The following is a 55,043-nucleotide window of genomic DNA, read 5'->3' as shown; positions in this document are numbered from 1 at the left end:
AAGCTGGCGGGGACCATCCAGAACGACATCCTCAAGGAGTTCATGGTCCGCAACACCTACATCTATCCGCCCGGCCCCTCGATGCGGATCATCTCGGACATCTTCGCGTACACCTCGCAGAAGATGCCCCGCTACAACTCCATCTCCATCTCCGGCTACCACATCCAGGAGGCCGGAGCCACCGCCGACCTGGAGCTTGCGTACACCCTCGCCGACGGCATGGAGTACCTGCGGGCGGGGATCGCCGCGGGCATGGACGTCGACGCGTTCGCGCCGCGGCTGTCCTTCTTCTGGGCGATCGGCATGAACTTCTTCATGGAGGTCGCCAAGCTGCGCGCGGCGCGGCTGCTGTGGGCGAAGCTGGTGCGGACGTTCGATCCGAAGAACCCCAAGTCGCTGTCGCTGCGCACCCATTCGCAGACCTCCGGCTGGTCGCTGACGGCGCAGGACGTCTTCAACAACGTCACCCGCACCTGTGTCGAGGCGATGGCCGCGACCCAGGGGCACACCCAGTCGCTGCACACCAACGCCCTCGACGAGGCGCTGGCCCTGCCGACCGACTTCTCCGCCCGGATCGCCCGCAACACCCAGCTGCTGCTGCAGCAGGAGTCGGGCACCTGCCGGGTCATCGACCCGTGGGGCGGCAGCGCGTACGTGGAGAAGCTCACGCACGACCTCGCCCGGCGCGCCTGGCAGCACATCGAGGAGGTGGAGGCCGCGGGCGGCATGGCGAAGGCCATCGACGCCGGCATCCCCAAGCTCCGCGTGGAGGAGGCCGCGGCCCGCACCCAGGCCCGGATCGACTCCGGCCGGCAGCCGGTGATCGGCGTCAACAAGTACCGCGTCGAGAGCGACGAGCAGATCGAGGTGCTCAAGGTCGACAACTCCCAGGTGCGCACCCAGCAGGTCGAGAAGCTGCGGCGGCTGCGCGCGGAGCGCGACGACGCCGCCTGCCGGGACGCGCTGCACGCCCTGACCGCGGCGGCAGAGGCCGGTCCGGCGCAGGGCGGTGGCCTGGAGGGCAATCTGCTGGCGCTGGCCGTGGACGCGGCCCGGGCCATGGCGACCGTCGGAGAGATCTCCGACGCCCTGGAGAAGGTGTACGGCCGGCACTCGGGCCAGATCCGTACGATCTCCGGTGTGTACAGAAACGAGGCCGGCATGTCACCCGCGGTGGACACAACCCGCGCCTTGGTCGAGGAGTTCGAGCAGGCGGAGGGCCGGCGACCGCGCATCCTGGTCGCGAAGATGGGCCAGGACGGCCACGACCGCGGCCAGAAAGTCATCGCCACCGCCTTCGCCGACCTCGGTTTCGACGTCGACGTCGGCCCGCTGTTCCAGACGCCGGCAGAGGTCGCCCGCCAGGCAGTGGAGGCCGACGTCCACATCGTCGGCGTCTCGTCGCTGGCCGCGGGTCATCTGACGCTGGTGCCGGCGCTGCGCGAACAGCTGGCGGCCGAGGGGCGCGAAGACATCATGATCGTGGTCGGCGGTGTGATCCCGCCGCAGGACGTCCAGGCGCTGCGCGACGCGGGTGCGGCGGCGGTCTTCCCGCCGGGCACGGTGATCCCGGACGCGGCGCGGGACCTGGTGCGGACCCTGGCCGGCTCGCTCGGCCACGAGATCTAGGGCGGCCGATGCCGCCGAAAATCGACGTCGACGCCTACGTCAAGGGCGTCCGTGACGGGTCGCGGGCGTACATCGCCCGCGCCGTCACGCTCGTGGAGTCCTCACGTCCCGACCACCGGGCGCTCGCCCAGCAGTTGCTGACCGGGCTCCTGCCGTACGCGGGGGCGGCAAGACGGGTGGGGATCAGCGGTGTGCCCGGAGTCGGCAAGTCGACGTTCATCGACGCGCTCGGCTCCATGCTGACCGCTCTGGGCCACCGTGTCGCCGTCCTCGCCGTCGACCCGTCCTCCACCCGCACCGGGGGCTCCATCCTGGGCGACAAGACCCGCATGGAGCGCCTGGCGGTGGACCCGGCAGCCTTCGTGCGGCCCTCCCCCAGCTCCGGGACTCTGGGCGGGGTCGCCAAGGCGACCCGGGAGACGATGGTCGTGATGGAGGCCGCCGGCTACGACGTCGTGCTGGTGGAGACGGTCGGGGTCGGCCAGTCGGAGACCGCAGTGGCGGGCATGGTCGACTCGTTCCTGCTGCTCAGCCTCGCCCGCACCGGTGACCAGCTGCAGGGCATCAAGAAGGGCGTGCTGGAACTGGCCGATGTCATCGCCGTGAACAAGGCGGACGGACCGCACGAGCGCGACGCCCGCTCGGCCGCCCGCGAACTCGCCGGCGCGCTGCGGCTGCTGCATCCCGCCGACGCCGCGTGGACTCCGCCGGTGCTGTCGTGCAGCGCCCGGGAGGGCACCGGTCTCGACGTGCTGTGGGGGCGGCTGGAGCAGCACCGCGCGGTACTGGACTCGACCGGCGCTCTCGACGCCAAACGCCGTGACCAGCAGGTCGAGTGGACGTGGGCGATGGTCCACGACACCCTGCTGGACCGACTGCGCCGGCACCCCGGCGTACGCGAACTCGCGCCCGGCCTCGAGCAGTCGGTACGGGGCGGGGAACTGACCGCCACGCTGGCGGCCGAACGCATCCTCGACGCCTTCGGGCGGCCGGAGCCTCATTAGGGGAGCGGGCGGCCGGGTGCGAAGGTCCGCCGATCCTCCGCACCCGGCCGGTTCTCCCATCCCATGGCCGCTCGGCCGATCTTCGGGTCCCCGCCCTCGCCGGTTCCAAACATCGCCTCCTCATTCTGCCCCGCCGCGTCGCCTCGGGCCGCTCGCTCCGCGCCTGTGTCGCAGGCCGGCGACCGGGTACCCGGGCCCCGGCAGCCGCCCCGACAGGGCTGGTACGGGAAGACAGTGGAAGGCGAGCAGCAATGGCACAGTTGGTGAGAGAAGTCATGACGGCCGGTGCGGCGGCGGTACGGCCGGACGCCTCACTCGTCGAAGCGGCGCGGCTCATGCGGGACATGGACATCGGAGATGTCCTGGTCGCCGAAGGCGATCATGTGGTCGGCGTGCTCACGGACCGGGACATCACCCTGCGTTCCGTCGCCGAGGGCGCGGATCCCGCAGGTGTCAGTGTCGCCTCCGCGTGCACCCCCGACCCGGTGTGCGTCGGCCCCGACGACGCGGTGGCCTCGGCCGTCCGCCTGATGCGCACCCACGCGGTGCGCCGGCTGCCGGTGGTGGAGGACGGCCGCCCGCTCGGGGTGGTGAGCATCGGCGATCTCGCGGTTGCCCAGGATCCGGGCTCCGCGCTGGCGGACATCAGCCTGGCCGACAGCAACAACGAAAGGACCTGATCATGCAGATCGCGTTTCTGAGCGCCCCGGAAGGTGTGGAGCAGGTCGAACTCACCGAGCCGTGGAAGGCTGTGACCGCCACCGGCGACCAGCCCCGGCTGATCTCGACGCGGTCCGGTCGGGTGCAGGCTTTCCACCACCTCGACAAGGCGGACACCTTCCCTGTCGACGACGTGGTCTCCGACGCCTCGGTGGACGACTTCGGAGCCCTGATACTGCCCGGCGGCGTGGCCAACCCGGACGCGCTGCGGACGGACGCGGACGCGGTGGCCTTCGTCAAGGCGTTCTTCGAGGCCGGAAAGCCGGTGGCGGCCATCTGCCACGCGCCGTGGACGCTGGTCGAGGCCGATGTGGTGCGTGGCCGCACCCTGACGTCGTGGCCGAGTCTGCGCACGGACATCCGCAACGCCGGCGGCGAGTGGGTGGACGAGCAGGTGCACATCTGCGAGGGCGCGCCCGGCACCCTGATCACCAGCCGCAAGCCGGGCGACCTGAAAGCGTTCTGCGAGGCGTTCACCAGCGAGTTCGCCAAGGCTTCCGGCGTCGGCGCGGGCCGCTGAAGCACGCCGTCGCGGCGGCCGCTGAAGCGCGCACGGCCGCACGGCCGAGCCCCCGCCCATGCCCTGCGGGGCGCCGGGGGCCGCGCCTCGGGCGCGCCCGGCGCTCTGTTCCGCCCTCGGGCGCGCCCGGGCCCTGCCCTCGGGCGTCGCCGGCCGGGTCGTGCCCTCAGGAGGCGTGCCCGGGCCGGGCGCTCCTCAGGCGTGCCGGGACCGGGCGCCGGAGCGGGTGCGGCCCGACGCGACGGGGCGCTCCGGGTGACGCCGGAGGTACTCGGCCTCCAGGTCCGCCATCCGCACGTTGTGCGCTTCCAGGGCGGCGGCCGAGCCGTAGAGCAGGGTGTCGTGACGGCTGCGGTGGATGGTCTGCAGTTCCCGCAGCAGATCTTGTTCGCCGAGGTCTGCCGGGTCGACGCCCTTGTGCCGGTGCTCGCTCTCGTTCACGGCAACCGTCCCCTTCCGAGTGGTGGTGGCGTGTGGTGGATGGCCTCCCGGGTACCCGCTCGTGACGCGATACCCGGACTCCGAGGGAGGAAGTCATGCAGCTCTCGTTTCTCACCCCTCTCTACGAGCGTCCAGGCCCTTGGGCCAGCGTTCACATCGACATGGGCCAGGAGGACGAGTCCACCACGACACGCCGTGAGCTGCAGGCCAGGGATGTGTGCGACTCCCTCTCGCGCCAAGGGGCCGACGACGCGACCGGGCGCGCCGTGTACGACGCCCTGGTGTCCGGGCCGGAAAGGAGCCACGGCGCCGGGCGTGCCGTCTTCGCCGCCTCCGGCCGGGTCGTCCTCGATCCGCCCCTGGCCACCCGCCCGCCCGTCGCCGTCGACGCCCGGTGGTCGGCGCTGCCGCACGTGTCTCCCCTCCTCGACCTCGCCGCTCAGGAACCGGTGTGCCTCGTCGCGTACATCGACCGGCTGGGCGCCGACCTGGAGGTACGCACCCCGCTGGGCGCCAGGCGCGCCGGGCAGGCCGAGGGGCGGGACTGGCCGATCCGCCGGACCGGCCGGGACGACTGGTCGGAGCGTCAGTTCCAGCAGAGCGTGGAGAACACCTGGGAGTACAACGCGGGTGAGATCGCCGATGCGATCGTCGCCTGCGACGAGCAGGTGGGCGCCGATCTGGTGGTGCTGGCCGGTGACGTCCGCGAGCGCCGCCTGGTCCACGACAAGCTGCCCGCCCGGCTGCGCCCCCGCGCCGTCGAGACCGCGCACGGCGGCCGTGCGCAGGGCGCGGCCACCCGGCTGCTGGACGAGGACATCGAACGCGCCCGCCAGGAGCACCTGCGCCGTAGGGCCGACGAGGAGCTGGACCGTTTCCGCTCCGCCCACGACGCGGCCGCGGAGGGCGTGCCCGCACTCGTGGAGGCGGCGCGCGAGCACCGGATAGCCGAGCTCTTCGTACGGCCGGACGGTCCCGACACGCGCCGCGAGGTCTGGGTGGGGCACGATCCCGATCAACTCGCCGTACGGCGCACGGAGTCGCAGTACCTGGGCGACAGCCACCCGGTTGCCGCCCGTGCCGACGACGCGTTGTTGCGTTCGGCGGTGGTGACCGGCGCCGCAGTGCAGAGCCTGCCGGCCCACAGCGCTCGCGACGCCGGCACCGCCGGCGACGTCCCCGTCGGCGGCCTGGGTGCGCTGCTGCGCTGGCCGTACCAGGGAATGGAACGGCGATGAGCACCGAGCGGACTCCCGGACATGAGCAGCAGCGCGCAGTGCTGCACGCGCTCCTCGACGACCACGGCCGCACGTACGCCGAGGAGGCGGGGATCAAGCTGCGCGACACCCCGCAGCCTCTCTACCGGCTGCTCGTCCTCGCTCACCTGCTGAGCGCCCGCATCCGCGCCTCCGCTGCCGTCGCCGCCGCCAAGGAGCTGAGCAGGGCGGGGATGCGCAGCCCCGAGGCCATGGCACGGGCCTCCTGGCAGGACCGGGTCGACGCCCTCGGGCGTGGCGGCTACCGCCGCTACGACGAGCGCACGGCGACCCAACTGGGCGACGGGGCGGAGTTGCTGATCGAACGGTACGGCGGCGATCTGCGCCGCATGCGCGAGAGGGCCGGCGGCGACGTCGACGACCTGCGAGGCCTGCTGCGGGAGATACCGGGCATCGGTCCCGCGGGCGCGGAGATCTTTCTGCGGGAGGTCCAGTGCGTCTGGCCCGAGGCGGGGCCGTTGCTGGACGAGAAGGCCCTGCAAGGCGCCCGGCGGCTCGGGGTCGCCGACGATCCCGCGACGCTGCTGAAACTCGTGGACGACGCCGACACGGCGCATCTGGCGGCCGGTCTGGTGCGGGCCGCGCTGGACAAGGAGCTGGCCGGGTCCGTGAAGGAACACGCGGCGGCCTGAGTGCACGAACGCGAATGCCGGATGCCGTGGGAGGAACCCTGCAGCATCCGGCATTCGCTTCGGAACTCGTCGGACGGTCACCTTCCCAGTGACCGCTTGAGCTCTTCCTTGTTCATCGACGACCGGCCGTGCACATTGCGGCGCTGTGCCTCCGCGTACAACTGGTCGTAGGTCGGACCTTCGGATCCGCTGTGCGAACGCTTGCCGCCCCGCCGGGAGGACGACATGTCCTGCGTGGAGCTCTTGCTCGCGGTCTTGGACTCGCCGGAGCGGGCGCGCTCCTTGTTGACCGTGCGCGCGGCGATCTCCTTGGCGCGCTTCTCGCTCGTTCCGCGCTGCTCGGCGCCTTCCTTGATGTGCTCGTACTGTCGTTCCCTCTTGGGACTCGAACCGCGAGGCATGACCACTCCTTCGTCACCCGGGGAAGGGAAACCAACCCCTCCACCGTGCGCCGCACCCCATCAGGCCGCAATTGCCGCGGCCGTGGGCGCGGCCGATCGGGTACTGCGGTTACCCCGGGCTCCCGCGGGCATTCCGCGTCCGCCCCGCTCCGTGCCATTCACCTCGTTGCTATCCGTCCTCGCGGTCCACGCATCTGCCGGGCGGGGTGAGCGCGCGTAAAATCCTGAGGGCGCGATCACCCACTGGTCTGGTCGCCTTGGCTGCTCGAGATGGGAGTGGTCGTGATCATGCCACCCCACGGTGCTTCCGGCGCGGGCGGCGGCCGGAAAGGGTCGGCGACCGTCGTCCGTCTGGCCGAGGAGAACACCGCCCTCCGCGAGGAACGCAACCGGCGTCATCTGACCGACCTCGCCGTCGGGATCCTCGCGGCCCAGCTGCGCACATCACCCTCGGAGGCCGGCGAACATCTCGCCAGGCTCGCCGAGTCGGCCTCGATGAGCCCCGAGGACATCGCGGCGGACATCGTCAACGGTGTCGCCGGATCCATCGTCGTGGCCTCGTCCGGTACGTCCGCGGACACACCCGGCGACGACGCGGAGGAGGCAGCGGCACCGTCTCATGCGGAAGCCCGCCGACTGCGCCGGGTGGTCACCGCCGCCGAGGTTTCCGACACGGTGACACAGGCCGCCGTCACACTGTTGGAGGGCGGTCTGAAGCCCCTTGGCGTGGAGGCTCTGTGGCTGTGGCAGCTGACCGGCTCCGGCTGTCTGCGCCTGGCCGGACACGCCGGAGTGAGCGCCCTCGAGGCGGCCCAGTGGTTCTGGATCCCCCCGGCGGCCCCCGCGCCGATCCGCTCGGCCTTCGCCGACGGCGCGCCCGTGTGGCTGCCTGCAGGTCCCGAGCCGGGAGATGTGCTGCCCGGACCCTCCGACCGCGCGGCTCGGGCCCTCTTCCCCCTGCGGCTGCGGGGCAGGACCGTGGGGCTGGCGCTTGCCGTGTGGCCGGACAGCGCCGATCTGGACGGCAGGCTCCGCGCGTCGCTCACCGAACTGATCGAGGTCGCGGCGAACGTGCTGGCGGCCGAACCGCTGACGCCGTCGGAACAGCCGGCGCTGGACGACCTGCTCGACGCGCTGGTCCACCCCGCGATGGCCCTCAAACGCGACCCCCACACCTCGGCCCTGCTGGTCGAGCATGTGAACGGACCGGCCGGTGAGGCACTGGGCGGCTCCCACCGGGCCGTGGGGCTGCCCGTCGAGGCCGCGTTCCCGCTGCTCCACGCAGATCTCGAGGCGATGTCGCGCCGCGCGCACTACGCGAGCTTCCCGCAGCGGGCGGCGCGGCTGCCCGCCGAGCACACGGCCGACTCCGCGGGTCCGCTGCTCGACGTGAGGGTGCTTCCGGTGGACGCGGACCGGACCATCGTGCTGTGGCACACGTACACCGACCGCCGTACGGCCGTCGGGCGCGCCGTGGGCCGGCTGCAGGGTCTCGCCCTGTTCGAGGACGACCTCGGTACAGGGCGGTCGACGTGGACCGATCAGACATACGCGATCTTCGGAATGGAGCGCGGCTCGCCGCCCGTACCGCTCACCGAGCTGCGGCCGCGCGTCCACCCCGATGACGCGGACGAACTCGCCGAACTCCTCACCGACCTGGTCGAGCGCCGCAAGGGTGCGGCGGCCGTGGTGCGGGTGGTCCGCCAGGACGGCGGGCTGCGCCATGTCAGGATCGCCGCGGAGCCACTGCTGCACGGCGCGGCCCTGTCGGGAATCACCGGTGTCTACCAGGACATCTCCGCCGAGTACCACACCGAGCTCGCACTGACGGCGACGTTCGACCAGCTGACGGCGGTGCGGGCGCAGGCAAGTCTGCGGCACCGGCTGGTGCTCCAGCTCCAGCAGGCGATCGTGCCGGAGGTGCCGTCGCTGACGAAGCTGCAGGGTCTCGGCGCGGCGGCACGCTACCGCCCCGCGGCGCAGGAGTACCGCGTGGGCGGCGACTGGTACGACATCCTGCCGCTGCCCGGCGGAAAGGTGCTGATGGCGGTCGGCGACATCGCGGGCCACGGGATCGACGCGGCCACCGGCATGGTCGCGCTGCGCAACGCGCTGCGCGGCCTCGCGTTCACCGGCCACTCCCCCGGCCGCCTGATGGCCTGGCTCAACGAAGTGACCCTGCATGCTTCGGGGCATCCCACGGCCACGGCTGTCTGTGCGCTGTACGATCCCGAGGACCGGACGCTGCGCTGGGCGAGCGCCGGTCATCTGCCGCTTCTGCTGCTGCGGCAGGGCACGGCACAACTGCTGGAGCCCCCGCACGACATCCTGCTCGGCGCGGCGCGCTCCCCCGTCTACCGGGAGCAGACGACGCAGCTGCGCTGCGGCGACACCCTCCTGCTGTACACGGACGGGCTGATCGAGCGCCGTCACGGCGGCCTGGACCAAGGGCTGGCGGCGCTGTGCCGCACCGCGGAGGAGCTCACGTCATGCGGGCTCGACGAGCAGGTCGACCGGCTGCTGAGCGCCGCGACGGGTGACACGGACGACGACACGAGCCTCATCGCCATCCGCCTCGGTTGACGCCGACGCCCTTTCGTCGGCCCGCGTCCGCCGTCTGCGAGCAGGGCGGGCGCAGGTCAGCCCCGCTGCTCCAGCAAGTGCCGGATCTTCGCCATGAGGTGGTCCGCGTCGACCGGCTTGGCCACGTAGTCGTCCGCTCCTGCGGCCAGCGCCTCGTCCCGGTCGCCCCGCATGGCCTTGGCGGTGACCACGATGATCGGCACGTGCGCGGCGTGCGGCAGCTTTCTGATCGCCGCCATGGCCGCGTAGCCGTCCATGCCGGCCATCATCACGTCCATGACCACAAGATCGACCTCGTGGTGGGCCCGGAGCAGGTCGATGCCGGCTCTGCCGTTGTCCGCCTGCAGGACGTGCACCCCTTCGCGCTCGAGTACCTCGGTGAGGGCGAAGACGTTCCGTGTGTCGTCGTCCACCAGCAGCACCGTGCGCCCGGTCGCGGGGGTGTTGGTCTGCGGGCCGGTGGCGCCGTGCGCCCGGGTCTCGTCCTGGGGCTCCGCCTGGGGGGAGCCCCTGCGGTGGGCCGGCAGATAGAGGGTGAAACAGCTGCCGCGGCCGGGGGTGCTCTGCGCCTCCAGGGCGCCGCCCAGCAACCGGGCGACCTCCCGGCTGATCGACAGTCCGAGGCCGGTGCCTCCGTAGTGGCGGGACGTGGTTCCGTCGCCCTGCTGGAACGCGCCGAACATGCTCTCCAGCCGGTCGGCCGGAATACCGATGCCCGTGTCGAGGACCCGGAAGGCGACGACGGGCCCGGAGTCCCGCAGCGAGGGCGGCAGTTCCTCCTCGCCCGCGATGGCGACCCGCAGCTCGACCCGGCCCTGGTCGGTGAATTTCAGGGCGTTGGACAGCAGGTTGCGCAGCACTTGACGGAGCCGGGACTCGTCGGAGGTGAGCCACTGCGGCGCGTCCGGTTCCGCGGTGACCACGAAGGCGAGTTCGCGTTCGGTGGCGACGGGGCGGAAGGTGGCTTCGACGTGCTCCAGCAGCCCGGTGAGCGGGAACGCCGCAGGGTGGATGGGCATCTTTCCCGCCTCGACCTTGGACAGGTCCAGGATGTCGTTGATCAGCTGCAGCAGGTCGGAGCCCGCGGAGTGGATCACCTCGGCGTAGTCGACCTGCTTCTCCGTCAGGTTGCCCTCGAGGTTCTGGGCGAGCAACTGGGCCAGGATGAGCAGGCTGTTGAGCGGGGTGCGCAGTTCATGGCTCATGTTGGCCAGGAACTCCGACTTGTACATCGAGGTGCGGGAGAGCTGCTGCGCTCGGGCCTCCAGCTCCTGGCGTGCCTGCTCGATCTCCAGGTTCTTGCGCTCGATGTCGCGGTTGCGGTCGGCGAGCAGCGCCGCCTTCTCCTTGAGTTCGGCGTTGGAGCGCTGCAACTCCTCCTGGCGGGCCTGGAGTTCCTTGGACCGTGCGCTGAGCTCGGCGGTGAGCCGCTGGGAGCGCCCGAGCAGCTCATCGGTGCGGGTGTGGGCGATCAGCGTGCCGACGTTGATGCCGACCGACTCGATGAACTGGTCGAGGAAGTCGCGGTGGACGACGGTCAGCGGCCGCACCGAGGCGAGCTCGACGACACCCAGCAACTGGTCCTCCAGGACCACGGGCAGCACGATCAGGTGGCTCGGATCCACTTGTCCGGTTCCTGAGAAGACCGTCGCATAGCCGGGCGGCAGGTCGTGGACCTGGATGGCGCGCCGGCTGCGGGCCGCCTGACCCACGAGGGACTGCCCGAGGCGGATCCGGCGTCCCTGAGCGCCTGGGTCGGGGGCGCCGTACGAGGCGATCATGACGAGCTCGACGCCCGGGGCGCTCTCCTCCGCGAGGAAGAACGCTCCGTACTGGGCGCCCACCAGCGGCGGCACCTCGTCCATGATCAGCTCGGCGACCGCGGTGAGGTTCCTGGTGCCCTGCATGAGGCCGGAGACCCGGGCGAGGTTCGTCTTGAGCCAGTCCTGTTCCTCGTTGGCGCGGATGGTCGCGCGCAGGGACTCGACCATGGCGTTGATGTTGTCCTTGAGGTCGCCCAGCTCGCCGGGCGCCTCCACCGTGATCGACCGGGTCAGGTCGCCCTCCGCTACGGCGCTGGTCACCTCTGCGATGGCGCGGACCTGGCGGGTCAGGTTCCCGGCGAGTTCGTTCACGTTCTCCGTGAGGCGCTTCCAGGTCCCGGAGACGCCCTCGACCTCCGCCTGCCCGCCCAGCCGGCCCTCGCTGCCGACCTCTCTGGCCACGCGGGTGACCTCCGCGGCGAACGACGACAGCTGATCGACCATGGTGTTGATGGTGGTCTTCAGCTCGAGGATCTCCCCGCGCGCGTCGACGTCGATCCTGCGGGTCAGGTCGCCGCGGGCGACCGCCGTGGTGACCTGGGCGATGTTGCGGACCTGGTTGGTGAGGTTGTTCGCCATGGAGTTGACGTTGTCGGTCAGGTCCTTCCAGGTGCCGGAAACGCCGCGGACGGTGGCCTGGCCGCCGAGGTTCCCGTCGGTGCCGACCTCGCGGGCGACGCGGCTGACCTCCTCCGCGAAGGACGAGAGCCGGTCCACCATCGTGTTGATGGTCTCCTTCAGCTCGAGGATCTCCCCCTTGGCCTCGACCCGGATCTTCTGGGTGAGGTCTCCGCGGGCCACGGCCGTCGCGACCTGTGCGATGGACCGAACCTGCGACGTGAGGTTGTCGGCCATGGTGTTGACGCTGCTGGTGAGCTCCCGCCATGCGCCACTGACCTGCGGCTCGCGCGCCTGGCCGCCGAGCAGCCCCTGCCCGCCCACCTCTCCCGCCACCCTGGTGACCTCGGCGGTGACCAGGGAGAGCTGTTCCACCATGCCGTTGTAGATGGCGGCGATCTCACCGAGGAGTCCGGCGTCGTAGGGCAGCCGGACCGAGAGGTCGCCGTCCCGTACGGCAGTGAGGCCGGCCAGCAGCTTCCTGAGTCCCTCCTCGCTCAGCTCCGCAGGAGGCCGGCCCGTTCGGGGGTCGGGCGTAGGGGCGGACGCGTCCATCGCAGACCTCGCGCTGTCGTGACGTGCGGCGCCGTGGTGTGTGCACCGCCGGAGCGGCGTCGGCTACGGCTTTCTCCACTGTGGCACGGGGGCACCCCCACGACACCCCGGCGTCGGGCACTGCACTGGCGCTGCCCCGGCGGCGCGCTCACTCGGGGATCAGAACGACGAACCAGACGGCCTTGCCCGTCCCCCGGCGCGCCCACCCCCACTCGGCGGAGAGACGTTCCAGCAGGTAGAGGCCGTGTCCAAAGGTGCGGCCGGGCCTGTGGCGGCCTGTCGGCCGGGGCCCGACGGCGCTGGTGTCGCTGACCTGGATCCGGACCCGGCCGGGTCCCCGGTCCATCCGCAGCTCGCACGGAGTGCCACCGTGCGTGCACGCGTTGGTGGCGACCTCGGAGACCAGGAGCAGCACGTCGTCGAGCGCGACGCGCCGGGAAGGCCGGGAAGGGGTGAACCACTCGTCGAGTACCCGTCTCGTCAGATCACGGCACCGGCCCACCGCACCCGGGCCTCCCTCGAGCGGGAAGCGTCGGCTCCGTGACATGCGCGGATTCTCCGATGCGCTTTCCATACCGGACCCAGTGCCCCCAGGAATTGCTTCAAAGCACCCCAAAGAGGGATCATCAGTACACAAGAGCTCGCCCGACGGTCCCCGCTGCAGCCGACAGCGCCGGCCCCGGCCCCGTCGAAGGAGCCTGATGTCCACCTCGACGCACATTCAGCAGCCCATGCCCGCGGACCCGGCGCTTCCGCACCGCGCCACGGTGGTCCGTGCCGCATGTGAGGACCTCCCGGAGATCCCCGATCCGCGGACCGTCAGCCCCATGGACGCCCGTGCGCTGTCGACCACCCTGTTCGAACGGCTGGCCGTCCTCGAGGAGGGCACAGCGGAGTACTCCTACGTACGCAACACGCTGGTCGAACTCAATCTGAGCCTGGTCAAGTTCGCGGCGGCGCGTTTCGCCAACCGGGCCGAACCGATGGAGGACATCGTCCAGGTCGGCACGATCGGCCTGATCAAGGCCATCAACCGGTTCGAGGTCGAGCGTGAGGTGGAGTTCGCCTCGTTCGCGCTCCCCACCGTCGTCGGCGAGATCAAGCGGTACTTCCGTGACTCCAGCTGGTCGGTGCGGGTGCCACGCAGGCTCCAGGAGCTGCGGATCGACCTCGCCAAGGCGCTCGACGTGCTGGAACAGCAGCTGGGGCGCAGGCCGACGACCGCGGAGCTGTCGGACTACCTCCACGTCAGCGAGGAGGAGGTGGTCGAGGGCGAGCGCGCGTCCAACGGATACACCGCGCAGTCCCTGGACGCCACGGTGAACGACGAGGAGGTGTTCAACTCCGTCACGCGCCGCCTCGGCGTGGAGGACCCCGCGTTCGACATCGTGGACTCGCTGGAGGCGCTCAAGCCCCTGATCGCCACACTGGACGAGCGGGACCGGCTGATCCTTTCGCTGCGTTTCCTCGACGAGTTGACGCAGTCGGAGATCGGTGAGCGGCTGGGGATCTCCCAGATGCATGTGTCGCGGCTGCTCGGCCGCATCCTCGTCAAGCTGCGGAGCGGGATCATGGACGATGCGCCGCCTGCCCCCGCGCAGGGGTGAGCCGCACCTCCAGCCAGACCACTTTGCCGGTGCCGCGGGGCTCGGTTCCCCAGCGGTGCGCAAGCCGCTCGAGGATGATCAGCCCGTGGCCGCCGGGCTGGGAGAGCTCGTTCGGCAGCCGTCGCCGGGGCTGTCGTGGTTCTGAGTCGGCAACCTCGATCCGCAGCCGCCCGCCCGACCGGCTGAGCGTCAGCTCCTCGGGGCCGCCGGCGTGCAGACAGGCGTTGGTGACCAGCTCGGAGACGAGCAACAGCACATCCTCGACGAGCTCGTTGTCCTCGCCCCGGCCGTGGGCCGTCCACCCCCAGTCGCCCAGAGCCTGCTCGGTGAAGTCGCGGCAGCGGCTCACCACGCCTTTCGTGCCGAACAGCCCCAGACGGCGGGTCTGCCCCTGCCCGCCCGTGCCCATCAGCCACCTACCCTTCAGGGCCTCTCGTCCGTCAACGCCTCCTCCACGTCGGCGTGCACCTTGAAGACCGCTTTCGCTCCGGTGATCTCGAACATGCGGGCCACCGGCGGTCGCATGGCCGCGAGTTCGATGCGCCCGCCCGTCTCCTGGGCGGCCAGCCGGGCGTGCAGCAGGAGGTTCAGCCCCGTGGAGTCGCAGAAGTGCAGGTCCCCGCAGGCGACGAGGATCCGTGCGGCGCCGGCGCGCACATGCTGATCGAGGGCCTTCCTGAGTGGCTCGGCCGTGTCGTGGTCGAGTTCGCCGTGCAGGGAAAGAACGACGGTGCTCCCCGACTGTCTGGTGGCGACGCCGAACCGCTCATCTCCGGCGACGGACTCCTCCGTCGACCGCCTGATGGCTCCCGGGACCATGGCCTTCCGCCTCCTCGACGCTCGCTCGTACCGGCATCCCGACTTGCCGGAGGTCGCCATCGCGGCCCCCGCGGCCGGAGGTCGCCATCGCGGCCCCCGCGACCGTTCGGGTACCCAGCGCGCACACCGCCACACCGCCGCCGCGCCGCGCCCACCACCGAGTCCTGCGCCGGGCAGACTACGAAGCCCCGACACGGGTCATTTGCCCGCAACGGGGTACGTGTCGTGTCCTCACAGCCTTCCGGGGCACAACCACTCCTCGCACCTGTCGATCGGATCCAGGATGGAGCACCGGCGATGAATCACACCAAGGACTCGGCCCCGCCGGGACCTCCGCACATGTCCGCCGGGAACGCCGGGGCGGCCGAAGCAGCGATCGGGGCTCCTGTCGCACAGACCGGCCCCGAGGAGCTGCCGCAGGACCACACGCAGGCGATCCTCCAGGCGACGAAGCGAGTGGGTGCACTGCTCAAGGCGTCGGGATATCCCTTCGCCCTGGTCGGCAGCGTGGCCGCCTACGCGCACGGGGTCCCCACCCGGCTGCAGCACGACACGGACTTCTGTCTGCGCAGGGAGGACGCGGAAGACGTGCTCCGGACCCTGACCGAGGGCGGTATCCAGGTCATCTCACCGCCGGAGGACTGGCTGGTGAAGGCGAGGGCCGACGGCGAGGAGATCGACCTGATCTTCGAGCTCGCCCACCGTCCGGTCACCAAGGAGATGCTCGACCGGGCCGAAATCCTGCCGGTCGACTCGGTGCACATGCCGGTGCTCGCCCCCTCCGATCTGCTGGAGAGCCGGCTCACGGCCCTGTCCGAGCACCACTGCGACTTCGGTGCCCTGCTGCCGGTGGCCCGCGCACTGCGCGAGCGGGTCGACTGGGACCGGCTGCGCCGGGACCACTCCGACTCGCCCATGCCGGACGCGTTCCTCTATCTGCTGGAGCGGCTGGACGTCATCCCGCCGCGGGAGGTGCCCCATGAAGGAGCCTGAAGCCTCCGAGTACCGCATCGCCCGCCTCCGCGAACGGCTCGCGGACGAGGAGATCTCCGAACTGGGCGTACAGATCGACATGCGCGGCGGATACGTGCACCTGTGGGGCACCGTCTCCACGGCCGCCTGCAGGAACGAGATCGTACGTATCGCAGAAACCGAACTCGGCGGGCTGCCGGTGCGGGCCGACCTGACAGTCGTCTGTGCCACGGCCCCCGAAGGCCCCGAGGAGCTCGAGTGATCCGCGTCGCCGCCGTCGGAGACATCCATCTGGCCCCGGACAGCCGCGGCCTGCTGCGCCCCGCCTGGGAAACGCTCGGCGACTGTGCCGACATGCTGCTGCTCGCCGGGGACCTGACCCGGCACGGCACGGTCGAGGAGGCGGAGGTGGTGGCCGCGGAGATCAAGGGCCTGCCCGTGCCGGTGGTCGCCGTGCTGGGCAATCACGATTACCACAGCGACCTCGCGGACGAGGTGACAGCCGTGCTGGAGCGGGCCGGGGCGATCGTCCTCGACGGCGAGGGCGCGGTGCTGGACGTGGCCGGCACCAAGGTCGGCATCGCCGGTACGAAGGGCTTCGGCGGCGGCTTCGCGGGCCGCAGCGCGGGAGAGTTCGGCGAGCCCGAGATGAAGGCCTTCATCCGCTACACCCGCCGTTGCGCGGCCGACCTCGCGCGGTCGCTGTCGGACCTGAAGGAGCAGGGCTGCGCGGTTCGTATCGCGCTCACGCACTACTCCCCCGTTCCCGACACCCTGGTCGGGGAGCCGCCGGAGATCTATCCCTTCCTGGGCAGCTATCTGCTCGCGGAGGCGGTGGACGACACGGAGGCGGACCTGGCCGTGCACGGGCACGCCCATCTCGGCACCGAGCACGGCATGACCGCGGGCGGGGTGAAGGTGCGCAATGTCGCCCAACCGGTGATCGGGCACGCCTTCGCCGTGTACCACGTTCCGGTGAACGAGCGGATCGAGGTGCCGGCCGTCGGATGAGAGGTTTCCGGCGTCCCGACCCGGGCAGGTGCGACATGTGCTTCGGACAGGAGGCACGCCCCGTGGGAGCGGATGCTCCGGGCGTGCGACGTCCTGTTCCCTCCGTCTTCCTCGGGTGAGTCGATTCAGGCACGGCACCCACACCCTTCAGGGAGTCGCGACATCATGCCCACGTTCGCACACACCAAGCACTCTCACTCCGACGCTCCCGACACGGCGGAGGCCTTCCGGCGGCTGGCCGAGACGGAGGACGGACCGGAGCGGCAGGAGATGCGCCAGAAGATCGTGGCCGCCTGGCTGCCCATGGCCGAACGGATCGCCGGACGGTTCCGCAACCGCGGCGAGTCGCTGGAGGACCTGCAACAGGTCGCCGCTCTCGGCCTGGTCAAGGCGGTCGACCGCTACGATCCCTCACGCGGCGCGTTCGAGAGCTTCGCGGTGCCCACGGTCGTCGGCGAGGTCAAGCGGCACTTCCGCGACCACATGTGGGCCCTGCATGTGCCCCGGCGCGTCCAGGATCTGCGCAACCGGGTGCGGTTCGCGCGCCAGGACCTCTCCCAGACCATTCCGGGGCGCGCCCCCACGGTCGCGGAGATCGCCGAGCGTGCCGGGGTGTCCGAGGAGGACGCGCTGGTCGGTCTGGAGGCGCTGGAGTCGTTCACCGCGCTGTCCCTGGACGCCGAACTCCCCGGGGCCGACGACGGCTACTCCCTCAGCGACACCCTGGGCTCCGCCGACCCCGCCATCGACGTGCTCGTCGACCGAGAGGCGGTCAAGCCCGGACTGCGCAAGCTGCCGGAACGCGAACAGAACATCCTGTACATGCGCTTCTTCCGCGACATGACGCAGAGCAGCATCGCCCAGACCCTGGGGATCTCCCAGATGCACGTCTCCCGGCTGATCAGCCGGTCCTGCAATCAGCTGCGCAACGAGGTCATGCGCGACGCCGCATAGCCAGCGCCACATGCCGGGACACCACGTCCACGGCGCGGGCCTGGGCCATCGAGAACGCGGGTGTGCTCCCGCTGCGGAACAGCGACAGCACCCCCAGAACCGGGGCGCCTTCCTCGCCCGGCACCCGGACGGGTACGCACAGCAGGGACGTCACACCGGCCTGGACGAGCACCGAGTCGCCCCCCGCGTCACGGCCGAAGCAGTCGAGATCCTCCGGGCGCAGCTGAAGCACCGCCGCCCCGTCCCGCGCGCTGTCGACGACGATCGGGCAGAGTGCCGGGTCCTGGGCCGTGATCCTGGCCGCCAGGACGGCCGCCTCCTCGCCCGACGGGCCGAGCACCGCCGTACGCCGCAGGCCGGCGTCCGTGACGAGGTCGGCGACGACCCAGTCGGCGCCTTGGCCGGCGAGGACTTCCGCCGCCGCGCACAGCGCCGCTTCGGGGTCGCCGGGCGGGGTGCCGAGCAGAACCGTCGTCATGTTGTCGACGAGGTCCATCTGGGCCGCGTGCCCGGCTGCTTCCGCAAGATCGGGAGCGGCGACACGGCGCGGCCTGGGCGGCGGTGCGCTCCGCGGTGTGTCGGCCGCGTGGCCGGTTGCGGCGCCGGTTGCCGGGCCGGAGCCCTCGTCGGGAATCGTCTCCGTCTGGAGGATCATGAGCACGGCCGGGTGCCGCTCGTTGGGCGGGCGCAGGGCGGTGAGGGTGGCCCGGAGGGTCTCCTCCGGCCGCTGCTGCAGATGCACCCGCAGGCTGCGCGGCCCTTCGCCTCGGACGACGGCCGCCGCCTGCGAGCGCAGTGCGGCGCGGTCGCCCGGTGTGAGCAGTCCTGCCAGCGGGCGCCCGGCGGAGTATCCGGCCCGCACACCCGTCAGCTCCGTGGCGGCGAGGTTCATCCGCCTGACGACGGTGTCGCCCTCGATGAGCGCCACGGGAAGCGGCAGCCGCTGGAAGAGGGCGCGCAGCAGTTGGAGTTCGATGCGGTCCGCGGAGGCCCGTCCCGGGGCCTGGGTGGCGAGCCGCTCGTACTTCGGCCAGAGGGTCTCCGCGGCGTGCTGAAGCTCGAAGAGCGCAGCGTCCAGCAGCGTCTGCTGCTCCTCGGTGGGCAGCCCCCGCGCGGCCCTCAGTTCGCCCACCCGGCGGACGAAGTCCTCAAGATCGTCGCCGAACTCATCCGTCTGCGCCATGGGAGAAAACTTATCCGACCCGGCGGCCGGCGTGCGGCGGTACTGCCGCCTTGCCGTCCTCCGGCCAGGGGGTTTGCCGCGGCGGGGGCCGGGCAACCGCCAGTGCGAAGGAGGACGAGCGCATGTTGCCCCCGCCGGATCTCAGCGTGGAACCCGCCGCCACCGCACGCGACCTTTCGGACTTCACGGAAGCGGCGATGCGTTGTGTGGAGACGTGCTGTGGCGCCGCCACCACCGTCACCGACGGCACGTCCGAGCGCCGCGCCGCCGCCACCCATCCCGACCTGACCGCGCTGATCTCCGTCGAGCTCGACTCGGGCGAAGGCCCCACGTCCAGCGCTCTGGACTCGGGCGAACCCGTCGCCGCCGCGGACCTGCTCGACGAGGAGCGCTGGCCCGAGTACCGCGCGGCGGCCCTCGACTCGGGCATCCGTTCCAGCGTGACCATGCCCTTCCGCCGGGGGGACGTGGAGATGACGCTCAGTCTCTACAGCTTCCACGCCGGTGCGTTCGCGCATCTGGCCCACCACCCGGTGGTCGTGCTCGGCGAGCAGTTCGCCCAAGGGCTGGTCCGTGACCACTTCTACCGGGCGGCTCTCGCCCAGGTGAACCAGCTGGAGACCGCGCTGGACTCGCGCGCCGTCATCGACCAGGCCAGCGGCATCCTGATGCACGCGCTCGGCTGCGGCCCTGCCGAGGCCTTCGACCTCCTGCGGCGTCTCTCGCAGCGATCCAACCGCAAGCTGAGCGCCGTCGCCGAGGAGATCGTGCGCAGCAGGGGCTACGGACTGAAGCGGCAGCGGCTCACGGAGTGACCGCGCGGGACGGGGCGCGGACCATTTCGTACCGGCGCGCATGCCGGCCGCCGTCGGCAGGCGGCATGCGCGGTCACGTGGTCCGGGCCGGTGCCCGGGTCACCCGGACCATGCGCCAGGCGTGCCGTCGCTCTTCGCCGCGGCGGCGGACAGCGGCGTGGGGATCGAGGGAGGCGCGTTCCGCGGCCACGGCGACCGGAGACCGCCACAACCCCGGCCGCGACCGTCAGCCCCGCTCCGACGCAAAAGGCCGGCACGCGTCGGCGACGGCGTCGCTCGCCCTCAGTTCGGCGTCCGAGATCGGCAGTCTCTCGGAGCCGGCCGCCGATGTCGCCGACGACGGTCACCGCGAGACCGCCGAAAATCCATACGGTGCCCAGGCCGATGACGATCATCCAGGGCCGGCGCCGACCAGGGGAGCCGGTCGATTCGCGCAAGGACCTCGGTGACTTAGGTCGTCAGGTGCCCGAGGAGGGCTTCATCCGTTCCTCGTGCCTGGCCGGTGTCAGCGGACTGGGCTTCCGCGACGCATCGGGGTCCCGCCCCAGAGCCAGTCGCGGAGCGCGGACAACCGCGGGCGCTTCTCCCTCCGTTCCCTCGTGTGACGGTCCAGTTCCTCCATGAGGCGCCGCGACCGGTGGTCCATGTCGAGTTCGTCGAGGATCCTGTCGACCTCGGTGAGCAGCGCGCCGTGCAGCTGCCAGTGGCGCGGCAGGCGCTGGACGTCCTGGAGCAGCAGGTCGGCGGCCTTGTCGCGGCTGGTTCGGGCGGCGGCGAGCTCCCCCGTGAGTCGTTCCTCCGCGGCGTCGGCGCTCGCGCTGGTCTGCGTGGTGACGAGGACGGCGAAGCTCACCAGTGTGTCGGCGATGTGGGCCAGCAGCTCCTCGAGCGCGAGTCCGACCTCGTGGGTGAACAGGTCCTCCTCCCTGCGCTCCTTCGCGAGGTCGGTGATGGTGCGGGCGAGTACGCGCAGGACGACGGCGCAGATCTCGAGCGTGTCGAGGCCGGTGCGCAGCACGATGCGGTGCAACAGACCTTCCTTGACGCGCGGATTGAACCGGAGGCTGTCCTCCGCCTGGCGCAGGGCGGCGTCGACGTCGGCGATGTCGTTGTCGAGCCTGCGGGCCTCGTGCAGCCGGGCGGCCGCCTGCTCGACCGGGGTGGGGCTCGTCAGCTCCTCGGCGATCCGCAGCAGCAGGCGCCGCATGCGCCGCCCGAGATCCTCGATCGACTCCCCGGCGGCCTCGACCCAGACGGGCGGCACGAACAGGACGTTGAAGAGGAGCCCCACGACGGCGCCGATGAGCGTCTCGAGCACCCGGTCCCAGGCGGTGTCGGTCACCTGGGTCACGCCGAGGACGAGCATCGCGCTGATCGCGACCTCGGGAACGAACTCGTCTACGCGTACGAATCTTCCGACGACCAGGGAGGCCAGGATGATCAGACCGAGACTCCACCAGCTCAGTCCGACGAGCGCGCTGAAGCCGATCGCGATGAGCACTCCGACGACGACGGAGTTGACCCGGCGCACACCGGTCGTCAGCGTGGAGTACAGGGTCACCTGGACGACGAGGAGCGCGGTCAGGGGCGCGGTGAGCGGGGGTGCGGGGCTGCTGATCAGGTGCAGGGCGACCACATAGGAGATGGTCGCCGCCGCGGTGGACCGGAGAGTCTGTACAACCGCCGGCTCGTTGCGCCGGCGGATGATGCCGGCCACCGGCTCGCGCAGGCGTGTCCGAACCTCAGGCACCCTCGTCCCTCCCCGCTCCCCGCCCGGACTCCGTATGTCGGTGTATCGGTTCGTCGGTGTGCACGGAAACGGGGTCAGCGCCGGCCGGCTGCCGCCGCACCTTCGCCCACGGCCGTCGCGCCCGGCCGGAGACGACGGTGTACGTACTGCTCGGCCGCGAGCACCGCTTCGCGCGCCGTGCGCTCGCACATCAGCACGCACAGTGTGTAGGCGGTGTCCTCGAACCGCCTACGGGCGGAGTCGTCGTGGGGAGCGATGAGGACGTAGTGTTCCTGCGCCCGGTAGCGGGCAATCAGCCTGGTGATCACACTCGTGTCGGGCATCAGCATTGTGGTCTCCCGGTTTCTGCGGCCCCCTGCACACGGCGGAGCGACGTCCGTCCGGTGCCTCATTGTGAACCGGAGCGGCCCGGTCCGCCACACAGCTGGCTACTCTAGGTAATCGTTGATATGGGGAGTGGTCGCGGCACGCCGGAACAGCCCGTTCCACGAGCATCTGTTCCGGTCTCACAGCCCGGCCCTGAGACTCGATGCACCCGTTCGCCAGGCGGCCAGGAGGTGGTCTCCGAGCCTGTCTTCGAGACAAGTGGTGGCCGCGATGCCGAACGCCACGTCGGGCGCCAGCTCCGGCTCGTCGGCGAGCAGGCCGCCGACGACATCCCTGCGCACGATCTGCTCGTGCACGGCGTCCGCCGTCACGTGTTCGGCGTAGAAGTACTCGGCGGCGGGTCCCGCCCCGGTGCGGCGCATGGCTTCGGCCAGCCGGCGTGAACCGGGGGGCGATGTGACCTCCACCGTGGCGAAGTGCCCCACCAGAGCGCCTCGGTGTACGCGGTGCAGCCCGAGGAGCGACATCAGGTTGACGGTGGCCAGCATCTGTGGGGCTGCGGCGTCGATGTACCTCCCGTAGGAGGGATCGAGACCGAGGTCGGTCATCAGCTCGGCGAAGAGCCGTGCGTGCACCCGTTCGGCGCGCCCGCCGCCGAATTCGTCGAACTCCACCGCCACGAAGGCCGCTTTGGCCCTGCCGCGCAGCCGCGGGATGACCCAGGCATGCGGGTCCGCCTCCTTGAGGTGGTACAGGGATCGCTGGGCGGCATACTCGCGCAGCTGCCACAGCTCGCCCTCGTCCTTCAGGAAGTACGAGACCCCGGTGCCGTCGACGGGTTCGACGAGCAGTTCGCCCAGTGCGTCGTGCACATCGGCGTGGCCTGCGGTCCCGTCGCGCACCTCGTCGAGAAAGCGCCGCTCCATCGCCGCACGCAGCCGCAGCAGTTCCGGCTCCCACTCCCAGGCCGGTTCCACGCCGCGAAAGCCCCGGTAGTGCAGCTCGTAGCAGAGGTAGAGGGCCAGCTGCAGGTCGTCGCCGAGCGGATCGGCGCGCCGTGCGGCGTCGGGGTGCGGCAGCGGGCCGCCGACGGGGCCGCGCAATGCCTCCAGCACACCCTGCGACAGCTCTCCACGGGCTTGCGGCAGTTCGCCCGCGGCGGGCGTGCTGACCTCGACACCCGAGGTGGGCTCCGTCATCGCGTTCACCTCTTGCTCCGCCGGCGGTGGCTGGTGTCGCACCAGGGGTACGTACGGCTGCGGCGGCACGTGCACAGGGCCGCGGTGAACCGGTCGGACCGCACGGTGCTGCCGTCGTCGAGGACGACCTCCACGGGGCCCTCGACCAGCATCGGGCCATCCTCGGTCACGGTCACGCGGCAGGGCGCCCGGCCCTGCTGTCCCTCGAGGCCGTTCGCTCGCGGGCCGTCGGGTCCGCTCGCCTGCTGTCGCTCAGGTCCGTCGGGCACGGATGACCACCAGCTCTTCCTTCTCTTCGCCGGGAGCGATCAGCCCCCGGCGCTCCAGCCAGTCCGCGCGGGAGCGCAGCACCGGTCCGAAGGGGACGAACTGCCGCTGTTCGACGGCGGCGTCGAGCCCGGCCCGCTCCAGCCGCTGCAAGGTGGACCTCACTCCGCTCAGTGCGGATTGCACCAGCAGCAGCACGCCCTCCGGGCGCAGCAAATCGACCGCGCCGTCGCAGATCCGGTCGATTACGGCCCGGCCGTCGTGTCCGGCGTCCCAGGCGACGGCGGCGCCGCGGCGGGGCGGCCGGAGCTGCGGTGCGGGGACGTACGGCGGGTTGCACACGATCAGGTCGAAGCGCCGGCCGGCGGCCGGGCCGAGCAGGTCGCCGTGCAGGACCTGCACCCGGCGGCGGCTGAGGGCCGCGTTGATCCGGGTGGCGAGCACAGCCCGCCACGACCTGTCGATCGCGATCACCCTGGCACCGCGCCGGGCGGCGGCCAGGGCCAGCGCACCGGTGCCGGTGCCCACGTCGAGAACCTCCGTGCCCGGTTGCAACCGGGGCTCGCGGTCAAGCGCGTCAGCGAGAAGAAGCGTGTCGTCCTGCGGCGCGTACACACCCGGAGCGAGCACGAGAGCGCCGCATGGTCGATCCGCTCCCAGCACACTGGGCATTCATGCTCCTTCGGCAGACGATGCGGGCGGCCTCCGGCGGCGGCCGGCAAGTTGTCGATCAGCGGGTGCCCGCTCCACCGAATTTCATCCGTTTCGGCCGAACGGCTCCGGGGGACCCGGTCTGGGCCTGGCCCCCACGGCAGGCCCAGGAGCCGTACCGTCGCGGGAATCCACGGAGCAGCCGATGAGCGCGAAGACAGGCCTGCGGGTCGTGGTCACAGGAGCCACCGGAAACGTCGGCACAAGCGTGATGAGGGCGCTGTCCGGGGACTCCCGGATCGCCTCGGTCCTGGGCCTCGCGCGCCGGGTCCCGGACCTCGGCATCTCCCGAGCGGCCTGGGCCACCATCGATCTGGCCCGCGAGGACGCGGGAGAGACCCTCGTCCGGCATCTCGAGGACGCCGACGCGGTGATCCACCTCGCCTGGCGCTTCCAGCCGACCCACTCCCCCGTCACCACGTGGCGGACCAACGTCCTCGGGTCGCTGAGACTCTTCGAGGCGGTCGCTGCCGCCCGTGTGCCGGTACTCGTGCACGCCTCGTCCGTCGGCGCGTACGCGCCCGGGCCGAAGACCGGCCAGGGCGTCGACGAGTCGTGGCCCACCCACGGCTGGCCCGACGCGGCCTACTGCCGCGAGAAGGCCTATCTGGAGCGAGTGCTCGACTCCTACGAGCAGCAGCACCCCGGGATACGGGTCGTACGCATGCGTCCCGCCTTCCTGTTCAAGGAGGGGGCGGCCAGCGAACAGCGCCGGATCTTCGCGGGCCGGTTCCTGCCCGGACCTCTGATCAGGCCCGGCCTGCTGCCCTTCGTGCCCGACCTCGAGGGCCTGCGTTTCCAGGTGCTGCACACGGACGACGCGGCGCACGCCTACCTCATGGCGGTCCTCCTCGACGCCCGCGGCGCGTTCAATCTGGCGGCCGACCCGGTGATCGACGCGCAGATCCTCGGCGAGCTGCTCCAGGCGCGGGTGGTCCGGGTGCCGCGCCGGGCGGTGCACGCCGCGGTGTCGGCGGCCTGGAGAGTGCGTGCCGTGCCGGCGTCCCCACATCTGTTCGACGCGCTGACCCGGATGCCGGTGATGAGCACCGCTCGGGCGAGGGAGGAGCTGGAGTGGGAGCCCCGGCACACCGCGACGGCGGCGGTCGAGGAGTTCCTGCGCGGGGTGAGGAAGGGATCGGGTGAGCCGACGCCCCCGCTGGTCGGGCATCTGGCGCACTGAACAGCGCCCCGGCCCGGCTACGGGAGGGCCCGGCTACGGGAGGGCAGGCTCGGCGAACGGGCTGGTGGCGAGCGCCGCGAGCAGATCCGCGGGGTCGTCGTAGACGGCAGCCGCCCCTGCGGCCTCCAGAGCCGTACGCGGGATCCCGCCGCACAGCAGCCCCACGCAGCGCACCCCCGCCCGGGACGCCGCCTGCATGTCCCACACCGTGTCGCCGACGAACAGGGAGTTCGCGGCGGGGACACCGGCGAGCTCGAGAGCGTGCTCCACGGGGTCGGGGGCCGGCTTTCCCTCCTCCACGTCGTCGGAGCTCGCGGTCGCGCTGATGGCGTCGTCGGCGTCGATCGCACTCCGGAGCGCCGCGAGCTCGGCGCCGCCCGCCGACGTGGCGAGCACCACCGTCCAGCCGTCGCCCGCCAGGGCGCGCAGCAGATCCCCTGCCCTGTCGAAGGCAGGCAGACGGTCGGAGTACGTGGCGTACAGGGCCTGGTGAGCGGCCTTGATCTTCTCGTCCTGGCCCGTGTCGCGGTCGTCCCCCAGCAGATGGGCGACGAGGTCCTGGCCCGGCAACCCGACGGAGCGGTGGATGTGGTGCATGGCCACGTGGTGTCCAGCCTGGCGGAAGGCCTCCCACCAAGCGGTGACGTGCAGGTGGTTGGTGTCGGCCAGCGTGCCGTCGACATCGAACACAGCGGCGCGTTCCATGGGTGAATGTCCTTCCGGTGGCTGCTCCGATACGGCGGTGGCTACTCCGGTACGGCGTTGTCGGTTGCGCTCACGGTGAAGATGGCACCGTCGGGATCCCGCAGCGTGGCCTCCGCGCCGTGCGAGGTGGAGCGCTCGCCGAGGACGGTGCCGCCGTGCCGGTCGGCCGCCCGCACCGTCGCATCGAGGTCCTTCACGGCGAAGTGGACGTGCCAGCGCGGATGCAGCAGCGGATTGGTCGCTGTGCCGTCGGCGCCCGAGGTGAGCCGGGCGAGCACCCGTCCCTCACGGTGCAGTACGACCGCGCCCTCCAGGTAACTGACCTCGCAGCAGCCCGCACGGTCGGACGCCCACTCGAGCACCTCGCCGTAGAAGATCGCCGAGTCGAAGGCGTCCTTGGCCAGCAGCCGGATCCACGCGGGTGCCTTGTCGCGCCACGCCGGCCAGTCGCGCATGAGCTCGCCCTCCCAGAGCCCGAAGACCGCGCCGTCGCGGTCGGCCGCCAGCACACCGCGCCCCATGGCGAGGGCCAGCGGCCCCACCGCCACGGTGCCGCTGCGTTCCCGGATACGGCCTGCGGTCCGGTCTGCGTCCTCGACGGCGAAGTAGGGCGTCCAGGCCACGGCGACGGTCAGGGCGGGCGCCAGGGCCCCGATGCCGGCAACCGGCGCCCCATCGATGACGGCGACTCTGAACTGGTCGCCCAGCCTGCCTCTGCGGAACCTCCAGCCGAGCACGGCACCGTAGAAGTCCTGGGCTTCCTGGAGGTCGCGGGCCATGAGGCTGACCCAGCACGGCGCGCCGAACACGGCGGCGGACGATGCGGCGCCGACGGTTCCGGCCGGGGTCTTCTCGTTCATCACCATGTCCCAGTAGGGGGCCGTTCACGCAGGGGGCGGCTTCCATGTTCCTCCCTGGGAAGCCGAGGGGCGAACGCGGGGATCACCGTGCGTGAGCACGACGACACGAGTTCCCCGGCACCGGTGTCCCTAACCACCCCTGTGCGCGGCCACCCCTCCCGCCCGGCTCCGTATGTCCGGTGCGGCCGGGGGTAGCCGCTGTGCATGACCGTTGAGAAGACCAGCGTCCTTGTCCTCGACGCCGCCGAACCCATGGAACTGGCCGAGTTCTACGCCGGATTGCTCGGCGCGGAGCTACGCGTCGGCAGCGATCCCGACTTCGTGGAGGTGATCGGACACAGCGGCGTGCATCTGGCGATGCGCCGCGACCACGGGTACGCGCCGCCCAGCTGGCCTCGACCGGAGGACTCCCAGCAGGCGCATCTGCGCATCCTGGTGGCCCGCGACAACCTGGACGCGGCGGAGCGCGAGGCGATCGGGCTCGGGGCCCGGCCGGTCGACAGCAACAACCGGCGCGGGCCGCACGAGGAGCGCGTCTTCTCCGATCCGGCCGGACACTCGTTCGCACTGGCGGTGTCCCCCGCACCGGCGGAGATGGAGCCGCGGCAGTAGGACTGCGGCGGGACGGGGCCACTCGGGCCCCGTCCCGTGATCGTCAGCGGGATTCCAGCGCCTGCACCACGCGTCGGGCGGTGTCCGCGCTCGACTGCGGGTTCTGGCCGGTGATCAGGTTGCCGTCCACGATCACCTTGCTCCCCCATGCCGGGCCCGGCTCGACGACCGCGCCGAGGTCGCGCAGCCGCGACTCGACGAGGTACGGCGTCTTGTCGCCGAGGCCGCCCTGCTGCTCCTCCTCGTTACTGAACACGGTCAGCCGGCGCCCCGAGAAGACGAAGGCTCCGTCCTGCCCGACAGCACTGAGCAGGGCCGCGGGGCCGTGGCAGAGCGCCGCGACGACCGTGCCCCGGCCGTCGGCCTCCTTCAGCAGCCGGCCGAGGTCCGCGCTGACGGCGAGGTCGGCCATCGGCGCGTGGCCACCGGGGATGTACACCGCGCCGTAGTCGCCGGCCGATGCGTCGGCGAGGTCGGCCGGTGCGGCGAGGTCGGCGTCGATCGTCTCCAGGTAGGTACGGAAACGCTTGGCGTCCGCGTCCTCGACGCCACCGCGCTCGTCGAGGCTGATCGGGTCCACGGTCGGACGGACACCGCCCGGTGTCGCGATGACCACGTCGTGGCCTGCCGCGCGGAGCACCTCGTGAGACGCGGCGACTTCCTCGGCCCAGAAGCCCGTGGGATGAACCGTGCCGTCGGACAGCTTCAGGCTGTCGGCGCCGGAGACGACCATGAGGATCTTGGACATGAAGTGGTCCCTGCTTTCGCGGAATGTGTTCGCTTCTCGATGTGGACACCCTCAGTTTTGACCGGAAGCGATCCCCGGGCATCATGAGCGTCATAAGTTCCCTTATGGAATGGGGATTGCGTGCCGGGACTGGATCTGCTGGCGACCTTCGTGGAGATCTACCGCTGCGGGTCGGTGTCAGCCGCCGCCGAACGGCTGGGCCTCACCCAGCCTGCCGTCAGCGGCCAGCTGGCCAGGCTCGAGGAGCAACTGGGAGAGCAGCTTTTCGTCCGCTCCAGGAAGGGCGTCACCCCCACCGCCCACGCTGCCGACCTCGCCGCGCGCGTCGGCACACACCTCGATGAGCTGCGAGCGGCTCTGTCTCCGTCCGGAGCCGGCCCGGCCCACGTAGGGACCGTACGGATCGCGGGGCCCGGCGAGCTGATCGCGATGCGCGTGCTCCCCACGCTCTCCCCGCTGACCACCCGGGGGCTGCGGATCCATGTGACGCTGGGTCTCGCCAAGGACCTGCTCCGAGATCTCTCCGCCGGCCGGGTGGACCTGGTGGTTTCCGCCACAAGGCCCACCCAGCAGGACATCGCGGCGACCGTGCTCGTCGACGAGGAGTTCGTCCTCGTGGGGCCGCCGACCCTCGCCCGCAGCGTCGACGCCGCCCGGCTGGCCGAGGATGCCGTGGAAGCGCTCGCGCATCTCCCCCTGGTCGCTTACGCGGACGATCTGCCGATCGTCCGCCGCTACTGGCTGAGCGAGTTCGGCCGCCGCCCGCCGAACACCATCGCCGTGATCGTGCCCGACCTGCGGGCGGTGCTCGCCGCCGTGATTGCCGGTGCCGGCGTGAGTGCGCTCCCCCGCTACCTCGCCGAGCCCGCCCTCTCCGCGGGCTCGGTCGAACTGCTCCACGAGCCCGCCGCCCCGCCGCTCAACACGCTGTATCTGGCCACCCGCACGGGCGCGCTGGTCCACCCGCCGCTGGCCCTCGTGCATGACCATCTGCGCACCCGCGCCCACTCCTGGGGCGCTCTCTGACCATCTGCAACCCATAGGGAAAAAAGGGCAGTTGGGACGCAGCGCCATGGCCGGAAGGCGACGTGTCACCATGCTCCGCCGGCCGATCACCTGTACCGCCGACCCGGCTCTCCCTAGCATGTTGCTCCCACCGACCGGATCTCCTTCGACGCGGGTGAGGACTGGATGCAGAGCTCGTGGCGCCCCGACGCCATCGACACCAAAGTGCCCAGCGTGGCGCGCATGTACGACTACTTCCTGGGGGGCGACGACAACTACCAGTCGGACCGTGACGCTTGTGAAGAACTGCTGAAGCAGGTCCCCAGCACCAAGACGCTCGCCATCAACAACCGCCGCTTCCTGCGACGCGTGGTGGGTCTGCTGGCGAGCGAGTACGGGATCCGCCAGTTCATCGACCACGGCTCCGGTCTGCCGACCCAGGACAACGTCCACCAGGTCGCTCAGTCGGTCCATCCCGAGTCCAGGGTCGTCTACGTCGACAACGACCCGATCGTGCTCGCGCACGGGCGCGCCCTGCTCGACGAGAACGACCGCACCACGGTCATCCAGGCCGACATGCGCGACACCGACGGCATCTTCGGCCACGAGGAGACTCAGCGGCTGATCGATTTCAGCCAACCGGTTGCCGCCCTCTTCGTATCGGTGATGCACTGCATTCCGGACGAGGACGACCCGGCCGGACTGGTACGGCGCGTAGCCGAACGGCTGGTGCCCGGCAGCTTCCTGGTCGTCTGTCAGCTGGTGAGCGACCGGCCCGAGATCCGCAAGTTCGTCACCGACTTCATGGCCGAGGCGACGGACAACCACTGGGGACGGGTGCGCGAGGAGCACGAAGTCGCCGCCTACCTGGACGGTCTGGAGATCCTCGAACCGGGCCTGGTCGAGGTCTCGACCTGGCGTCCGGACACCGATCTCGCGCCGGTGCAGCTGACCGACGAATGGATCGAGTGGGGCGGCGTCGCACGCCTGCCGTAGCACCGCTACCCTCCTGGCAACGTCCGACGCCCGGTGCACCGCTTCTCGCGAGCGGTGCACCGGGCGTTGGCGTTACCGCCGGGCCCACACGGGGACCCGTCGGAGCCGAGGCCCCGCTAGAGGCCGGCGATACGCTCTTCGAGCAGCTCCAGCGACTGTCTGGGCGTGAGCGCGCAGGCACCGAGCCGGTCCAGCATGTCCCGGTACTGCTCGACCGCCTGCGGCTTCTGGCTGAAAGTGCTGTCGGTCAGGTGCTCGATGTAGACCGCGTCCTTCAGGTCGCCCAGCGCGAAGCGCAGATAGCTCACGCCCGTACCGACGCCCACGGAGGCCGTCACCTCCAGCGGGGCGACCTGGAGGGTCACCCGCGGGCGCTGCATCATCGCCACGAGATGTTCCAGTTGTTGGCGCATCACCTTCCGCCCGCCCACCGTGCGCATCAGCACGGACTCGTCGATCACGGCCCACAGACGCGGCGCGTCGGGCGTATCGAGCTGCCGCTGCCGCTCCCGGCGCAGGTCGACCCGGCGCCGCACATCGTGCGGAAGGAGGTTACCGGGTCCGGATCGGACGACCGCCTCCGTATAGGCGGGGATCTGCAGCAGCCCGGGGACGTAGAACGGCTCGTACGTACGGATGGTGGACGCGGCGCCCTCGAGGGCTACCAGTGGCTCGAAGAAGTCGGAGAGGACGTCGCTGAAGGAGCGCCACCAGTCCGACTGGCGGGATTGCGTCACCAGCCGCATGAATTCGGCGAACTGCTCCTTCGCCTTCACCCCGTACAGACTCAGCAGGGCCTCGGCATCGGTCGGCTTGCAGCCGTGGCGGCCCAGTTCGATGCGACTGGTCTTGGAACGCGAGAAGCCGAGCCGGGCGTCGACGTCCGCCGGGTCGAGGCCGGCGTTCACCCGTAGTTGGCGCAGTTTGCCGCCCAGGATGAGCTTGAGGGCGGTGGGGTTGTTCTCGACAGCACCCAGCGGCCGGACGAACAACGACGGGCTCGGTTCGGCTGCAGCCATCAGGCGCTCCTGCGGAGAAATAGGGACGATGACAGTATCCGGCACTCCCGCCGTGAGGCCATGGGGAAGCCGCCCGCCCTACGGCTTTTTTCAGCCGATTACCGGATCGAAGCCCCCCTCCCGGGTGGCCGCCACGAACCCGGAGAACTCGTCGCGTGTGCAGACGAGTGCCGGGCCGTGCGGATCACGGGAGTTGCGGATCGCGATCCGGCCGCCGGGAAGCACCGCCATCTCCACGCAGTTCCCGGTGGCGTTGCTGTGGCTGCTCCTGATCCACCGCACCGACTCCAGGGCACTGGCCTGCATTCCGTTGACGAACTCCACACCCATCAACCCTTTCCGTTCGCACACGCGTTCACCAGATTCCCGCAGTGCAATCTCAACTGCAATTGCATTGCTGCCTGGGCTCGACAATACTCACTTTGCGTCTGCTGTCGAACGGCGAAGCCTGCAGGGAGACATGACCAGTGGCGACTCACACAGCGGCCTTGTCGAGCACCGACGCCGGGCGGGCAGACCGGAGCCTGCTTGGCCAATCCGGCGTGAAATCTCCGCCCTTGATGTTCCGCCCCAGTGCGCCCGTGGGCGGCTCGGAGGAGCCGGTCGTACCCAGCGGCTTCTCGGCCTGCGGGCTGGACGGCCAACTGCAGAACGCCGGCCAGGCAAGGAAGTTCGCCGCCCACGCCCTGGACCAGTGGTCGCTGCCGTCGCTGGCGACGGATGTCGAACTGGTCGTCAGTGAGCTCGTCACCAACGCCGTACGGCACGCGCTGCCGCCCGTCCCGCCGCCCGCGGCCGAGTACCCGGTCTGGCTCGGACTCTTCCGCTACACCCGCCACCTGGTCTGCGCGGTCACCGACCCCAGCCCGGCCCCGCCGCGCCGGCGCCAACCGGACTCCTGCTCCGTGGGCGGCCGCGGGCTCTTCCTGATCAGCACACTGTGCGACTCCTGGTCCTGGCGGCCGACCCCGCCACAGGGCAAGACCGTCTGGGCCACCCTGCCGCTGCCCACCGGTCGCTGATACGGCGTCAAGCTTGCGCGGACGCCGACATGACGAGCGCGTGCCGGTGGCATGGCTCAGCGGCGGTCGAGCGATCCCGGTGCCCCGCGCACCATGATCCGGCGTCCGGTCACACGTTCGGGCGCCACCGTGATCCAGAGGTCGTTGTCCCCGCCGGCCCATGGCTCGCTGTAGGCCTGACGCTCCAGCTTCGCGACGCCCTCAGGTTCCGTGACCGTATGGGCGCGGCCGACTGCCAGAACGCTCCACCCCTCGCTGAACGCGTCGTCGATATGGTCCACCTCGAAGGCGATCTCGGCGCCGGCGGCACGGGCCGGCAGGGCCTCCGGCGACGCGCGGAAGGCGATCTCCCCATCGGTGACAAGGTAGTTGACCGGCAGGATGGCCGGGCCCTCCTCCGTGGTGACGGCGATCCGGCCCACACCGTGCGTACCCAGCAGGGCCCAGCACTGGTCACGTCCGAGTTCCACCAGCTCCGGATGGCCGCCTGCCCGGCTGATGCCGGGCGGCAGGTCGGCGCCGCCGCCGGTCAGCATGGTGACGGTCGTCTCCAGCGCGTCCGCCAGCCGCAGCAGAAAGCCCATACCGGGGGTGGCGGTCTTCTCCTCGAGGTACTCGATGTATCCGGGCGCGGAACCGGCCCGCAGCGCCACGTCCTCACGGGAAAGTCCGAGCTGCTGCCGGCGGGCGGCCACCCGTCGGCCGATGTCGCCCTTGGGGTGCCCGGAACCGGACGCGCCACGTCCCGTCTGGGGTTGTTCGGGCATGGTGGGCACCTTTCCCGTGTCGGTCCGCCGGCTGCGGCGACGCGCGGATCGCCGCGCACGTTCACGGTAGCCAGCGGGCCACGGGGGCGCACGACGGCAGTCCGGATGGAGCGCCCGGTCAGGTTCGCGGCGGGCGCCCTGGTGCCGGCCGGGCTCGTCGCAGGACGGCGTCGGCCGGGGCCCGCCTGCTGCCGGCCGGTGTCGCGAGCGGCCTGGTGCTCTCCGCGCCGACCGAGACGTGCGGCATGGCCCGTGTGCTCGCCGGGCTGCCGCACAACCAGCCCCGCCCCACCGGCCCGGACGCGACCATCGCCGCCCTGTCCGGCTGAGCGCCGCGGGCCCGGAAGCGGGAGACTGGCGGAGCAGAAACGCCAAGACGCAGCAGAACGTGAGGCGCCGCCGTGAAAGGACCCGACGGGCGATGAGAAACCGCAGTGTGGCCGACCTGATGACGCCGGAGGCCGTCACCGTCCAGCGGGGAAGCTCGTTCAAGGAGATCGCCCGGCTCCTCGACGAGTACGACATCTCGGCCGTGCCGGTGGTCGACGACACGAACCGTCCTGTCGGAGTCGTCTCGGCAGCCGACCTGCTGCGCCGGCGGATCTCGGGGGCCGGCGGCGACACCGCCCATGACCTCATGACGAGCCCGGCGGTGGTGGCGCAGCCGGGATGGAGCGCCGTCGAGGCGGCCAGGGTGCTGGAGGACCTGCACATCAAACGGCTGCCGGTGGTCGACGACCAGGGGCAGCTCATCGGCGTGATCAGCCGAAGCGACCTGCTGCAGCTGTTCCTGCGCCGGGACCGCTCCATCCAGGAGGAGATCGTCGAGGACGTGCTCGCCGACACCCTGGGCGTATCACCGGCGTCGGTGTCCGTCGAGGTCACCGACGGCAGGGTCACGCTCAGCGGAACGCTCGCGCACAAGAGCCTGGTGTCGGTCGTGGTGCGTCTGTGCGAGCGCGTGGACGGCGTCGTCAAGGTCGTGGACCGGCTGTCCTTCGAACAGGACGACACGAGCTGACCGGCAGGACGACACGAGGTGATCTGGCGGTCGGCCCGCCCCGCGTCACTCGTGCCGTCACTCTTCGGGCAGCATCAGCAGGCGCGACTCGCCGGGCTCCACGGTCACCGCCCGGTCCGGTAGACGCACGTCGATCGGTGATCCGTCGGATGCCGGTACGCCGATGTGCAGCTCACCGGGCCGCATCCGAACCCGTACGCCCCAGTTCCCGTGGTAGCGGATGGAGAAGCCGTACTCGGACAGCTGGGGCGAGGGCACCGGGTCGAACCAGAGCGCCCCGCCGCGGGTCTCCATCCCGGTGAGCCCCCGCTGCACCAGGTCGAGCGTGCCGCCCATGGCGCCCAGGTGCACGCCTTCCTCCGTGGTGCCGCCGTGCAGGTCGGCGATGTCGCCCTCCAGGGCTTCCCGGCAGTATCTCCACGCGTCCTCGCGGCGCACCCGGGCCAGCACCCAGCCGTGCACGAGTCCGCTCAGGGTCGAGCCGTGGCTGGTGCGCTTCAGGTAGTAGTCGACGGTCCGGTGCCAGGTGTCGTCGTCGAGTTCGTAGCCCAGCCGTGTGAACAGTCCGCCGAGTTCGGTGGGCGAGAAGAGGTAGCCGAGCATGAGCACATCGGCCTGTTTCGACGCCTGGTAGCGGTTGACGGTGTCGTCCTCCGCCTCCAGGAGCCGGTCGAGGCGGCGGATGTCGCCGTGGCGGGCCCGCAGACCGTCCCAGTCCAGCTCGGCCAGTTCGCCGTATCCCTGGAACTGGCTGATGACCCCGGCATGGAAGGGGACGTACAGCCGTCGGGAGACGTCGTCCCAGTGGGCGAGTTCCCCGCGGTCGAGTCCGGTGCGCTCGTACAGCTCGCGGCGGCGCGGCTCGGGCAGTTCGCGCACCACCTCGAGTGCGCGGGCGAGCGCCCAGACCGCGGTGACGTTGGTGTACGCGTTGTCGTCGAGGCCCGGCTGCGCGGAGTCCGGGTAGGCCTCGTGGTACTCGTCGGGTCCGACCACCCCGCGGATACGGTAGCGCTCCAGTTCCTCGTCGTACGTCACGAAGCCGGCCCAGAAACGTGCGATCTGCGTCAGCATCTCCGCGCCCTTGGTGTGCAGGAACTCCGCGTCGCCGGTCGCCTCGCAGTACTGCCACACGTTGTAGGCGATGGCGGAGCCGACATGGTGCTGGAGCCGTGAATGGTCGGGCAGCCAGCGGCCCGAACGGGGGTTGAGATGCAGCTCCTGGGTCTCCTCACGGCCGTCGCTGCCGCTCTGCCACGGATACATGGCCCCGCTGTGGCCCGCGTCGCGGGCCAGCAGGCGGGCCCGTTCCAGCCTGCGGTACCGGTACATGAGCAGAGCCCGGGAGACCTCGGGAAAGTGCAGGTTCAGATACGGCAGGACGAACAGCTCGTCCCAGAAGATGTGGCCGCGGTACGCCTCGCCGTGCAGTCCACGCGCGGGGACGCCCACGTCGAGGTCGGCGGTGTGCGGCGACAGCGTCTGCAGGACATGGAAGAGATGCAGTCGCAGGATGCTGCCCGCCTCGCCGGGCACGTCCAGCTCACCGCGTCGCCACAGTTGCCGCCATGCCGTCCGGTGCGACTCCAGGAGTGCCTCGAAAGCCGGCGCCCGGCGGACCCGGTCGACCGCCGCGTGCAGCGGGTCGCTGATCGCGGGGTCGTGGGAGGTGTGCAGGGCCACGGTCTTGTCGACGGTGCGGGTGACGCCCGCCGGCAGTGACAGCCTCAGGAGCTGCACGGAGCGCAGGGGTTCATGCGCGGTGTGGGCGCGTTCGTCGTCCGACCGGTCCTGCGCCACGGTACGGGCCGCCATGCCGATCCTGATGTCGGAGATGGTGGTGCGGCAGCGCAGCCACACGGTGTCGGACTCGCCGTCACCGGCGTTGACGTGGACGAGGTGGTTGCCGTTGAGCTGCCGGTAGCGCGCCACACCACTGTTGGTGACCGAACCGTCGATCGCGGCTTCGACCTCGATGTCGCCGGACCATCCCTCTGCCGTGAACTGGGTGCGCAGCAGGGCCAGATGCGGGTCGCCCATGTGCACCAGCCGCAGCTGACGCACTGTGAGGCCGCGTCCGTCCTCTGCCACGTACCGCAGGGTCCGCTCGAGGGTTCCGGAGCGCAGGTCCAGTCTCTGGCGGTGGTCGCGCAGCGCCGGGCTGTCGGGGCTGAACCAGGGCGCGTCGCCGTCGGCGGTGTGCATACGGAAGCGCAGCGGCAGCCAGTTGGGCAGGTTGACCATGTCCTCGTTCTCGACCTGGCGGCCGGCGACGTTCGAGGTGAGGCGGTTGTAGCAGCCCGCCGCGTACGTGCCCGGGTAGTGAAACGCGTCGGTGGTGCACTCGGGGGCGGTTCCCCGGGTGGCGAAGTAGCCGTTGCCGAGCGTGCACAACGCCTCGCGCAGCCGCTCACGAGCGGGGTCGTATCCCTCGTACGTCCAGATCCACTCGTGCATCGCCAGTCCTCGAGGTGCTCGGGCGGTTCAGGGGCGGGCTGCGGGCTCAGGGGGCTGTGTACGGCCATCCGTAGCCGGGCTCGGGAGGGCTCCCCACACCGGCGCCCATCGCTTCGAGGTCCCGGTCGGCCGTCCTCATCAGCTGCCGGGCAAGGCTGTGCATGGCACGGCTCGCTGCGAGTTCGTCGCCGATCTCCGGAACGTCCACGTCCTGCGGACTGCAGTGTGCCGTGCCGTGTCCTGTGAACGTGGCCTCACCGGTGTCCAGCACGGCGCGGGCCTTCGTCGTCCCGTCCTCCTCCGTGAGGACCAGTTCGACCTTCCACTCCCTCGTCCTTGTCATGGCGCACTCTCCCCGGCCAGTCGGCGGTACTGGTTCAAGGATCCGCCCTGCCCGGCACCTCTGCGACACGTCCGCCGGCAACGGCGCCGAACCCGCCCGGGCAGATCACCATGGAGGCAGCGGACGAACACGGAGGCAGTCCCATGAGGCGCGCAATCGCTGTCGGAGTGGACGGTTCGCCGGAGAGCCTGGCCGCCGCCGACTGGGCCGCACGTGAGGCGGCACGGCGGGAGCTGCCGCTCCACCTGGTGCACGCCTGGCGCCGGCCGCCCGTCGACGAACCCCTGGCGCAGGACGGTCGGGCCCAGGTGCGCGCGGCGGAGGCGGTGCTGCGGGACGCCGAGCTGCGGGTCGCGGAGCACTACGAGCGGGTGCCCCTGAGCGCCGAAGCGGTGCCGGACACACCGGTGCCCGCGCTGCTGGCCGCGGCGGCACGCGCCGAGATGCTGGTGCTGGGCTCGCAGGGGCACGGCGCCCTCGTCGGCTTCCTGCTCGGCTCCTACGGCCGGCAGGTGATCGCCGCGGCGACCCGGCCGGTGGTCTCGGTCCGGGCCCGTCCCGAGGACGAGCCGGAGCCGGACACGGGACCGGTGGTGGTGGGCCAGCAGGGCACCGCGGAGGAGAGCGACGCGGTGCTCCGGTTCGCCTTCGGGGCAGCGGCCGCCGGCGACGAAGACCTGCTGGCCGTAAGGGCGTGGAGCCCGCCACCGGTGTTCACCTACGGGCCGGGCCTGATGCACTTCGCCGACGAGTTCGGCGGTCTCGAGCCGTTCGAGAGAAAGGCTCTGGAGCAGGCGCTGGAGCCGTGGCGGCAGCGGTTCCCGCAGGTGCGGGTGACCGCTCGTGTGGAGATCGGGAGCGCCGGCCAGGCGCTGCTGTCGGCCGCCGCCGGCGCCCGGCTGCTGGTGGTGGGCCGCCGGGTGCGCCGCTCCCCCATCGGCGGCCGTATCGGGTCCGTGGCGCACGCGTCGCTCCACCACGCGTCATGCCCGGTCGCGGTCGTCCCGCACGACTGACGGGCCGGTGGGACGCACCCTCCGCCATGTCGCGTCCCTGACCGGGCTGTCCTCCGCGAGGGAGCCGGGGGCTGCGCGGCTGGGGCGGCCGGACTTAGCCGGCCGAGGAACCCGCGGTGCACCGCGGTTGCCGGCGGTCGTGACGCCGGTCGAAAGTTCGACACGCGGCGCGCTCCGGTCGCGGACGAGGCCACAGACGGGCCCCGGATGCAGGAAGCCACAGCCGCGGGGATAGTGGAGATATCGCGGACTCCGAGCGGGCGCCCTTGAGTTGCAGCCGCTGGAGTCCTTACCGGAAGGCGTGTTCTTTCTCTGGAGACGCCGAGATGTTCGTACTGTTTTTCGACATCGGTGCCACACTCGCGGACGTGAGCGTCACAGCCGACGGCTCATTGACCTTTCAACCGCGCCCGCGCGTCGTCAAGGTTCTCGATTCCTTTGCGCAGGTACGCAAGGGCATCATTTCGAACCCGGGCCCAGGAACCACCGCGCGCGAGAACGCGGCGGACGCGCTCGAAGCCGCGTTCGGCGGCCGCTTCGCCGAAGAGGCACTGGTCCACTGGGGTGCCAAGGACAGTCGGGCGACATTCGACGGCGCCGTCACGAGCGCGGGGGCGGGAGCCGGCAACTGCGTGTTCGTGGGCGAGGATTCCGACGAGCGCGCGTTCGCGCGCGAGGCAGGGATGCGCACCGCGGCCCACCCCGTCTTCACGCTCGCCGCGGTCGAGGGCCGTCCAGTCCACTGGGCGAGGATGGAGGTGCCGGAGGACCGGAGCCTGGCCGAGCTGGAGGCGGTCGCGAACCTCGACGAGGTCGTGCCGGTGCACGTGGCGTCCGACCGGCTCGTCCTCGCCATGGCGACCGCGCGGGGCCTGCGCGCCGTCGAGCAGAGCGGGTTCACCGCCGACCTCCGCGGTCACGTGGAGGAGACGTCCGCCTTCCTCGTGCGTGACGACCGTCCGGTTTCCGTACCGGAGGCCTTCGCTGAAGCCTCGGCGTCTTCCAGGGCCGCGGCCGAGGCGACCATGCGCGCGGAGGCGGCGTTCGCCTTCGTCTCGGCCGAACTCTCCGGATCGCGGCCGCCGGTCTCCTCGCTCGGTCCGGCGCCCGGCGGCGTCTACATAGCCGCCGCTGCCGGTCTCCCGGTCGAGAACGTGCACATCCCCGGCGCCCGGCCCGGGCACATCGAGCGCCTGCTTCCCGACCCCGCTCTTCTGTCCCGGCCCGGTCAGGCGCTTGCCGAACGGTTCGTCGCCGCCTTCGCCCCCGGGGCACCGTCCCAGGATACGGTCGCCGCGGTGCGCGCGGCGGTGACACCGTCGGCCATACGGGCCCATGTTGCCCGTATCTCCGGTGCCGATCCGCTCGTCGAGGGCGGCCCGCTCACGGTGCGCAGCCGTGACGCGTCAAGCGCGGACAACGAGCGGGTCGTCGACGCGCTCGCCGGGCGGCTCCACGAGCTGGGTCTCGAGGTCCGGCGGCACGCGTTCACCTGGCGCGGGCACAGACTCTCCAATGTGGAGGCCGAGCTGGCGGTCGAGGCCTCGGACGCCGTCGTCCTTGTCACCGCTCACCTCGACTCGACCGGGGCCGAGGGCGAGTTCTTCGACTCCGCGGGCCGCTCACGCCCGTACGACCCGGCGGTCGATCCGGCACCGGGCGCGGACGACGACGGCAGCGGAACAGCGGCGGTCATGGCGACGGCGGAGTGCCTGAGTTCGATGGTCGCCTCGGGCAGGACGCCGGCACGGAGTGTGCGCTTCGTGCTGTTCAACGCCGAGGAGCAGGGGCTCGTCGGCAGCAAGGCCTACGCGCGGGCGGTCGCGGCGGCCGGGGACGCCATCGCTGGCGTCCTGCAGATGGACATGATCGCGGGTTTCCAGGGCGGCACGCGGACAATGGAGATCCACGCGGGCTCCGTCGTTCCCGGTCCGGTTGCGGGCGCCTCCGACGCACTCTCCGACCTCGTCGCACAGGCCGGCCCCGCGGTCGCCCCCGACTTCACGGTCCAGCAGCTCACGGGCGCCGCCGATCCGGCCGTGGGCCGCAGCGACCATGCAAGCTTCCACGAACGCGGCTGGGCGGCCGTCGCCGTCTCCGAGAACTTCTTCGACGACACCCGACCGGCCACCGGCACCCGGCAGTACCACAGGCCGGGCGACACCCTTCTCGACAGGGACCACGACGCGGACTACGCGGCCTCGATCGCGCGCACGGTCGCGGTGGCCGCGCTGACCCTCGCGGGTCTCTGACTCTCGATAACGCTCCGGACAGGGGACCGCGCCATGAGCGCACTCATCGACAAGCGAGACATGACCTACGACCGCCTGGGCGAGGTGGGGGGAGCCGACGCCTTCCTGGAGTCGACCGGCCCGGACGACGACACCCGCACAGCCCAGCACGGCAAGCTGAACCGCTTCACCGGGCACCTGGGCGAGCTGCGAACGGCCGACGTTCCCGGATTCGCCGCAGAGGACGCGACCGGCGCGGTCTCGGACGCCGACTACATCGCCCGTGCCAAGGCCTACATCACCTCGGTGTCGGAGGCGATCGGATTCGCACCCGAGGACGCGGTGGAATTCGAGGCCGATCCGGCGGTGACGACCACGAGCGAGGGCATGCGGGTGGTGAGCCTGCGGCAGACGCTCAACGGCATCGAGGTGTGGGCGATGTCGCCGAAGGTGTGGCTTGACGAGGGTGGCCGCGTCGACCGGATCGTCGGGCAGACGGCGAGCGTGCCGGCCACTCTCCCGGCGAAGCCGGCAGTTGGGGCCGAAGTGGCTCTGCTAGTCGCGGCCGCGAAGGCCGCCGAGCCGCGCACGCTCGAGAGCCCCTTCGGCACGGACGAACTCCCCCGTCTGGACCTCTCGGAGGGCTTCGAGCGCCTGTCGCACCAGCCGCGCAACGACCAGCCCATGACGTTCAGCAAGGGACCGTTCGAGGAGCCCGTCCCGGCCCGGCTGGTGTACCTCAACATGGGCGATCACGTCCGGCTGACGTGGCTGTTCGTCTTCTCCAGGGAGAACCTGGCCGCCCAGTACCAGGCACTCGTCGAGGCCGACGACCGGACCACGGACATCAACGCGCCCGAGATCCTCTACTTCCACGACACCACCAACCACGCGGTCGCCGGACACGTCTTCAGGCAGAACCCGGGCGAGAGCACCTTCGACGAGGTGCCCTTCCCGCTGCCCGCGAGCGACTATCCCACCCTCCTGCCGACGGGCTTCCCTCCCGAGTTCACGGCCTGGAACCAGCCGCAGAACGGGAGCCTCACGACCGAGGGCAACAATGTGCGCGCCCTCAACGGGACGAGCCGGCAACCCGTGCGGATCGCACTCGACGGCGCCGGCAACGGCGTGTTCAAGGCCCGGGAGGACACGCCCGAGCAGTTCGTCACCAACATCTTCTACTTCTGCAACTACATGCACGACTTCTTCATGACGCTCGGCTTCACGGAGGAGCACGGCAACTTCCAGACCACGAACCCGACCGGGCTGGGGAAGGGCGCCGATCCCGTCCTCGCCTTCGCGCACCCGGGGCCGGTGTTCGGGACGGCCAACATGTCGACACGGGCGGACGGGCTGGCCGCGGTGATGAACATGGGCCTGGTCAGGCGCGGCGGCAGCGAACGCCACACGGCCGACGATGCGGACGTCGTGTTCCACGAGTTCGTCCACGGCGTGACGAACCGCCTCGTGGGCGGCTTGTTCGATGCGAACGGACTGGAGGAGGAGCAGTCGGAGGCGATGGGCGAGGGCTGGGGAGACTATTTCGCGCTCACCATCCGGAACTTCTCCCGTTCCGACGAGCGGGTGGTCACCGGCAGTTGGGTGGTCGGGCGGCCGGAAGGCATCCGGCAGCGGCCGTACGACTCGCGGTACCCCGGCGGTTTCGGCGACATCAGCAAGGGCCCGGGAGAGATCTCCGGCGTCGGCAACGAAAACCTGACGTACCAGGAAGTCCACGATGTCGGCGAGATCTGGTGCGCGGCGCTCATGGAAGTGACCCGCAAGGTCTCCGCCGCGCTCGGTGACAAGAACCGGGGCTACCGCGTGACCTGGCAGGCCGTCGTCGACGGTCTCAAGCTCACACCGAAGGACCCGTCGTTCCTCATGGCCCGCGACGCCGTTCTGAGCGCCTTCAAGGCGATGAAGAACGAGGGCGGCCCGCTGACCGCGGAGGAGTACGAGCAGGTCCGCAGCGCGGCCTGGAGCGCCTTCGCACGGTTCGGGATGGGCTTCGACGCCTTCTGCCCGAACGCCTCCTTCTTCGGCTGCCGGGGCGGCACGCAGATGCCGCCGCCCGGGCGGGACGACTGAGGCATCACGGGGAGCGGGCGAGGAGGCTGAGCCATGACGACATCGGAACGCGTATCCGAGGCGGAAGCGGACTACGTGTCACAACTCGAGGCGGCAGCGCGGCGCTATGCGGACCGTACCGCGGAACGCGAGCGCACACGGTCCGTGCTCGACGATCGCGGCGTCCTGTACGCCGACGAGCCGGAACGGGTCGGCAAACGGCTTGCCCGGCTGGGTGCCGACTGGTCCCTGGCCCGGGCGATCGAGAAGTCCCCCACTGAACCGGCCACCGCTGCGGGCAGCACCCTGTCCCTGCCCCCGGACAGCTTCAGCGCCGATGTCCTGGGGCTGGAACGGCTCATCGGGCGCAACAACCTCACTCCGGTCGCGTTCCTGGAGGACGGCACACGGGCCGCCCGCCCGGTGGGACGTATCACCACCGCCGGACCGGGGGGCGGCCACGGCACGGGATTCATGGTGTCCCCGTCCCTGCTGCTCACCAACAACCATGTGCTGCGCAGCAGGGAGACGGCGGGCAGAAGCGTCGTCGCGTTCAACTTCCAGGCGGGGCCCGACGGCGAAGCACTCACACCGGTCGTGTTCCCGCTGGAGCCTCAGCGGTTCTTCGTGACCGAGCGGGCCCTGGACTTCAGCCTTGTCGCGGTGGCACAACGCAACGCACGGGGCGATCCGCTCTCGGGGTTCGGATGGCTGCCCCTCAGCGGAGTACAGGGAAAGGTCATTCTCGGCGAGTTCGTCAACGTCATCCAGCACCCCCGGGGTGAGCCGAAACAGCTCGCGCTCCGCGAGAACCAGGTCGTCGACCTGCTGGACCGGTTCCTGCACTACGCGTCCGACACCGATCAGGGGTCGTCGGGCTCTCCCGTGTTCAACGACCAGTGGGAGGTCGTCGCGCTGCACCACTCGGCAGTCCCCGTGACGGACGCGGCGAACCGGCCCCTGAGCGTCGACGGAAACGCATGGACACCGGCTACGGGCGAGCATCGAATCGCCTGGAAGGCCAATGAGGGCGTGCGGATCAGCCGCGTACTGCAGGCGCTGCGCGAGATCACACTGACCGGAGTGGAAGCACAGTTGCGGGACGAGGTGTTCACCGCCCCGGCCGCACCGCCGCCGATGGCTGCCTCGCGCCGTTCGGCGGCCCCGTCCTCGCTCGACGGCGCCGCGGCGGGCGAGTCCGTCGCGGCCGCCGGCGACGGGGTGGCCGTGTCCGGCGGAGGCGTCGCCGGGGACGGAACGTTCGTCTTCGAGGACGCCGTTCGTTTCACGATGCCCTTGCGGTTCAGGGTCTCCGTGGGCCCGGCGGACGGCGCGGGACGGGGGCGTGAGCCGGCCCCCCGGGCCGCCGTGGCGCCCGCCGGCGCCCCGCCCGTGACAGGCACGGACGGACATTCGGGTGCCGGCCTGGCGGTCGAGAGGGACGTGGACGCGGCCCTGGTCAACTTCCGGCTCGGACAGGAGCGTGTGTACTTCGACCGTGCCGCCGACAAGGCCGCACGCGACGCCTATTACGCGGGGGTCATCCGGACCGGTGACGGCACGGCGCTGCGCACGGCGCTGACCCGGCTGCTGGAGGACACGCACGCGCCGAGGCCGAAATACAAGCCGATCCGTCTCGTGTACCCGTGGGTCGACCTCCACAAGGACGGCCGGCTGCGCAGCATCTACTCCGGCAGGACATTCACGGCCGAAGAGTTCATCCGCGCCGATGCCGCCGTCGAGATCGCCCGCATCGCACGTCTGGAGGAACTCCTGCTGCGTGAGAGCACCGCGGGGCCGGCCGAACTGGCGGCGGAGTTCGACGCGCTGGAGGCGTCGATGCCCTTCAACTGCGAGCACGTCGTCCCGCAGTCGTGGTTCACCAAGGAGGAACCCATGCGGGGAGACCTCCACCACCTCTTCGCCTGTGAGGTGGGATGCAACAGCTTCCGCGGCAACTTCCCCTATGTCGACTTCCCGGGCTTCGAGGAGGCGGTCCGGCACGAGTGCGGAATGCGCGAGGCGGTGGGATTCGAGCCCGAGGAAGGCAAGGGCGCCGTCGCGAGGGCCACCCTGTACTTCCTGCTGCGGTACCCCGGGCTCATCGGTGATGCCACGCGGGAGTTCCCCGAGGAGCGGCTGCCGCTGCTGCTCTCCTGGCACGACAACGAGCCCGTGAGCGAGTACGAGTTGCATCGCAATGCCGCGATCGCCGACATCCAGGGCAATCGCAACCCGCTGATAGACCACCCGGAGTGGGCCCACGAGCTCGACTTCTCCGGCGTGTGGCCCTGAACACCCCTGAACGCCGAGCCGTCGGAGGGTGAGGTGCCGGCATGCCAGACGTCGTCGAGCGGGCCGCACTTCTGGCGTACCCGATGACGGGTCCGGCCGGCCGGAACGCCACGCCGGGCCGGAACGGACGATGGCTTGGCCGAGCGTGCCCGTCTTTGCACGAGTGCGTTGCGGCTGTTGCCGTTGTTCTTCCCGGCCGCCCAACGGGCGGTGGTGGGACGAGATGTGCACCGCCGGTCCGGGGCGGCTGCAGTCCGAGCGAACGGACGAACGGACGGACGGGTGGACCGGGCAGGCGCCGCGGACGGCTGCGGCCGGCGGCTCCGGCGGGCGGGTGCCGCGGACGGCTCCGGTGCGGACGTGGACGGTCATGGCACCGGCTCCCCGAGGACACGGTCCAGGGGCACGGAGGCCGTCGTCGTGACCGCCGCCAGGTCCAGGTCGGCCGGTGACGGCATGACGCTGCCCGGCAGCTGAACGGCCGCGGTGCCGTGGGCGACGGCGGCCGCCAGTGCGGTGGGGCCGCTGCCGCCGGCAGCGAGGAAGCCCGCGAGGGAGGCGTCCCCCGCGCCGACGTTGCTGCGGACGACGGCGGCGGGCGCATGCCCGAACCAGGTGCCGGTGGTGTCGACCAGCAACTGGCCGTCCGCCCCCAGGCTGGCCAGGACCGCCCGGGCGCCCCGGTCGCGGAGCTCCTCTGCCGCCTTGGCGGCGTCGCCGACGGTGGCGAGCGGGCGGCCGACTGCTTCCGCGAGCTCCTCGGCATTGGGCTTGACCACATCGGGCTGCTCCGCAAGCGCGGCGGTCAGGGCCGCCCCCGAGGTGTCGAGGGCGACGCGGGCGCCGACTGTGTGGATACGGGCCACGAGCTCGGCGTACCACTCGGGGCGCAGACCCCCCGGCAGGCTGCCGCAGCAGGCGATCCAGTCGATCTCGGCCGACCGCGTCCGTACGGTCTCCAGCAGGGCCTCGGCCTCCGCGGGGGCGATGTCGGGTCCTGCCGCGTTCACCTTGGTCAGGGTGCCGTCGGGCTCGACGAGCGTGATGTTGACGCGGGTGGAGCCGGCGATGGGGACTCCGGCCGCCTCAATGCCGTGGTCGCCGAGCAGCCTGGCGAGCAGCGCGCCTTCGGGACCGCCGAGTGGCACGACGGCGACGGTGTGGTGGCCGGCGGCGGCGACCGCACGTGAGACGTTGACGCCCTTGCCGCCGGGGTCGACCCGGTCAGCGGTGGCGCGCAGCACGGCTCCACGGTGCAGGGACGGCAGTTCGTAGGTGCGGTCCAGGCTCGGGTTCGGGGTGATGGTGAGGATCATGCGCGCACGACCTCCGTTCCCTGCCGCTCGATCGTGCGGGCGTCCTCCGGGCTGAGCCCGGTGTCGGTGATCAGCAGGTCCACGTCCGCGAGATCGCCGAAGCGGGCGAAGTGCTGCTGTCCGAACTTGGCGGAGTCGGCCAGCAGAACGACCCTGCGGGCGGCCTGCATGGCGGCCCGCTTGACCGCGGCCTCGGCCAGATCGGGGGTGGTCAGGCCGCCCTCGACATCGAACCCGTTGGTGGCGAGGAAGATCACGTCGGCCTTGATCTCGCTGTACGCGCGCAGCGCCCAGGCGTCGACGGCGGCGCGGGTGCGGTGCCGCACCCGGCCGCCGACCAGATGGAGGGCGATGCCCGGGTGGTCCGCGAGCCGGGCCGCGACGGGCAGGGCGTGAGTGATGACCGTGAGCGGCGATTCCACCGGAAGGCCGGCGGCGAGCCTCGCCGAGGTCGTGCCGGCGTCCAGGGTCACGCTGCCTCCGGACGGCATGCCCGCCTACCGAGTCCTGACCGGCCCCGACGACGCGGCGTTCTGCCGACGAGTGAGCGACGTACTCGCTCTCGGATATCAACTGCACGGCGGGCCGGCTGTCACGTTCAACGGGGAGCGCGTCATCGTCGCGCAGGCCGTGCTGTGGCCACTGCGCCAGGCCGGAGACCCGGAGGCCCCCGCCGCCGGGGGCGGCGCGGGCTGAGCCCGTCAGGGCCCCGAACCCGCGGAGTTCACCGCAGCGGCACGCCGTGCTCGTCGAGCCGGCCGACCTGCCGGACCGCCCTGCAGCACGGTGGACAGCAACCGGTCGGCGCTGCCGAGGGCTTCCGCCGCCTCGACGATCAGCCGCGCCGGTATGTCGCAGATGGCGGCCGCCCACTCGGGGCCGCGCGATCCGGTCCACCGCGGCGCCCATGTCCGCCTCTCGTGTCATGCGGCCGGCACTGGGCGTACCGACCGCTCAGAAGTGTCCGCCGTCCGGGACTCGTCACGTGCGCGAGGTGCGCCGGTTGCCCCTCGTAGGTGCGGTCCGTCACTGAAATGGCGGATGTCGGGAACAGCCCCACACATCACCTACCTATAGATTGCTCCGGTATATGTCCTTGGGAGCGTCTTTCTGCCGGTGCGACCGTGCCGTGAACAGAGCAGAAGGCACCCGAACGTACGGGAGTTCGTGTGACATCTGAGCCAGGTCCTCGCCTCGATGTGCAGCCTGAGGACGCATACGAGGACGAGCTGCCCGTACATCGGAGGCAGCCCGGCAATGTGGTGATCAAGTGGCTGACGACCACCGACCACAAGACGATCGGCACGCTGTACATGTCGACGGCCTTCGGCTTCTTCCTCATCGGCGGCCTGATGGCATTGGTGATGCGCGCCGAACTGGCGCGGCCCGGGCTGCAGATCGTGTCGAGCGAGCAGTTCAACCAGGCGTTCACGATGCACGGCACGGTCATGCTGCTGATGTTCGCGACGCCGCTGTTCGCCGGCTTCGCGAACTGGATCATGCCGCTGCAGATCGGCGCGCCGGACGTGGCCTTCCCGCGTCTGAACATGTTCGCGTACTGGCTGTACCTCTTCGGCTCGCTGATCGCGGTGGCCGGCTTCCTCACCCCGCAGGGTGCGGCCGACTTCGGCTGGTTCGCCTACTCCCCCCTGACGGACGCCGTCCGCTCGCCGGGTATCGGCGGAGACATGTGGATCATGGGTCTGGCCTTCTCCGGCTTCGGCACGATCCTCGGCTCGGTCAACTTCATCACCACGATCATCTGCATGCGCGCTCCCGGCATGACGATGTTCCGGATGCCGATGTTCACCTGGACCGTGCTGCTGACCGGTGTGCTGGTCCTGCTCGCCTTCCCGGTCCTGGCGGCCGCGCTGTTCGCCCTGGAGGCGGACCGAAAGTTCGGGGCGCACGTCTTCGACGCGTCCAACGGCGGCGCGCTGCTGTGGCAGCACCTCTTCTGGTTCTTCGGCCATCCAGAGGTGTACATCATCGCCCTGCCGTTCTTCGGCATCGTCTCGGAGATCATTCCGGTCTTCTCCCGCAAGCCGCTGTTCGGATACATCGGCCTGATCGGTGCGACGATCGCGATCGCCGGTCTGTCCGTGACGGTCTGGGCGCACCACATGTACGTCACAGGCGGTGTGCTGCTGCCGTTCTTCTCCTTCATGACGTTCCTGATCGCCGTGCCGACGGGCGTGAAGTTCTTCAACTGGATCGGAACGATGTGGAAGGGCTCGTTGTCCTTCGAGACACCGATGCTCTGGACGGTGGGCTTCCTGGTGACGTTCCTGTTCGGTGGCCTGACGGGCGTCATCCTGGCCTCGCCGCCGCTGGACTTCCACGTCTCGGACTCGTACTTCGTCGTCGCGCACTTCCACTACGTCGTCTTCGGCACCGTGGTGTTCGCGATGTTCGCCGGATTCCACTTCTGGTGGCCGAAGTTCACGGGCAGGATGCTGGACGAGCGGCTCGGCAAGATCACCTTCTGGACGCTGTTCATCGGCTTCCACGGCACGTTCCTGGTGCAGCACTGGCTGGGCGCAGAGGGCATGCCGCGTCGTTACTCGGACTACCTCGCGGCCGACGGCTTCACCGCGCTGAACACCATCTCGACGATCGCCTCGTTCCTGCTCGGTGCGTCGATGCTGCCGTTCATGTACAACGTCTGGAAGACGGCGAGATACGGGAAGATGGTCGGGGTCGACGACCCCTGGGGCTACGGCCGTTCGCTCGAGTGGGCCACGTCCTGCCCGCCGCCGCGGCACAACTTCACCACCCTGCCCCGCATCCGCTCCGAGTCGCCCGCCTTCGACCTCCACCATCCGGGCATCGCGACGCTCGACCACGTGACCGACGCGGGCCGACGCGATGTCTACGAGCCGGGGCAGGGAGTCGCCCCGCCGCTCGGCGACGGCAAGAACGAGAGGTGAGCGGTCCGGTGCGGCAGCCGGAGACCGAGTCCGAGATCGCTGCGGGGATCGCGAGGATCGAGGGCTATCTGCTCGCCCGGAGCCATGTGCAGGAGGCCGAACGGGATGCGGAGGCGTTCGCCGACCGGATGCCCTGGCTGACCACCGGGCAGCGCGAGGAGGTCGTCCGCGTCTACACAGGGGACCGCATCGCCGTGTCACGGCGCGTCCTCGAGGCGCTGGTGGCACGGTCCCAGGAGCTGCGCGCGGAGTACACGGCCCGCTACGAGGAGCTCAGGCGCCGCCTGCTGTGCGCGGGCGTCGCGGCGCTGCTCGGTTCTGCGGTCCTGTGTGTGCTCGCGGGATTCCTGGCCACCTACCGCTAGGGGCCGGGCCCGTGATGCCGTGAGCCGGGGGTGTGCCGCCGGCTCACGGCACGGCTTTTCGCCGGGCGATACTGGTGGGATGAGCATGTCTGCGCTCAGAGCACCCGGCCTGCGGCAACGCCTCGGCAGCAGCCTCTCCGCACGCGTCGCGGGGCCGGACGGCCCCGCGACGCGTGCCCGGATCCACGACACTCCGGGGCCCCGGTGGTTCGGCCCCGACCGGCCCATCCGTACCGTCCACGGCGACGCCTCGATGTTCATCGGCGGCCTCAGCGCCCTGTTGCTGCAGACCATGCACCCGCTGGCCATGGCGGCCGTGGCGGCCCACTCCGGCTATCGGGGGGACCCGTGGGGACGGCTCCAGCGGACCAGCACCTTTCTGGCCGTGACAACGTACGGAACGGCCGACGACGCGCGGCACGCGGTGGACACCGTCCGGGCGGTCCACGAAAGGGTGACCGGCACGACGGAGGCCGGTGAGGCCTACCGTGCCTCCGACCCGAGTCTTCTGGCATGGGTGCATGTCGCGGAGGTCGACAGCTTTCTGCGCGCCCACCAGCGCTACGGCGCCCACCCGCTGGACGCCGCCGGCTGCGACGGCTACATCGCCGACACGGCACGGGTGGCAACCGCGCTGGGAGTTGTCGACCCCCCGCACGACCGCCGGGAGCTGGCCGAACGGCTGACCGCGTACCGCACCGAGCTCCGGCCCACCGAGGAAGCCCGGGAGGCGGCCCGCTTCATCCTCCTCCATCCGCCGCTGCCGTGGGCAGCCCGTGCCCCGTACGCGCTCCTGGCCGCGAACGCGGTCTCCATGCTGCCGCCGTGGGCACGCAAGCCGCTCGGCCTGCCCTACCTGCCGGCCGTCGAGGGGTCCTGTGTGCGGATCGGCGGGATCGCGCTGACCCGGACGATTCGGTGGGCCATGGCGCCGACGGCCCGAACCGGCGGCACGAGCCGCTAGGTGTACTCGGCCATGAGATTGGTTGCTCGCATCGGTAGTTGACCAAGAAGACCCTGGCGGGCGCGGGGAGACCCCATGCACCAGAACCTCTCCCCACGCCCTGCGGTCGTAGGGCCCCCGCTCACCGATCCGGCCTGGTCCGGACGAAAGACCCTGGCTAGGCGGGGGCGAGTTCGGCTGCTCCGAAGGAGACGTCGAACCGGTCGCACCAAATGCTCACGCTGGTGTACTCGTCGAGATCGACGCCGGCGGGCAGGACGTAGTTCTGGTCCCCCTTGTTGCCCTTCAACTTGCCCAGGCTCAGGTACTTCCCGTCGTCGAACACGCCCCAGCCGGCCTTGCCCTCCTTCACCGGGGCGTCGGTGATCCAGACGCGCAGATCGGGGCCGTTGCTCGTGTCGAGACCCTCCAGGCGCAGGGTGCGGGAGCCGTCCGGCAACCGGAGGATCTTCACCGTTCCGGTGGTCCGGTGCTCGTGGGTGATGAACTCACCGCTGACCAGCGTCCTGGGCACCGACGCCGTCGGATCCGGGTCCGCCGAGGGGCTTGACGAGGCCTCGGCGGGTTCCGTCGGCGCCGCGACCGCCGTCGGGAGCTCCTCCCGTACGGTTTCGTTCTGCCAGAGCTTCCAAGGCTGGAACCAGTAGAGTCCGGCCCCTGCCGTGAGCACGGCCGCCACCACCGCCCCTGTGATCATCTGCTTCTTTCGCGAGCGTCGTGCGCGTTCCATGCCTGGCCTTCCGGAGTTGCCGTGTGTGTGCCGTCATTCAACGGCATCTGCGGCGGTCTCGCCCCCGACCGACTGATGACGGATTCCTTACGCCTGCCCGGCCGGGCCCGCCTCGCGCGGACCGCGCACCGTCCGCCCGGCGCAAATACAATGAACGCGGGCTCCACGCCCAGCCGATCCGGGTCCACCGTGCGCCGCGCGAGTGTCCGGGCCGGTCGACCTTCGGACGCAGCTCGGAGAGGTCCATGACCCGGCGCCGTCCCCTGCGATCGGCGACCGCCGACGAGATGCTGGCCACCCTTGGACGGCTCACGGATCGTGTGCGTCAAGGCGCGGAGCGGCAGAAGGCCCGGGTCGAACTGGCCGAGGCACTGCAGCGCTGGATGCTGCACGCCGACCTGCCGGCCGTTCCGGGGCTGCGGGTCGCGGCCGCGTACGCTCCGGCGCGCAACGGCCTGGACATCGGCGGTGACTGGTACGACGGTTTCGTGCTGCCCGACGGCTCCCTCGGCTTCTCCATCGGCGACGTGCAGGGCCACGACGTGGAGGCCGCCGCCTTCATGGGCCAGGTACGCATCGGGCTGCGCGCCGTGGCCACCGCCACCCCCGCCACGCCCGACCCGGGCGAAGTGCTTCGCCGGGCCAACGAGCTGCTGGTGTCCGTGGACCACGGGCTGTTCGCGACGTGCAGCTTTCTCCGCTACCACCCGGCCACCGGCGAGCTGGAGACCGCCCGTGCGGGGCATGTGCCCGCCGTATGGGCGACGTCCGGCGGGTACGGCGGGATCGTCGAGGACGAGGCGGGTGTGCCGCTCGGCATCCTGCCGGGCGAGCTGTACCCGGTCCAGCGGCGCCGGCTGTCCGGCGGCGGCGCGTTCGTCCTGCTGACGGACGGTGTCGTGGAAGGGCCCTCGTACCCCATCGAGGCGGGGCTGGAGGCGGTCACCCGGCTGGTCCATTCCGCGGTGCAGCAGGGCGTGGGTGCGGGGGAACTGGCCGCACAGGTGATGGACGCGGCGGCGCTCACCGAGCACACGGACGACGCAGCGGTCCTGGTTCTGCTCCACGACCCGTTGGAGGCCGCCGCGACAGCGCGGTACGCGCCGGACACCGGATAGATCCGGGACGCCTGCCGCGCGTGTCACGCGGACTCGGCGGCACGAACGCTGTGTGATGAAGGGCGTGGTCCGCAGCGAGCAAGTCCGACGTACGGCCGCAGCGCTGCTGCGGATCCTCGCCGTTGCCGCCGCCTACTGGATCGGCGGGCAGATCGGCCTGCTCCAGCAGGTGGTCGTGGAGGGGGCTGTGGTCACCCCCCTGTGGCCCCCCACGGGCATCGCCCTGACCTGCCTGCTGTGGCTGGGGGCAGGGGTGTGGCCCGGGATCGTTCTCGGCACGGTGATCACCATCGCCACCATCGGCTCCATGGACGTGGGCTCCATCGGCATCCTGGCCGGCAACACGATCGCGCCTGTGGCCGCGTATCTCATGCTCCGGCGGATCGGCTTCCGGACGGAGCTCGACCGGCTGCGCGACGGGCTGGCGCTCATCTTCCTCGGCGCACTGGGCGGCATGCTCATCAGCGCGACGCTCGGCGCGGGAAGCCTGGTGGCGAACGGGTCCCTGTCGCTCGGCGAGTTCTGGGTGGTGTGGTCGGCATGGTGGGCAGGGGACGCGATGGGGGTTCTCGTGATCACGCCGGTTCTGCTCGTCCTGCGCCGGGCCCGGATTCCCCGCATGACCCGGCCCTACTGGTGGACGGAGGCCATGGCCCTCGCCGTGGCGTCGCTGGCCGTCACGGTGGTCGCGACACGGGTCCAGCTGTCGCTGCTGTTCCTGGTGTTCCCGCTGCTGATCTGGGCCGCTCTGCGATTTCAGCTGCCCGGCTCCGCGCCGTGCGCGCTGATGATATCGGTGCTGGCGATCACGGCGGCCACGGACGGCGTCGGCCCGTTCGCCGACCGCTCCATTCCGGAGGTCATGGTCGTTCTCCAGGCTCTCAACGGGTGCGCGGCGCTGACCGGGCTGCTGCTGGCGGCGATCGTCACCGAGCAGATCGGCATCCGCCGCAAGATCGAAGAAGCCTGTGCGACGCTGGCCGAGGTCGTCGACCAGATCGCGCCGGGCGAGACGGCACACCTGTGGCCGCCCCCCGAGCGCTGCCCGCGCCCTGAGGATTAGGACGCCTGAGGGTCTCCGGCCCGGCGCGTCAGCCCGCGAACGCGGGGCAGGGCAAGACCTGCGCGGGCCGTCGTGATGTACCGGGAGCCCGGTGACTGGGGCCCGGTCACGATTCGATCGAAGGCGCACACATCGCCTTTCCTGCCACGGCCGGCGTGCTCCGTCCAGCCACGATGGTTGCCACTAATCTGAGCCGTATGGATGAGATCGGCGGAGTGGAGATCATTGCCTTCCCGGACGCCGAGGCGTTCGAGGACTGGCTGGCCGGGCACCACACACGCCATGAGGGGGTGTGGATCAAGGTGGCCAAGAAGAAGTCCGGCATCCCCACGGTCTCCTCCGACGAGATGGTCGACGTCGGGCTCTGCTACGGCTGGATCTCCGGGCAACGGCGGTCCTTCGACGAGCAGTACTACCTGCAGAAGTACGTGCCGCGCCGCCCCAAGAGCCTGTGGTCGCAGGTGAACGTGGACAAGGTGGCCGTGCTGACGGCCGAGGGGCGGATGCGCGAGCCGGGGCTGGCCGAGGTGCGCAGGGCCCAGGAGGACGGGCGGTGGGCGGCGGCGTACAAGTCGCAGAAGACGGCGACGGTACCCCCCGACCTCGAGGCGGCGCTCGACGCCGACCCCGAGGCCAGGAAGGCGTTCGAGGCGCTCGACAGGACCGGGCGCTATCTGACCGTCCTGCCACTGCTTCAGGCCCTCACACCGGAGCAGCGGCGAACTCGACTGGACAGGGCCCTGCAGACGCTGGTGGCGGGCGGCGGATGAGGGGCCTGCCCCCGCGCCCGCGACCCCTTTCGGTTCAGCGGGCGAGGAATTCGAGCAGTGCCTCGTTGAACTGCTCGGCATGCGTGAGGTTCAGCCCGTGGGGGGCGCCCTCGATCAGCGTGAGTGTGCTGCCGGGGATGTCCTTGTGGGATCGCTTGCCGCTGACCTCGAAGGGCACGATGCGGTCGCTGTCGCCGTGGATGATCAGCGTGGGCACGTCGACGGCCGCCAGATCGGCACGGAAGTCGGTGCGCGCGAAGGCTCTGATGCAGTCGAGGGTCCCTTTGGGCGACGCCATGGTGGCCAGGCCCACGTTGTAGGCGTGCTGCGCGGGGCTGACCAGGTCGGTGCGGTCACCGGCCTGGAAGAAGCCGGTGACGAAGCCGTCCAGGAAGGCCGGGCGGTCCTGGACGACGCCGTCCTCGAACTGGGCGATGGTGGCGTCGTCGAGGCCGCCGCCCGGGTTGTCGTCCGACTTGTAGAGGTAGGGCGGCACGGCTCCTGCCAGGACGGCCTGCTTGACGCGGCCGGTGCCGTAGATGCTGATGTAGCGCACCACTTCGCCCCCGCCCATCGAGAAGCCGACCAGGGTGGCGTGGTTGAGGTCGAGGTGGACCAGCAGGGCGCCGAGATCGTCGGCGAGGGTGTCGTAGTCGTATCCGTCCCACGGCTGGGACGACTGGCCGAATCCCCGCCGGTCGTACGTGATGACGCGGTAACCGGCTTCCACCAGCGGCCCGATCTGCTTCTCCCAGGACCGGCCGCTCAGCGGCCAGCCGTGGATCAGCACGACCGGCCTGCCCTGGCCGAAGTCCTCGTAGTGAAGCTCGACCGTGGCGTCCTGCGCCGTGCTCAGTTCGACTCTCGGCATGGATTCCGCTTCCTTTCCTCGCGATCAGAGGCGTATTCGCCCACATTGCCACAGGCGGGCGGCTTGAATAGTGCATGACCGCACCGACCGGCATTCCAGACGCTGCGCCCGAATGGGTGGATTCCCTCGCTGCCGGCGTGTTCGCCTGGGCCTTGCTCTAGGCGCTGTTTCTCGGATCTCCTGACGTGGGTGGGTTCTTGGGGTCAGGCTGGCTCTATGGGACGTGGGGATCTGACGAATGCGGAGTGGGATCGGCTGGAGTCGTTCTTACCTCGTGGTGGTACGCGTGGGGGTCGGTGGAGTGATCACCGGCGGGTGATCAACGGGGTGTTGTACCGGGTGCGGACGGGTGTGCAGTGGCGGGACCTGCCGGAACGGTTCGGGCCCTGGGAGACGGTCTACAAACGGCATCGTCGCTGGTCAGCCGATGGAACGTGGAAGATGCTGCTGACTCGGATCCAGGCCGCCGAGGACGCTGCGGGCGGGATCGACTGGGACGTGTCGGTGGACTCGACCGCGGTACGGGCCCACCAGCACGCCGCCGGCGCGAGGAAAGCACCGCCCGCCGCGGTTGCTCAAAGGGGGGTCGGGCGGGGGACGAATCAGGTCGATCCGGTGCTGCGGAAACTGGCGGCCCGGCTGGAGGAGGTGGTCAGATCGGCGAATGTCTGGGACGTTCCCGCGGAGGATTCACCACCAAGATCCACCTCGTTGCCGAGGGACGATGCCGGCCCCTCGCCCTCGTCCT

General features: G+C 70.9%; 53 protein-coding genes and 2 pseudogenes (1 of these 55 running past the window's edge). 31 read left to right on the top strand and 24 right to left on the bottom strand.

The window, feature by feature from the left end:
• The 4 genes from scpA to ACZ4SA_RS21215 all read left to right on the top strand — a co-directional run.
• A protein-coding gene (gene scpA / locus ACZ4SA_RS21230; RefSeq protein ID WP_468276732.1) for a methylmalonyl-CoA mutase crosses the window boundary here: on the top strand, positions 1–1,629 show its 3' portion. Its footprint begins 579 nt before the window's first position; the window shows 1,629 of its 2,208 coding nt (coding positions 580–2,208); its start codon lies off the left edge, out of view; its stop codon occupies positions 1,627–1,629.
• A gap of 8 nt (positions 1,630–1,637) precedes the next feature.
• The gene (gene meaB / locus ACZ4SA_RS21225; RefSeq protein ID WP_468276730.1) at positions 1,638–2,633 is read left to right on the top strand and encodes a methylmalonyl Co-A mutase-associated GTPase MeaB; all 996 of its coding nucleotides are present in this window, start codon (positions 1,638–1,640) and stop codon (positions 2,631–2,633) included.
• A 251-nt stretch (positions 2,634–2,884) separates the two neighbouring features.
• Entirely contained in the window at positions 2,885–3,313 is a 429-nt protein-coding gene (locus ACZ4SA_RS21220) for a CBS domain-containing protein (protein ID WP_468276728.1), read from the top strand.
• A gap of 2 nt (positions 3,314–3,315) precedes the next feature.
• Complete coding sequence (locus ACZ4SA_RS21215) at positions 3,316–3,873, top strand: type 1 glutamine amidotransferase domain-containing protein (protein WP_468276726.1); 558 nt, start codon at positions 3,316–3,318, stop codon at positions 3,871–3,873.
• 195 nt (positions 3,874–4,068) lie between these two features.
• On the opposite strand, the gene ACZ4SA_RS21210 is transcribed toward ACZ4SA_RS21215, so the two are convergent.
• A complete protein-coding gene (locus tag ACZ4SA_RS21210; protein WP_468276724.1) occupies positions 4,069–4,314 on the bottom strand; it encodes a DUF6158 family protein in 246 nt (81 codons plus the stop codon).
• Between the two features lie 95 nt (positions 4,315–4,409).
• Here ACZ4SA_RS21210 and ACZ4SA_RS21205 point away from each other — a divergent pair, with 95 nt between their 5' ends.
• Complete coding sequence (locus ACZ4SA_RS21205) at positions 4,410–5,552, top strand: baeRF2 domain-containing protein (protein ID WP_468276722.1); 1,143 nt, start codon at positions 4,410–4,412, stop codon at positions 5,550–5,552.
• Positions 5,549–6,223, top strand: coding sequence for an HhH-GDP family DNA glycosylase (locus ACZ4SA_RS21200; RefSeq protein WP_468276720.1), 675 nt, complete (start codon positions 5,549–5,551; stop codon positions 6,221–6,223). Before ACZ4SA_RS21205 ends, ACZ4SA_RS21200 begins: the two co-directional genes overlap by 4 nt.
• A 77-nt stretch (positions 6,224–6,300) precedes the next feature.
• On the opposite strand, the gene ACZ4SA_RS21195 is transcribed toward ACZ4SA_RS21200, so the two are convergent.
• A complete protein-coding gene (locus ACZ4SA_RS21195) occupies positions 6,301–6,624 on the bottom strand; it encodes a plasmid stabilization protein (RefSeq protein WP_468276718.1) in 324 nt (107 codons plus the stop codon).
• A 288-nt stretch (positions 6,625–6,912) separates the two neighbouring features.
• Between ACZ4SA_RS21195 and ACZ4SA_RS21190 the strand changes: the two genes are divergently transcribed.
• On the top strand, positions 6,913–9,207 hold the full coding sequence (locus ACZ4SA_RS21190) for a SpoIIE family protein phosphatase (protein ID WP_468276878.1): 2,295 nt from the start codon (positions 6,913–6,915) through the stop codon (positions 9,205–9,207).
• A gap of 56 nt (positions 9,208–9,263) precedes the next feature.
• Here ACZ4SA_RS21190 and ACZ4SA_RS21185 read toward each other — a convergent pair whose 3' ends face one another.
• On the bottom strand, positions 9,264–12,203 hold the full coding sequence (locus tag ACZ4SA_RS21185; protein WP_468276717.1) for a HAMP domain-containing protein: 2,940 nt from the start codon (positions 12,201–12,203) through the stop codon (positions 9,264–9,266).
• Positions 12,204–12,351: 148 nt separating this feature from the next.
• Positions 12,352–12,750 (bottom strand): ATP-binding protein, encoded by a 399-nt coding sequence (locus ACZ4SA_RS21180; RefSeq protein ID WP_468276714.1) that lies wholly within the window; start codon positions 12,748–12,750, stop codon positions 12,352–12,354.
• A gap of 184 nt (positions 12,751–12,934) precedes the next feature.
• On the opposite strand from ACZ4SA_RS21180, the gene ACZ4SA_RS21175 reads away from it, so the two are divergent.
• Positions 12,935–13,810 (top strand): SigB/SigF/SigG family RNA polymerase sigma factor, encoded by an 876-nt coding sequence (locus tag ACZ4SA_RS21175; RefSeq protein ID WP_468276876.1) that lies wholly within the window; start codon positions 12,935–12,937, stop codon positions 13,808–13,810.
• Here the strand turns inward: ACZ4SA_RS21175 and ACZ4SA_RS21170 are convergent.
• Positions 13,773–14,219: an ATP-binding protein gene (locus ACZ4SA_RS21170; protein WP_468276711.1), complete on the bottom strand. Its 447-nt coding sequence runs from the start codon at positions 14,217–14,219 to the stop codon at positions 13,773–13,775. The two genes, ACZ4SA_RS21175 and ACZ4SA_RS21170, sit on opposite strands and share 38 nt — an antisense overlap.
• A 14-nt stretch (positions 14,220–14,233) precedes the next feature.
• Positions 14,234–14,629, bottom strand: a complete 396-nt coding sequence (locus ACZ4SA_RS21165) for an STAS domain-containing protein (protein WP_468276709.1) — start codon at positions 14,627–14,629, stop codon at positions 14,234–14,236.
• Positions 14,630–14,926: 297 nt separating this feature from the next.
• Between ACZ4SA_RS21165 and ACZ4SA_RS21160 the strand changes: the two genes are divergently transcribed.
• From ACZ4SA_RS21160 to ACZ4SA_RS21145, 4 genes are all read left to right on the top strand, one after another.
• Positions 14,927–15,622, top strand: a complete 696-nt coding sequence (locus ACZ4SA_RS21160) for a nucleotidyltransferase family protein (RefSeq protein ID WP_468276707.1) — start codon at positions 14,927–14,929, stop codon at positions 15,620–15,622.
• Positions 15,609–15,863 (top strand): BON domain-containing protein, encoded by a 255-nt coding sequence (locus tag ACZ4SA_RS21155; RefSeq protein WP_468276704.1) that lies wholly within the window; start codon positions 15,609–15,611, stop codon positions 15,861–15,863. Before ACZ4SA_RS21160 ends, ACZ4SA_RS21155 begins: the two co-directional genes overlap by 14 nt.
• The gene (locus ACZ4SA_RS21150; protein ID WP_468276701.1) at positions 15,860–16,612 is read left to right on the top strand and encodes a metallophosphoesterase family protein; all 753 of its coding nucleotides are present in this window, start codon (positions 15,860–15,862) and stop codon (positions 16,610–16,612) included. Before ACZ4SA_RS21155 ends, ACZ4SA_RS21150 begins: the two co-directional genes overlap by 4 nt.
• Positions 16,613–16,777: 165 nt before the next feature.
• The gene (locus tag ACZ4SA_RS21145; RefSeq protein WP_468276698.1) at positions 16,778–17,566 is read left to right on the top strand and encodes an RNA polymerase sigma factor SigF; all 789 of its coding nucleotides are present in this window, start codon (positions 16,778–16,780) and stop codon (positions 17,564–17,566) included.
• On the opposite strand, the gene ACZ4SA_RS21140 is transcribed toward ACZ4SA_RS21145, so the two are convergent.
• Positions 17,547–18,749 (bottom strand): PAS domain-containing protein, encoded by a 1,203-nt coding sequence (locus ACZ4SA_RS21140; RefSeq protein WP_468276696.1) that lies wholly within the window; start codon positions 18,747–18,749, stop codon positions 17,547–17,549. The two genes, ACZ4SA_RS21145 and ACZ4SA_RS21140, sit on opposite strands and share 20 nt — an antisense overlap.
• A gap of 122 nt (positions 18,750–18,871) precedes the next feature.
• On the opposite strand from ACZ4SA_RS21140, the gene ACZ4SA_RS21135 reads away from it, so the two are divergent.
• Complete coding sequence (locus tag ACZ4SA_RS21135; protein WP_468276693.1) at positions 18,872–19,564, top strand: ANTAR domain-containing response regulator; 693 nt, start codon at positions 18,872–18,874, stop codon at positions 19,562–19,564.
• A gap of 505 nt (positions 19,565–20,069) precedes the next feature.
• Here ACZ4SA_RS21135 and ACZ4SA_RS21130 read toward each other — a convergent pair.
• From ACZ4SA_RS21130 to ACZ4SA_RS21110, 5 genes are all read right to left on the bottom strand, one after another.
• Positions 20,070–21,314 (bottom strand): FUSC family protein, encoded by a 1,245-nt coding sequence (locus ACZ4SA_RS21130; protein WP_468276690.1) that lies wholly within the window; start codon positions 21,312–21,314, stop codon positions 20,070–20,072.
• Positions 21,315–21,388: 74 nt separating this feature from the next.
• The gene (locus tag ACZ4SA_RS21125) at positions 21,389–21,637 is read right to left on the bottom strand and encodes a DUF5133 domain-containing protein (protein ID WP_468276688.1); all 249 of its coding nucleotides are present in this window, start codon (positions 21,635–21,637) and stop codon (positions 21,389–21,391) included.
• Positions 21,638–21,820: 183 nt separating this feature from the next.
• Positions 21,821–22,840, bottom strand: coding sequence for an iron-containing redox enzyme family protein (locus tag ACZ4SA_RS21120; protein ID WP_468276686.1), 1,020 nt, complete (start codon positions 22,838–22,840; stop codon positions 21,821–21,823).
• 5 nt (positions 22,841–22,845) lie between these two features.
• Positions 22,846–23,016: a CDGSH iron-sulfur domain-containing protein gene (locus ACZ4SA_RS21115; protein ID WP_468276684.1), complete on the bottom strand. Its 171-nt coding sequence runs from the start codon at positions 23,014–23,016 to the stop codon at positions 22,846–22,848.
• Between the two features lie 76 nt (positions 23,017–23,092).
• On the bottom strand, positions 23,093–23,779 hold the full coding sequence (locus ACZ4SA_RS21110; RefSeq protein WP_468276682.1) for a HemK2/MTQ2 family protein methyltransferase: 687 nt from the start codon (positions 23,777–23,779) through the stop codon (positions 23,093–23,095).
• 184 nt (positions 23,780–23,963) lie between these two features.
• Between ACZ4SA_RS21110 and ACZ4SA_RS21105 the strand changes: the two genes are divergently transcribed.
• Positions 23,964–25,001, top strand: a complete 1,038-nt coding sequence (locus ACZ4SA_RS21105) for an NAD-dependent epimerase/dehydratase family protein (protein ID WP_468276680.1) — start codon at positions 23,964–23,966, stop codon at positions 24,999–25,001.
• Positions 25,002–25,034: 33 nt separating this feature from the next.
• On the opposite strand, the gene ACZ4SA_RS21100 is transcribed toward ACZ4SA_RS21105, so the two are convergent.
• Together ACZ4SA_RS21100 and ACZ4SA_RS21095 are read right to left on the bottom strand one after the other, a co-directional pair.
• Positions 25,035–25,706, bottom strand: a complete 672-nt coding sequence (locus ACZ4SA_RS21100; protein WP_468276678.1) for an HAD family hydrolase — start codon at positions 25,704–25,706, stop codon at positions 25,035–25,037.
• A 41-nt stretch (positions 25,707–25,747) separates the two neighbouring features.
• A complete protein-coding gene (locus ACZ4SA_RS21095; protein ID WP_468276675.1) occupies positions 25,748–26,566 on the bottom strand; it encodes a VOC family protein in 819 nt (272 codons plus the stop codon).
• 204 nt (positions 26,567–26,770) lie between these two features.
• Here ACZ4SA_RS21095 and ACZ4SA_RS21090 point away from each other — a divergent pair, with 204 nt between their 5' ends.
• Positions 26,771–27,178, top strand: coding sequence for a VOC family protein (locus ACZ4SA_RS21090; RefSeq protein WP_468276673.1), 408 nt, complete (start codon positions 26,771–26,773; stop codon positions 27,176–27,178).
• Between the two features lie 43 nt (positions 27,179–27,221).
• Here the strand turns inward: ACZ4SA_RS21090 and ACZ4SA_RS21085 are convergent, their stop codons facing one another.
• Positions 27,222–27,926, bottom strand: a complete 705-nt coding sequence (locus ACZ4SA_RS21085) for a type 1 glutamine amidotransferase domain-containing protein (protein WP_468276671.1) — start codon at positions 27,924–27,926, stop codon at positions 27,222–27,224.
• A 120-nt stretch (positions 27,927–28,046) separates the two neighbouring features.
• Here ACZ4SA_RS21085 and ACZ4SA_RS21080 point away from each other — a divergent pair, with 120 nt between their 5' ends.
• A complete protein-coding gene (locus ACZ4SA_RS21080; RefSeq protein ID WP_468276670.1) occupies positions 28,047–28,952 on the top strand; it encodes a LysR family transcriptional regulator in 906 nt (301 codons plus the stop codon).
• Between the two features lie 165 nt (positions 28,953–29,117).
• Positions 29,118–29,927 (top strand): SAM-dependent methyltransferase, encoded by an 810-nt coding sequence (locus tag ACZ4SA_RS21075; RefSeq protein ID WP_468276667.1) that lies wholly within the window; start codon positions 29,118–29,120, stop codon positions 29,925–29,927.
• Positions 29,928–30,043: 116 nt separating this feature from the next.
• On the opposite strand, the gene ACZ4SA_RS21070 is transcribed toward ACZ4SA_RS21075, so the two are convergent.
• Both ACZ4SA_RS21070 and ACZ4SA_RS21065 read right to left on the bottom strand, forming a co-directional pair.
• Positions 30,044–30,946 (bottom strand): helix-turn-helix domain-containing protein, encoded by a 903-nt coding sequence (locus tag ACZ4SA_RS21070; RefSeq protein WP_468276666.1) that lies wholly within the window; start codon positions 30,944–30,946, stop codon positions 30,044–30,046.
• A 90-nt stretch (positions 30,947–31,036) separates the two neighbouring features.
• A complete protein-coding gene (locus tag ACZ4SA_RS21065) occupies positions 31,037–31,276 on the bottom strand; it encodes a DUF397 domain-containing protein (RefSeq protein WP_468276663.1) in 240 nt (79 codons plus the stop codon).
• Positions 31,277–31,506: 230 nt separating this feature from the next.
• On the opposite strand from ACZ4SA_RS21065, the gene ACZ4SA_RS21060 reads away from it, so the two are divergent.
• Positions 31,507–31,968, top strand: coding sequence for an ATP-binding protein (locus ACZ4SA_RS21060; RefSeq protein ID WP_468276660.1), 462 nt, complete (start codon positions 31,507–31,509; stop codon positions 31,966–31,968).
• A gap of 56 nt (positions 31,969–32,024) precedes the next feature.
• Here the strand turns inward: ACZ4SA_RS21060 and ACZ4SA_RS21055 are convergent, their stop codons facing one another.
• A complete protein-coding gene (locus ACZ4SA_RS21055; RefSeq protein ID WP_468276657.1) occupies positions 32,025–32,735 on the bottom strand; it encodes a helix-turn-helix domain-containing protein in 711 nt (236 codons plus the stop codon).
• Positions 32,736–33,156: 421 nt separating this feature from the next.
• On the opposite strand from ACZ4SA_RS21055, the gene ACZ4SA_RS21050 reads away from it, so the two are divergent.
• Positions 33,157–33,756: a CBS domain-containing protein gene (locus tag ACZ4SA_RS21050; protein ID WP_468276654.1), complete on the top strand. Its 600-nt coding sequence runs from the start codon at positions 33,157–33,159 to the stop codon at positions 33,754–33,756.
• A 57-nt stretch (positions 33,757–33,813) separates the two neighbouring features.
• Here the strand turns inward: ACZ4SA_RS21050 and ACZ4SA_RS21045 are convergent, their stop codons facing one another.
• On the bottom strand, positions 33,814–36,213 hold the full coding sequence (locus ACZ4SA_RS21045) for a glycoside hydrolase family 65 protein (protein WP_468276651.1): 2,400 nt from the start codon (positions 36,211–36,213) through the stop codon (positions 33,814–33,816).
• Positions 36,214–36,259: 46 nt separating this feature from the next.
• On the bottom strand, positions 36,260–36,556 hold the full coding sequence (locus ACZ4SA_RS21040; protein WP_468276649.1) for a DUF1876 domain-containing protein: 297 nt from the start codon (positions 36,554–36,556) through the stop codon (positions 36,260–36,262).
• 143 nt (positions 36,557–36,699) lie between these two features.
• Here ACZ4SA_RS21040 and ACZ4SA_RS21035 point away from each other — a divergent pair, with 143 nt between their 5' ends.
• From ACZ4SA_RS21035 to ACZ4SA_RS21020, 4 genes are all read left to right on the top strand, one after another.
• Entirely contained in the window at positions 36,700–37,572 is an 873-nt protein-coding gene (locus ACZ4SA_RS21035) for a universal stress protein (RefSeq protein WP_468276646.1), read from the top strand.
• Positions 37,573–37,898: 326 nt separating this feature from the next.
• Positions 37,899–39,824, top strand: a complete 1,926-nt coding sequence (locus ACZ4SA_RS21030; protein ID WP_468276644.1) for a M28 family peptidase — start codon at positions 37,899–37,901, stop codon at positions 39,822–39,824.
• Positions 39,825–39,857: 33 nt separating this feature from the next.
• A complete protein-coding gene (locus ACZ4SA_RS21025; protein ID WP_468276641.1) occupies positions 39,858–41,894 on the top strand; it encodes a M36 family metallopeptidase in 2,037 nt (678 codons plus the stop codon).
• Between the two features lie 33 nt (positions 41,895–41,927).
• Entirely contained in the window at positions 41,928–44,168 is a 2,241-nt protein-coding gene (locus ACZ4SA_RS21020; protein WP_468276639.1) for an endonuclease, read from the top strand.
• A gap of 368 nt (positions 44,169–44,536) precedes the next feature.
• Here ACZ4SA_RS21020 and pfkB read toward each other — a convergent pair whose 3' ends face one another.
• Positions 44,537–45,484: a 1-phosphofructokinase gene (pfkB, locus tag ACZ4SA_RS21015; protein WP_468276638.1), complete on the bottom strand. Its 948-nt coding sequence runs from the start codon at positions 45,482–45,484 to the stop codon at positions 44,537–44,539.
• Positions 45,481–45,957, bottom strand: a pseudogene (locus ACZ4SA_RS21010) (DeoR/GlpR family DNA-binding transcription regulator); the annotation flags it as partial. The gene pfkB and the pseudogene ACZ4SA_RS21010, both read right to left, overlap by 4 nt.
• Before the next feature lie 16 nt (positions 45,958–45,973).
• On the opposite strand from ACZ4SA_RS21010, the gene ACZ4SA_RS21005 reads away from it, so the two are divergent.
• From ACZ4SA_RS21005 to ACZ4SA_RS20990, 4 genes are all read left to right on the top strand, one after another.
• A complete protein-coding gene (locus tag ACZ4SA_RS21005) occupies positions 45,974–46,180 on the top strand; it encodes a DUF1737 domain-containing protein (RefSeq protein WP_468276636.1) in 207 nt (68 codons plus the stop codon).
• Positions 46,181–46,683: 503 nt separating this feature from the next.
• A complete protein-coding gene (gene ctaD / locus ACZ4SA_RS21000; RefSeq protein WP_468276874.1) occupies positions 46,684–48,414 on the top strand; it encodes an aa3-type cytochrome oxidase subunit I in 1,731 nt (576 codons plus the stop codon).
• Positions 48,415–48,422: 8 nt separating this feature from the next.
• Complete coding sequence (locus ACZ4SA_RS20995) at positions 48,423–48,779, top strand: hypothetical protein (protein WP_468276634.1); 357 nt, start codon at positions 48,423–48,425, stop codon at positions 48,777–48,779.
• A gap of 79 nt (positions 48,780–48,858) precedes the next feature.
• Positions 48,859–49,743 carry an oxygenase MpaB family protein gene (locus ACZ4SA_RS20990; RefSeq protein WP_468276632.1) on the top strand — a complete coding sequence of 295 codons (885 nt, stop codon included), beginning with the start codon at positions 48,859–48,861 and terminating at the stop codon, positions 49,741–49,743.
• Positions 49,744–49,900: 157 nt separating this feature from the next.
• Here ACZ4SA_RS20990 and ACZ4SA_RS20985 read toward each other — a convergent pair whose 3' ends face one another.
• Complete coding sequence (locus ACZ4SA_RS20985) at positions 49,901–50,473, bottom strand: DM13 domain-containing protein (protein ID WP_468276631.1); 573 nt, start codon at positions 50,471–50,473, stop codon at positions 49,901–49,903.
• A gap of 245 nt (positions 50,474–50,718) precedes the next feature.
• Here ACZ4SA_RS20985 and ACZ4SA_RS20980 point away from each other — a divergent pair, with 245 nt between their 5' ends.
• The 3 genes from ACZ4SA_RS20980 to ACZ4SA_RS20970 all read left to right on the top strand — a co-directional run bounded on the left by ACZ4SA_RS20980 (position 50,719) and on the right by ACZ4SA_RS20970 (position 53,424).
• Positions 50,719–51,591 carry a PP2C family protein-serine/threonine phosphatase gene (locus ACZ4SA_RS20980; RefSeq protein WP_468276628.1) on the top strand — a complete coding sequence of 291 codons (873 nt, stop codon included), beginning with the start codon at positions 50,719–50,721 and terminating at the stop codon, positions 51,589–51,591.
• 64 nt (positions 51,592–51,655) lie between these two features.
• Positions 51,656–52,654: an MASE1 domain-containing protein gene (locus ACZ4SA_RS20975; RefSeq protein ID WP_468276625.1), complete on the top strand. Its 999-nt coding sequence runs from the start codon at positions 51,656–51,658 to the stop codon at positions 52,652–52,654.
• Positions 52,655–52,851: 197 nt separating this feature from the next.
• A complete protein-coding gene (locus ACZ4SA_RS20970; RefSeq protein WP_468276622.1) occupies positions 52,852–53,424 on the top strand; it encodes a YdeI/OmpD-associated family protein in 573 nt (190 codons plus the stop codon).
• Between the two features lie 34 nt (positions 53,425–53,458).
• On the opposite strand, the gene ACZ4SA_RS20965 is transcribed toward ACZ4SA_RS20970, so the two are convergent.
• A complete protein-coding gene (locus tag ACZ4SA_RS20965) occupies positions 53,459–54,295 on the bottom strand; it encodes an alpha/beta fold hydrolase (RefSeq protein ID WP_468276620.1) in 837 nt (278 codons plus the stop codon).
• A gap of 216 nt (positions 54,296–54,511) precedes the next feature.
• Between ACZ4SA_RS20965 and ACZ4SA_RS20960 the strand changes: the two are divergent.
• Positions 54,512–55,043: pseudogene (locus tag ACZ4SA_RS20960) on the top strand (IS5 family transposase); the annotation flags it as partial.

This window comes from Streptomyces sp. NPDC027962 (genome assembly GCF_055566095.1).
Note: the sequence above shows the minus strand (reverse complement) of the source record. Positions and strands in the feature narration are given on the sequence as shown.

Coding starts and splice junctions, on each gene's coding strand:
- meaB (WP_468276730.1), top strand. CDS start 1,638: ATGCCGCCGAAAATCGACGTCGACGCCTACGTCAAGGGCGTCCGTGAC.
- ACZ4SA_RS21220 (WP_468276728.1), top strand. CDS start 2,885: ATGGCACAGTTGGTGAGAGAAGTCATGACGGCCGGTGCGGCGGCGGTA.
- ACZ4SA_RS21215 (WP_468276726.1), top strand. CDS start 3,316: ATGCAGATCGCGTTTCTGAGCGCCCCGGAAGGTGTGGAGCAGGTCGAA.
- ACZ4SA_RS21205 (WP_468276722.1), top strand. CDS start 4,410: ATGCAGCTCTCGTTTCTCACCCCTCTCTACGAGCGTCCAGGCCCTTGG.
- ACZ4SA_RS21200 (WP_468276720.1), top strand. CDS start 5,549: ATGAGCACCGAGCGGACTCCCGGACATGAGCAGCAGCGCGCAGTGCTG.
- ACZ4SA_RS21195 (WP_468276718.1), bottom strand. CDS start 6,624: ATGCCTCGCGGTTCGAGTCCCAAGAGGGAACGACAGTACGAGCACATC.
- ACZ4SA_RS21190 (WP_468276878.1), top strand. CDS start 6,913: ATGCCACCCCACGGTGCTTCCGGCGCGGGCGGCGGCCGGAAAGGGTCG.
- ACZ4SA_RS21185 (WP_468276717.1), bottom strand. CDS start 12,203: ATGGACGCGTCCGCCCCTACGCCCGACCCCCGAACGGGCCGGCCTCCT.
- ACZ4SA_RS21180 (WP_468276714.1), bottom strand. CDS start 12,750: ATGTCACGGAGCCGACGCTTCCCGCTCGAGGGAGGCCCGGGTGCGGTG.
- ACZ4SA_RS21175 (WP_468276876.1), top strand. CDS start 12,935: ATGCCCGCGGACCCGGCGCTTCCGCACCGCGCCACGGTGGTCCGTGCC.
- ACZ4SA_RS21170 (WP_468276711.1), bottom strand. CDS start 14,219: ATGGGCACGGGCGGGCAGGGGCAGACCCGCCGTCTGGGGCTGTTCGGC.
- ACZ4SA_RS21165 (WP_468276709.1), bottom strand. CDS start 14,629: ATGGTCCCGGGAGCCATCAGGCGGTCGACGGAGGAGTCCGTCGCCGGA.
- ACZ4SA_RS21160 (WP_468276707.1), top strand. CDS start 14,927: ATGAATCACACCAAGGACTCGGCCCCGCCGGGACCTCCGCACATGTCC.
- ACZ4SA_RS21155 (WP_468276704.1), top strand. CDS start 15,609: ATGAAGGAGCCTGAAGCCTCCGAGTACCGCATCGCCCGCCTCCGCGAA.
- ACZ4SA_RS21145 (WP_468276698.1), top strand. CDS start 16,778: ATGCCCACGTTCGCACACACCAAGCACTCTCACTCCGACGCTCCCGAC.
- ACZ4SA_RS21140 (WP_468276696.1), bottom strand. CDS start 18,749: ATGGCGCAGACGGATGAGTTCGGCGACGATCTTGAGGACTTCGTCCGC.
- ACZ4SA_RS21135 (WP_468276693.1), top strand. CDS start 18,872: ATGTTGCCCCCGCCGGATCTCAGCGTGGAACCCGCCGCCACCGCACGC.
- ACZ4SA_RS21125 (WP_468276688.1), bottom strand. CDS start 21,637: ATGCCCGACACGAGTGTGATCACCAGGCTGATTGCCCGCTACCGGGCG.
- ACZ4SA_RS21120 (WP_468276686.1), bottom strand. CDS start 22,840: ATGACGGAGCCCACCTCGGGTGTCGAGGTCAGCACGCCCGCCGCGGGC.
- ACZ4SA_RS21110 (WP_468276682.1), bottom strand. CDS start 23,779: ATGCCCAGTGTGCTGGGAGCGGATCGACCATGCGGCGCTCTCGTGCTC.
- ACZ4SA_RS21105 (WP_468276680.1), top strand. CDS start 23,964: ATGAGCGCGAAGACAGGCCTGCGGGTCGTGGTCACAGGAGCCACCGGA.
- ACZ4SA_RS21100 (WP_468276678.1), bottom strand. CDS start 25,706: ATGGAACGCGCCGCTGTGTTCGATGTCGACGGCACGCTGGCCGACACC.
- ACZ4SA_RS21095 (WP_468276675.1), bottom strand. CDS start 26,566: ATGAACGAGAAGACCCCGGCCGGAACCGTCGGCGCCGCATCGTCCGCC.
- ACZ4SA_RS21090 (WP_468276673.1), top strand. CDS start 26,771: ATGACCGTTGAGAAGACCAGCGTCCTTGTCCTCGACGCCGCCGAACCC.
- ACZ4SA_RS21085 (WP_468276671.1), bottom strand. CDS start 27,926: ATGTCCAAGATCCTCATGGTCGTCTCCGGCGCCGACAGCCTGAAGCTG.
- ACZ4SA_RS21075 (WP_468276667.1), top strand. CDS start 29,118: ATGCAGAGCTCGTGGCGCCCCGACGCCATCGACACCAAAGTGCCCAGC.
- ACZ4SA_RS21070 (WP_468276666.1), bottom strand. CDS start 30,946: ATGGCTGCAGCCGAACCGAGCCCGTCGTTGTTCGTCCGGCCGCTGGGT.
- ACZ4SA_RS21065 (WP_468276663.1), bottom strand. CDS start 31,276: ATGGGTGTGGAGTTCGTCAACGGAATGCAGGCCAGTGCCCTGGAGTCG.
- ACZ4SA_RS21060 (WP_468276660.1), top strand. CDS start 31,507: ATGTTCCGCCCCAGTGCGCCCGTGGGCGGCTCGGAGGAGCCGGTCGTA.
- ACZ4SA_RS21055 (WP_468276657.1), bottom strand. CDS start 32,735: ATGCCCGAACAACCCCAGACGGGACGTGGCGCGTCCGGTTCCGGGCAC.
- ACZ4SA_RS21050 (WP_468276654.1), top strand. CDS start 33,157: ATGAGAAACCGCAGTGTGGCCGACCTGATGACGCCGGAGGCCGTCACC.
- ACZ4SA_RS21045 (WP_468276651.1), bottom strand. CDS start 36,213: ATGCACGAGTGGATCTGGACGTACGAGGGATACGACCCCGCTCGTGAG.
- ACZ4SA_RS21040 (WP_468276649.1), bottom strand. CDS start 36,556: ATGACAAGGACGAGGGAGTGGAAGGTCGAACTGGTCCTCACGGAGGAG.
- ACZ4SA_RS21035 (WP_468276646.1), top strand. CDS start 36,700: ATGAGGCGCGCAATCGCTGTCGGAGTGGACGGTTCGCCGGAGAGCCTG.
- ACZ4SA_RS21030 (WP_468276644.1), top strand. CDS start 37,899: ATGTTCGTACTGTTTTTCGACATCGGTGCCACACTCGCGGACGTGAGC.
- ACZ4SA_RS21025 (WP_468276641.1), top strand. CDS start 39,858: ATGAGCGCACTCATCGACAAGCGAGACATGACCTACGACCGCCTGGGC.
- ACZ4SA_RS21020 (WP_468276639.1), top strand. CDS start 41,928: ATGACGACATCGGAACGCGTATCCGAGGCGGAAGCGGACTACGTGTCA.
- pfkB (WP_468276638.1), bottom strand. CDS start 45,484: ATGATCCTCACCATCACCCCGAACCCGAGCCTGGACCGCACCTACGAA.
- ACZ4SA_RS21005 (WP_468276636.1), top strand. CDS start 45,974: ATGCCCGCCTACCGAGTCCTGACCGGCCCCGACGACGCGGCGTTCTGC.
- ACZ4SA_RS20990 (WP_468276632.1), top strand. CDS start 48,859: ATGAGCATGTCTGCGCTCAGAGCACCCGGCCTGCGGCAACGCCTCGGC.
- ACZ4SA_RS20985 (WP_468276631.1), bottom strand. CDS start 50,473: ATGGAACGCGCACGACGCTCGCGAAAGAAGCAGATGATCACAGGGGCG.
- ACZ4SA_RS20980 (WP_468276628.1), top strand. CDS start 50,719: ATGACCCGGCGCCGTCCCCTGCGATCGGCGACCGCCGACGAGATGCTG.
- ACZ4SA_RS20970 (WP_468276622.1), top strand. CDS start 52,852: ATGGATGAGATCGGCGGAGTGGAGATCATTGCCTTCCCGGACGCCGAG.
- ACZ4SA_RS20965 (WP_468276620.1), bottom strand. CDS start 54,295: ATGCCGAGAGTCGAACTGAGCACGGCGCAGGACGCCACGGTCGAGCTT.